General features: G+C 65.3%; 52 protein-coding genes (2 of these 52 running past the window's edge). 26 read left to right on the top strand and 26 right to left on the bottom strand.

Annotated elements, in window-relative coordinates:
• From ACZI8R_RS15065 to ACZI8R_RS15055, 3 genes are all read right to left on the bottom strand, one after another.
• Positions 1-2349, bottom strand: the 5' portion of a protein-coding gene (locus ACZI8R_RS15065; protein ID WP_463380442.1) for an ABC transporter ATP-binding protein. It extends 1503 nt beyond the left edge of the window; the window shows 2349 of its 3852 coding nt (coding positions 1-2349); its start codon is at positions 2347-2349; its stop codon lies off the left edge, out of view.
• A gap of 89 nt (positions 2350-2438) precedes the next feature.
• On the bottom strand, positions 2439-3209 hold the full coding sequence (locus ACZI8R_RS15060) for an ABC transporter permease (protein WP_463380441.1): 771 nt from the start codon (positions 3207-3209) through the stop codon (positions 2439-2441).
• Positions 3206-4258: an ABC transporter ATP-binding protein gene (locus tag ACZI8R_RS15055; RefSeq protein ID WP_463380440.1), complete on the bottom strand. Its 1053-nt coding sequence runs from the start codon at positions 4256-4258 to the stop codon at positions 3206-3208. Before ACZI8R_RS15055 ends, ACZI8R_RS15060 begins: the two co-directional genes overlap by 4 nt.
• Positions 4259-4418: 160 nt before the next feature.
• On the opposite strand from ACZI8R_RS15055, the gene ACZI8R_RS15050 reads away from it, so the two are divergent.
• Positions 4419-5804, top strand: a complete 1386-nt coding sequence (locus ACZI8R_RS15050) for a glutamate decarboxylase (protein WP_463380439.1) — start codon at positions 4419-4421, stop codon at positions 5802-5804.
• On the opposite strand, the gene ACZI8R_RS15045 is transcribed toward ACZI8R_RS15050, so the two are convergent.
• Positions 5798-6535 (bottom strand): hypothetical protein, encoded by a 738-nt coding sequence (locus ACZI8R_RS15045; RefSeq protein WP_463380438.1) that lies wholly within the window; start codon positions 6533-6535, stop codon positions 5798-5800. The two genes, ACZI8R_RS15050 and ACZI8R_RS15045, sit on opposite strands and share 7 nt — an antisense overlap.
• A 79-nt stretch (positions 6536-6614) precedes the next feature.
• Here ACZI8R_RS15045 and ACZI8R_RS15040 point away from each other — a divergent pair, with 79 nt between their 5' ends.
• Together ACZI8R_RS15040 and ACZI8R_RS15035 are read left to right on the top strand one after the other, a co-directional pair.
• Entirely contained in the window at positions 6615-7445 is an 831-nt protein-coding gene (locus ACZI8R_RS15040) for a helix-turn-helix domain-containing protein (RefSeq protein ID WP_463380458.1), read from the top strand.
• Positions 7446-7450: 5 nt separating this feature from the next.
• Entirely contained in the window at positions 7451-7846 is a 396-nt protein-coding gene (locus tag ACZI8R_RS15035; protein WP_463380437.1) for a VOC family protein, read from the top strand.
• A gap of 11 nt (positions 7847-7857) precedes the next feature.
• Here ACZI8R_RS15035 and ACZI8R_RS15030 read toward each other — a convergent pair whose 3' ends face one another.
• Both ACZI8R_RS15030 and ACZI8R_RS15025 read right to left on the bottom strand, forming a co-directional pair.
• A complete protein-coding gene (locus ACZI8R_RS15030) occupies positions 7858-8814 on the bottom strand; it encodes a glutathione S-transferase family protein (protein WP_463380457.1) in 957 nt (318 codons plus the stop codon).
• A gap of 159 nt (positions 8815-8973) precedes the next feature.
• Positions 8974-9681 carry a GNAT family N-acetyltransferase gene (locus ACZI8R_RS15025; RefSeq protein WP_463380436.1) on the bottom strand — a complete coding sequence of 236 codons (708 nt, stop codon included), beginning with the start codon at positions 9679-9681 and terminating at the stop codon, positions 8974-8976.
• 78 nt (positions 9682-9759) lie between these two features.
• On the opposite strand from ACZI8R_RS15025, the gene ACZI8R_RS15020 reads away from it, so the two are divergent.
• Together ACZI8R_RS15020 and ACZI8R_RS15015 are read left to right on the top strand one after the other, a co-directional pair.
• Complete coding sequence (locus tag ACZI8R_RS15020; protein WP_463380435.1) at positions 9760-10398, top strand: PadR family transcriptional regulator; 639 nt, start codon at positions 9760-9762, stop codon at positions 10396-10398.
• Positions 10395-11903 carry an MFS transporter gene (locus tag ACZI8R_RS15015; protein WP_463380434.1) on the top strand — a complete coding sequence of 503 codons (1509 nt, stop codon included), beginning with the start codon at positions 10395-10397 and terminating at the stop codon, positions 11901-11903. Before ACZI8R_RS15020 ends, ACZI8R_RS15015 begins: the two co-directional genes overlap by 4 nt.
• Here the strand turns inward: ACZI8R_RS15015 and ACZI8R_RS15010 are convergent.
• Positions 11863-13281, bottom strand: coding sequence for an FAD-binding oxidoreductase (locus tag ACZI8R_RS15010; RefSeq protein WP_463380433.1), 1419 nt, complete (start codon positions 13279-13281; stop codon positions 11863-11865). The genes ACZI8R_RS15015 and ACZI8R_RS15010 overlap by 41 nt on opposite strands.
• Here ACZI8R_RS15010 and ACZI8R_RS15005 point away from each other — a divergent pair.
• The 3 genes from ACZI8R_RS15005 (at position 13280) to ACZI8R_RS14995 (ending at position 16340) form a co-directional block, all read left to right on the top strand.
• The gene (locus ACZI8R_RS15005; protein ID WP_463380432.1) at positions 13280-14086 is read left to right on the top strand and encodes an enoyl-CoA hydratase/isomerase family protein; all 807 of its coding nucleotides are present in this window, start codon (positions 13280-13282) and stop codon (positions 14084-14086) included. The genes ACZI8R_RS15010 and ACZI8R_RS15005 overlap by 2 nt on opposite strands.
• Positions 14087-14181: 95 nt before the next feature.
• Positions 14182-15375: a class I adenylate-forming enzyme family protein gene (locus ACZI8R_RS15000; RefSeq protein ID WP_463380431.1), complete on the top strand. Its 1194-nt coding sequence runs from the start codon at positions 14182-14184 to the stop codon at positions 15373-15375.
• Positions 15372-16340, top strand: a complete 969-nt coding sequence (locus tag ACZI8R_RS14995) for an adenosine deaminase (RefSeq protein ID WP_463380430.1) — start codon at positions 15372-15374, stop codon at positions 16338-16340. Before ACZI8R_RS15000 ends, ACZI8R_RS14995 begins: the two co-directional genes overlap by 4 nt.
• On the opposite strand, the gene ACZI8R_RS14990 is transcribed toward ACZI8R_RS14995, so the two are convergent.
• Together ACZI8R_RS14990 and ACZI8R_RS14985 are read right to left on the bottom strand one after the other, a co-directional pair.
• The gene (locus ACZI8R_RS14990) at positions 16323-17639 is read right to left on the bottom strand and encodes an amidase family protein (protein WP_463380429.1); all 1317 of its coding nucleotides are present in this window, start codon (positions 17637-17639) and stop codon (positions 16323-16325) included. The two genes, ACZI8R_RS14995 and ACZI8R_RS14990, sit on opposite strands and share 18 nt — an antisense overlap.
• A gap of 9 nt (positions 17640-17648) precedes the next feature.
• The gene (locus ACZI8R_RS14985) at positions 17649-18962 is read right to left on the bottom strand and encodes a D-arabinono-1,4-lactone oxidase (RefSeq protein WP_463380428.1); all 1314 of its coding nucleotides are present in this window, start codon (positions 18960-18962) and stop codon (positions 17649-17651) included.
• Positions 18963-19039: 77 nt separating this feature from the next.
• On the opposite strand from ACZI8R_RS14985, the gene ACZI8R_RS14980 reads away from it, so the two are divergent.
• A complete protein-coding gene (locus ACZI8R_RS14980; RefSeq protein WP_463380427.1) occupies positions 19040-19681 on the top strand; it encodes a TetR/AcrR family transcriptional regulator in 642 nt (213 codons plus the stop codon).
• A gap of 67 nt (positions 19682-19748) precedes the next feature.
• Positions 19749-20927, top strand: coding sequence for an amino acid deaminase/aldolase (locus ACZI8R_RS14975; RefSeq protein ID WP_463380426.1), 1179 nt, complete (start codon positions 19749-19751; stop codon positions 20925-20927).
• Here the strand turns inward: ACZI8R_RS14975 and ACZI8R_RS14970 are convergent.
• The 5 genes from ACZI8R_RS14970 to ACZI8R_RS14950 form a co-directional block, all read right to left on the bottom strand.
• On the bottom strand, positions 20914-24378 hold the full coding sequence (locus tag ACZI8R_RS14970; RefSeq protein ID WP_463380425.1) for a TM0106 family RecB-like putative nuclease: 3465 nt from the start codon (positions 24376-24378) through the stop codon (positions 20914-20916). The genes ACZI8R_RS14975 and ACZI8R_RS14970 overlap by 14 nt on opposite strands.
• A 57-nt stretch (positions 24379-24435) precedes the next feature.
• Positions 24436-26223, bottom strand: coding sequence for an AMP-dependent synthetase/ligase (locus ACZI8R_RS14965; protein ID WP_463380424.1), 1788 nt, complete (start codon positions 26221-26223; stop codon positions 24436-24438).
• A 160-nt stretch (positions 26224-26383) separates the two neighbouring features.
• Entirely contained in the window at positions 26384-26896 is a 513-nt protein-coding gene (locus tag ACZI8R_RS14960; protein ID WP_463380423.1) for a hypothetical protein, read from the bottom strand.
• Positions 26897-26969: 73 nt separating this feature from the next.
• Positions 26970-27590, bottom strand: coding sequence for a phosphoribosyltransferase (locus ACZI8R_RS14955; protein WP_463380422.1), 621 nt, complete (start codon positions 27588-27590; stop codon positions 26970-26972).
• A 41-nt stretch (positions 27591-27631) separates the two neighbouring features.
• On the bottom strand, positions 27632-28432 hold the full coding sequence (locus ACZI8R_RS14950) for a carbon-nitrogen hydrolase family protein (protein ID WP_463380421.1): 801 nt from the start codon (positions 28430-28432) through the stop codon (positions 27632-27634).
• Positions 28433-28539: 107 nt separating this feature from the next.
• Between ACZI8R_RS14950 and ACZI8R_RS14945 the strand changes: the two genes are divergently transcribed.
• A complete protein-coding gene (locus tag ACZI8R_RS14945) occupies positions 28540-30300 on the top strand; it encodes a DEAD/DEAH box helicase (RefSeq protein ID WP_463380420.1) in 1761 nt (586 codons plus the stop codon).
• 36 nt (positions 30301-30336) lie between these two features.
• On the opposite strand, the gene ACZI8R_RS14940 is transcribed toward ACZI8R_RS14945, so the two are convergent.
• Positions 30337-30999, bottom strand: a complete 663-nt coding sequence (locus tag ACZI8R_RS14940) for a hypothetical protein (RefSeq protein ID WP_463380419.1) — start codon at positions 30997-30999, stop codon at positions 30337-30339.
• 259 nt (positions 31000-31258) lie between these two features.
• Between ACZI8R_RS14940 and ACZI8R_RS14935 the strand changes: the two genes are divergently transcribed.
• Positions 31259-31645, top strand: a complete 387-nt coding sequence (locus tag ACZI8R_RS14935) for a hypothetical protein (RefSeq protein WP_463380418.1) — start codon at positions 31259-31261, stop codon at positions 31643-31645.
• Here ACZI8R_RS14935 and ACZI8R_RS14930 read toward each other — a convergent pair.
• The 5 genes from ACZI8R_RS14930 to ACZI8R_RS14910 all read right to left on the bottom strand — a co-directional run bounded on the left by ACZI8R_RS14930 (position 31634) and on the right by ACZI8R_RS14910 (position 37289).
• Positions 31634-33538, bottom strand: a complete 1905-nt coding sequence (locus ACZI8R_RS14930; RefSeq protein WP_463380417.1) for an ABC transporter ATP-binding protein — start codon at positions 33536-33538, stop codon at positions 31634-31636. The two genes, ACZI8R_RS14935 and ACZI8R_RS14930, sit on opposite strands and share 12 nt — an antisense overlap.
• 84 nt (positions 33539-33622) lie before the next feature.
• Positions 33623-34225: an AMIN-like domain-containing (lipo)protein gene (locus ACZI8R_RS14925; RefSeq protein WP_463380416.1), complete on the bottom strand. Its 603-nt coding sequence runs from the start codon at positions 34223-34225 to the stop codon at positions 33623-33625.
• A 46-nt stretch (positions 34226-34271) separates the two neighbouring features.
• Positions 34272-35561 carry an alpha/beta hydrolase gene (locus ACZI8R_RS14920; protein WP_463380415.1) on the bottom strand — a complete coding sequence of 430 codons (1290 nt, stop codon included), beginning with the start codon at positions 35559-35561 and terminating at the stop codon, positions 34272-34274.
• Between the two features lie 87 nt (positions 35562-35648).
• The gene (locus ACZI8R_RS14915) at positions 35649-36563 is read right to left on the bottom strand and encodes an alpha/beta hydrolase family protein (RefSeq protein ID WP_463380414.1); all 915 of its coding nucleotides are present in this window, start codon (positions 36561-36563) and stop codon (positions 35649-35651) included.
• A 234-nt stretch (positions 36564-36797) separates the two neighbouring features.
• The gene (locus ACZI8R_RS14910; protein ID WP_463380413.1) at positions 36798-37289 is read right to left on the bottom strand and encodes a hypothetical protein; all 492 of its coding nucleotides are present in this window, start codon (positions 37287-37289) and stop codon (positions 36798-36800) included.
• On the opposite strand from ACZI8R_RS14910, the gene ACZI8R_RS14905 reads away from it, so the two are divergent.
• Entirely contained in the window at positions 37288-37719 is a 432-nt protein-coding gene (locus ACZI8R_RS14905; RefSeq protein ID WP_463380412.1) for a hypothetical protein, read from the top strand. The two genes, ACZI8R_RS14910 and ACZI8R_RS14905, sit on opposite strands and share 2 nt — an antisense overlap.
• Before the next feature lie 9 nt (positions 37720-37728).
• Here ACZI8R_RS14905 and ACZI8R_RS14900 read toward each other — a convergent pair whose 3' ends face one another.
• Together ACZI8R_RS14900 and ACZI8R_RS14895 are read right to left on the bottom strand one after the other, a co-directional pair.
• Positions 37729-38118 (bottom strand): YchJ family protein, encoded by a 390-nt coding sequence (locus tag ACZI8R_RS14900; protein ID WP_463380411.1) that lies wholly within the window; start codon positions 38116-38118, stop codon positions 37729-37731.
• 4 nt (positions 38119-38122) lie between these two features.
• On the bottom strand, positions 38123-38926 hold the full coding sequence (locus ACZI8R_RS14895; RefSeq protein WP_463380410.1) for a hypothetical protein: 804 nt from the start codon (positions 38924-38926) through the stop codon (positions 38123-38125).
• Between the two features lie 184 nt (positions 38927-39110).
• Between ACZI8R_RS14895 and ACZI8R_RS14890 the strand changes: the two genes are divergently transcribed.
• The 5 genes from ACZI8R_RS14890 (at position 39111) to ACZI8R_RS14870 (ending at position 45234) form a co-directional block, all read left to right on the top strand.
• The gene (locus tag ACZI8R_RS14890; protein ID WP_463380409.1) at positions 39111-39884 is read left to right on the top strand and encodes an ABC transporter ATP-binding protein; all 774 of its coding nucleotides are present in this window, start codon (positions 39111-39113) and stop codon (positions 39882-39884) included.
• A 42-nt stretch (positions 39885-39926) separates the two neighbouring features.
• Positions 39927-42434 carry an ABC transporter permease gene (locus ACZI8R_RS14885; RefSeq protein WP_463380408.1) on the top strand — a complete coding sequence of 836 codons (2508 nt, stop codon included), beginning with the start codon at positions 39927-39929 and terminating at the stop codon, positions 42432-42434.
• Between the two features lie 90 nt (positions 42435-42524).
• The gene (locus tag ACZI8R_RS14880) at positions 42525-43700 is read left to right on the top strand and encodes an acyl-CoA dehydrogenase family protein (protein ID WP_463380407.1); all 1176 of its coding nucleotides are present in this window, start codon (positions 42525-42527) and stop codon (positions 43698-43700) included.
• Between the two features lie 8 nt (positions 43701-43708).
• Entirely contained in the window at positions 43709-44833 is a 1125-nt protein-coding gene (locus tag ACZI8R_RS14875) for an acyl-CoA dehydrogenase family protein (RefSeq protein WP_463380406.1), read from the top strand.
• A gap of 173 nt (positions 44834-45006) precedes the next feature.
• Positions 45007-45234 carry a hypothetical protein gene (locus ACZI8R_RS14870; RefSeq protein ID WP_463380405.1) on the top strand — a complete coding sequence of 76 codons (228 nt, stop codon included), beginning with the start codon at positions 45007-45009 and terminating at the stop codon, positions 45232-45234.
• A gap of 34 nt (positions 45235-45268) precedes the next feature.
• Here ACZI8R_RS14870 and ACZI8R_RS14865 read toward each other — a convergent pair whose 3' ends face one another.
• Together ACZI8R_RS14865 and ACZI8R_RS14860 are read right to left on the bottom strand one after the other, a co-directional pair.
• Positions 45269-46603 (bottom strand): DUF5691 domain-containing protein, encoded by a 1335-nt coding sequence (locus ACZI8R_RS14865; protein WP_463380404.1) that lies wholly within the window; start codon positions 46601-46603, stop codon positions 45269-45271.
• 65 nt (positions 46604-46668) lie between these two features.
• Complete coding sequence (locus ACZI8R_RS14860) at positions 46669-47172, bottom strand: GNAT family N-acetyltransferase (protein WP_463380403.1); 504 nt, start codon at positions 47170-47172, stop codon at positions 46669-46671.
• A 574-nt stretch (positions 47173-47746) separates the two neighbouring features.
• On the opposite strand from ACZI8R_RS14860, the gene ACZI8R_RS14855 reads away from it, so the two are divergent.
• Positions 47747-48223: a MarR family winged helix-turn-helix transcriptional regulator gene (locus tag ACZI8R_RS14855; protein WP_463380402.1), complete on the top strand. Its 477-nt coding sequence runs from the start codon at positions 47747-47749 to the stop codon at positions 48221-48223.
• A 14-nt stretch (positions 48224-48237) separates the two neighbouring features.
• Positions 48238-50055 (top strand): AMP-dependent synthetase/ligase, encoded by a 1818-nt coding sequence (locus ACZI8R_RS14850; RefSeq protein ID WP_463380456.1) that lies wholly within the window; start codon positions 48238-48240, stop codon positions 50053-50055.
• 11 nt (positions 50056-50066) lie between these two features.
• Here the strand turns inward: ACZI8R_RS14850 and ACZI8R_RS14845 are convergent, their stop codons facing one another.
• Positions 50067-50837, bottom strand: coding sequence for a deoxyribonuclease IV (locus ACZI8R_RS14845; protein ID WP_463380401.1), 771 nt, complete (start codon positions 50835-50837; stop codon positions 50067-50069).
• A 130-nt stretch (positions 50838-50967) separates the two neighbouring features.
• Here ACZI8R_RS14845 and ACZI8R_RS14840 point away from each other — a divergent pair, with 130 nt between their 5' ends.
• On the top strand, positions 50968-52173 hold the full coding sequence (locus ACZI8R_RS14840; protein WP_463380400.1) for a hypothetical protein: 1206 nt from the start codon (positions 50968-50970) through the stop codon (positions 52171-52173).
• 14 nt (positions 52174-52187) lie between these two features.
• On the opposite strand, the gene ACZI8R_RS14835 is transcribed toward ACZI8R_RS14840, so the two are convergent.
• Positions 52188-53000: an SDR family NAD(P)-dependent oxidoreductase gene (locus ACZI8R_RS14835; RefSeq protein ID WP_463380399.1), complete on the bottom strand. Its 813-nt coding sequence runs from the start codon at positions 52998-53000 to the stop codon at positions 52188-52190.
• A 68-nt stretch (positions 53001-53068) separates the two neighbouring features.
• Here ACZI8R_RS14835 and ACZI8R_RS14830 point away from each other — a divergent pair, with 68 nt between their 5' ends.
• From ACZI8R_RS14830 to ACZI8R_RS14810, 5 genes are all read left to right on the top strand, one after another.
• Positions 53069-54250: a thiolase family protein gene (locus ACZI8R_RS14830; RefSeq protein WP_463380398.1), complete on the top strand. Its 1182-nt coding sequence runs from the start codon at positions 53069-53071 to the stop codon at positions 54248-54250.
• A 1-nt stretch (position 54251) separates the two neighbouring features.
• Positions 54252-55421, top strand: a complete 1170-nt coding sequence (locus tag ACZI8R_RS14825; RefSeq protein WP_463380397.1) for an acyl-CoA dehydrogenase family protein — start codon at positions 54252-54254, stop codon at positions 55419-55421.
• Positions 55422-55547: 126 nt separating this feature from the next.
• On the top strand, positions 55548-56003 hold the full coding sequence (locus ACZI8R_RS14820) for a MarR family winged helix-turn-helix transcriptional regulator (protein WP_463380396.1): 456 nt from the start codon (positions 55548-55550) through the stop codon (positions 56001-56003).
• The gene (locus tag ACZI8R_RS14815; protein ID WP_463380395.1) at positions 56000-57262 is read left to right on the top strand and encodes an MFS transporter; all 1263 of its coding nucleotides are present in this window, start codon (positions 56000-56002) and stop codon (positions 57260-57262) included. The genes ACZI8R_RS14820 and ACZI8R_RS14815 overlap by 4 nt, the downstream gene beginning before the upstream one ends.
• Positions 57241-57671, top strand: the 5' portion of a protein-coding gene (locus ACZI8R_RS14810) for a dihydroxyacetone kinase family protein (RefSeq protein ID WP_463380394.1). It continues 1291 nt past the right edge of the window; only the first 431 of its 1722 coding nucleotides appear in the window; the start codon lies at positions 57241-57243; its stop codon lies beyond the right edge, outside the window. Before ACZI8R_RS14815 ends, ACZI8R_RS14810 begins: the two co-directional genes overlap by 22 nt.

Raw genomic sequence — 57671 nt, 5'->3', positions numbered from 1 at the left:
ATAGCTGCGAACCCGAAGACCGAACAGGACCCGCTCGCCGGTTCGCGCGGTGAGCACCGTCATGACGGCGACGACGAGCCAGTCCGCGACGACGAGGGCGACACCGCCGATCGCGGCCACCCACAGCGTCGAGGAGTTCTCGGGGACGACGCCGTGGTCGATGGCGTATCGGACGATCGAGGGGAACGCGATGGCGGCGAGGGCGTCGAGTGCGAGACACACGATCACCGTCGCGAGCAGCAGACGGACCGGTCGCAGGATTCGTGCGAGTCCGAAACGAGGTTCGGGGGTGCGCAGTGCTGCGGAGTCTCCTGCTGGCGTTTCGGTCGCGGGAGGCAGTTCGCGGACCGCTGCCGCGAGTTCGGGAGTTGCCGCGACCGAGCCCAGCGCACCGCTCATCGGGCCGCCCTTCCCGGTTCCGGAACCGGAGCCGCCGGCCGTGCGTTCGAGGACCTCGTCGCCCGTCGCCCCGGACACGTCGAACGTCTCGGGCCACAAATCGGCTTCGGGCACACTGCTCGGTTCGGCCTCGGGCACACTCGGCTCCACCGCGGGCACGGCCTCGTCGCCGGACGCGAACAGTTCCCGAAAGAGCGGGCAGCGATCATCGAGTTCGTCGACGGTGCCCACGTCGACGATGCGTCCACCGTCGAGCACGGCGACGCGGTCGGCGAGCGACAGAGTGGACCTTCGGTGGGCGAGTATCAGCGTGGTCCGGCGACGGTCCGCGCGTAAGGCATCGAAGATCGCGGCCTCGGTCGTGGCGTCGACAGCAGACGTGGCGTCGTCGAGTACGAGCACTCGCGGGTCGGTGAGAAGGGCGCGAGCCAGCGCGATTCTCTGCCGCTGTCCGCCCGAGAGCGTGAGGCCGCGCTCACCGACCACGGTGTCGTATCCGTCGGCGAGTGCGGAGACGAATTCGTCGGCCTGCGCCATGCGTGCTGCCGCCCGGATTTCTTCGGCGGTGGCGTCGGGCCGACCGAGGGCGATGTTCGCGGCGACCGAGTCGGAGAAAAGAAACGGCTCGTCGAACACGAGCGAGACGGCGCCGCGCAGTTCACCGGCGCGGATCTCGGCGACGTCGACGGTCTCGCCGCGACCGACGATCGAGACGGAGCCTGCGTCGGGTGCGTAGAAGCGGGGGAGCAGCAGTGAGAGTGCCGTCTTGCCCGATCCGGACGGGCCGACGACGGCGACGGTTTCACACGGCGCGATCTGCAGGTCCAACCCACGCAGAACATCACGATCATGGTCGAACCCGAAGGTAACCGATTGCAGCTCGACGCCGAGTGGCCCTTCGGGAACCGAGACGGGGTGCGGCGGATCGTCGACGTCGGGCTCGGTATCGATGACGTCGTAGACGCGCTCGACCGCTGCACGCGACAACTGAGCGAGCACCACGATCGAGGAGAGCTGACGGGTGAGTGCCGCCATCGCCGTGACGTAGGTGGCGAAGGCGAGGAAGGTGCCGACCGTGATCGACCCGTGCATGGTCAGGAGGCCGCCGAGCACGATGATGCCGACGAGCCCGAGCTGCGGAAATGCTGCGATGGTCGGTGCGAAGCGTGAGTTGATCCGGGCGGACCGGAGACGGTGCGCATACAGCGTGCGGCTGTGCTGCTCGAGCTGGTCGACCGCCCGTTCCTCCTGACCGAAGCCTTTGACGACTCGGACTCCGGTGACCGTTTCCTCGACGTGCTGGGCGAGATCGGCGGCGCTCTGCTGGGCCGCCCACGTGGCCGCGAACAGTTTGGGTCGCATGGTCGACACCACGTAGGCGACGGCAGGAGCGACGACGAGTGCCACGAGGGTGAGCAGTGGAGACAGCCACACCATGATCGTGAGGGCCAGAACGAACTGGAGCAGCGACCCGATCGACATCGGCACCATGGCAAGCAGACCCTGCACCAGCTGCAGGTCGGTGATGGATCGTGACACCACCTGTCCGGTGCGGATGCGGTCCTGTTTGCGGCCGTCGAGACGCTGCAGTGACCCCAGCAGACGAAGCCGAAGATCGTGTTGCACGTCGAGAGACAGCCGACCGGACAACATTCGTCGTCCGTACTGGCACCCGAATCTGACAGCGGCCAGAAGAGCGATGAGCCCCGCGACGACCGCGACGGTGTGTCCAGGGTCGCCGGCACCGGCAGCGTCCACCGCGACTTTGGTGAGCAGGGGGAAGGTGATGTCGATGACCGCGGCTATCACCGTGACGCTCAAGGCGCCCACGACCAGCCGTCGATGCGTCCAGCATTCGCGGGTCAGACGGCGAATCCAACCCGGGCCCGCGCCCGGGGCCGGATCAAGGGCCGGGGCGCCCGTTTCCGGCGTCGCAGTCTGCTGAGTCATCGAGTTCCACGTTAGACTCGCACCCCGACAGCGGAGATGTCAGTGCACCCGCACAGGGGACCTGTCAGTGCACCCACACAGGGGACCTGTCAGTGCACGTCGCGTTGCCTGGTCAGTGCCCACCCCGCCGCACAGATCACCAGCGCCCACACGACCATCGCGACGACACCGGTGGTGAACGACGGCAGCGATTCCACAGGGTCGGGGTTTCCCGCATTCACGATCGATCCGGTCGTTGCGGAGACCGGCAGGATCCGGGCGAGACCGTCCGCCCCGATTGCGCCGAGCAGGAGACGCAGGACGAATTCGACGATCGTGTACCACGCGAGGAGACCGAAGGCTGCGCTCGTGGCGGACCGCGTCAGCATCGCCAGCCCGCTTCCGATCAACGACCAGGCGAGTGCGGCCACCAGTGCCGCACCCAATCTGGCGAAGAGTGCGGCATTCACGTGGAAGTCGTCGCCCCCGAATGCCAGGAGAACCGGGAGTACCGCGACTTCGACGACGAGACAGAGGGCTACGCCGAAAGCTGCGTCGACCGCGATCTTCGCCCCGATCACCACATCGCGTCGCTGTGTGGTGACGAAGCTGGTGGCCAGGGTTCGGTGACGGAACTCGGACCCGAAGTTCAGCGCGCCGAACAGTCCCGAGAACAGGATTGCGAGTGCGAGTGGCGCAGCCAATGCAGTGAGGGTGGCGTAGGGATCGTTTCCGGTCGTGTCCTCGGTGTGGAACATTCGCATGAGGGGCAGGGCGACCGCTGCGGCGAACATGCCGATGACGACCGGGACCAGTGCCACGGCCCACCATTCGCGAAGGCCGACCACCTTGCGGTACTCGGAGCGTAAGGAATCGATCACCGGACGTCTCCCTGCCATTGCCGGGGCGGATGGCCGGGTGGCGGCTGGATGTGTGCGTTGGGTGCCTGCCCTTGCCACCGCGCAGGGGGAACGCCGTAACCAGCGGGGGCGGCCGTGCTCGCGCCCGGCACGAACTGGCCGGACGAGATCTGCCGGTACAACTGTTCGAGGTCGCCTCGGTCTTCGAACACTGCGTACAGGCCGACACCTGTGGCTGCGGCGATGCGCTCCACGGTCGTGACGGTCGCCCCCACGACGGCGATCCGTCCGTCTGCGAGCGATCGGGTGTCGACGACACTGCCGGCCGCGAGTGCGGTCGCGAGCGCCGCAGGATCGGAGCAGGCGACCAGGAGACGGTCCTGCTGTGCGCGACGCAGATGGTCGATGTGGCCCTGGAATGCGAGTTGGCCGTTGCCGAGGATCACGACGTGATCCACGAGGTGTTCCACGTCGTGCAGATTCGTGGCGGCGAGCAGGACTGTGCCGCCGCCGGCCGCGAATTCTTCGAGAAAGTTTCGTAGCCAGGTGACTTCCGCGGGATCCATGCCTTCGGTCGGTTCGTCGAGGACGAGGATGTGTGGAGTGCCGAGGAGAGCGGTGGCGAGCGCGAGTCGTCGGCGCATGCCCGGATCGAGTCGGTCGGCGGGGTGCGCGGCGACGTCGGACAGTCCTACCGTCGCAAGCACCTGGTCGGCTCGGACGTCCGGAACCCCGGCAGCAGCCGTGTGTACGAGCAGGTGAGCCCGCGCGGTTCGTTGCGGGTGCAGGGCCGCGGGGCCGAGATCCGCGCCGATGGTTCGAGCGGGTCGTCCGAGATGCGCGAACGGTAGGCCGTCCACGGCGGTGTCACCGGAAGTGGGTTTGACGAGGCCGAGAACCATGCGAAGAACGGATGACTTCCCGGAGCCCGGGTGGCCGAGCAGTCCTGTGATCGACCCTCGCCGCACGGTGAAGCTCAGGTCCGTGACCGCCTGCACGTCCTTGTAGTTCTTCGACACGTCGTTCACCGCGATGGGCGGCGCGAGAATGCCGGGACCCGCTGCAGTCAATGCGTGCCCTCCCTGGCCGATATCGAACGTGCTCGCCGAACGGGACGGCGCGCGTGGAAACGCTGCCGACACTACTTCACCCGACCCGGGGACACAGCGGTGCACGGCGGGGCATGCTGGGAGTACTCGCCATGCTGGGTGTACTCGATTGGGGCAACTCATGAGCCGGAAACATCACAAGACTTCGAACGCGTATCTGACGCCGGCGTACACGGGCCGTATGTCCGTGGAGCCGTTTCCGGCGCTGCGCCTACCCGAGGACGAAACCGATCCGGAGGCCGCGTATCGGTTCATCCACGACGAGCTGATGCTCGACGGTAGTTCGCGTCTGAACCTTGCCACGTTCGTGACCACGTGGATGGATCCGCAGGCGGACAAGCTGATGGCGGAGACGTTCGACAAGAACATGATCGACAAGGACGAGTATCCGGCGACTGCGGCGATCGAGTCGCGGTGTGTCGCGATGGTGGCAGATCTCTTCCACGCACCGGGCCTGTCGGACACGGACGCGTCGAGTGCGACGGGCGTGTCGACGATCGGCTCGAGTGAGGCCGTGATGTTGGCCGGGTTGGCGATGAAGTGGCGCTGGCGCTCGGCGCGCGAGGCAGCGGGCGCCGACACGAGCCGTCCGAATCTGGTGCTGGGCAGCAATGTTCAAGTGGTGTGGGAGAAGTTCTGTCGCTACTTCGACGTGGAGGCGAAGTACCTGCCGATGGAGCCGGGTCGCTATGTGATCACCCCCGAGCAGGTACGTGAAGCGGTGGACGGGAACACGATCGGTGTGGTCGCCATCGCCGGAACCACCTACACGGGCGAGATCGAAGCGGTCGAGGAGATTGCCGAAACACTCGATCGTCTGTCCGAATCGGGTGGCCCGGACGTGCCGATGCACGTCGATGCCGCAAGCGGGGGCTTCGTGCTTCCGTTTCTGCACCCGAACCTGAAATGGGACTTCAGAGTTCCGCGGGTTGTCTCGATCAACGTCAGTGGCCACAAGTACGGGCTCACCTATCCGGGCATCGGGTTCGTGGTGTGGCGCGCCGCGGAGTACCTGCCGGAGGACTTGGTGTTTCGGGTCAACTACCTCGGTGGCGACATGCCGACATTCACCCTGAACTTCTCGCGTCCGGGAAATCAGGTCGTGGGCCAGTACTACAACTTCCTGCGGCTCGGTCGAACCGGCTACCGAGCAATCATGGAGGCGTTGCGTGACACCGCAGTTCGGGTGAGCGAACGGTTGTCGAAACTCGAGGCCGTTCGAGTGATCACCGACGGCAGTGTCATCCCGGTGGTCACGTTCGAGCTCGACGGGGACCCTGGGTTCACCGTGTTCGACGTATCGCACGAACTACGCGCACGCGGATGGCAGGTGCCCGCGTACACGATGCCCGCGGACGCGGAGAGTGTTGCCGTTCTTCGGATCGTCGTTCGGGAGGGATTCAGCGCGGACCTGGGTCGCGAGCTGAGCGAGGCGATCGAAACGGTGTGCGGAGAACTACGGCAGAAGGGCGGCGGCTTCGCCAGCGCCGAACATTTCGCTCACTGAGGCGCGATCCGGCCAAGCTCTGCGCGAGCTGTGTCGTCGTCCTCCATATCGATCACCATCGGGAAGCGGGCAGGAGGGGCACCGAACGCCTGCTTGGCGTTCTTGATGACGCCCTTGCCGATCGCCCGGTTGCCGGCCCCGCCGATCGCGGCGCCGATACCGGCCGGCACGAGTTTGCCGAGGACAAGTGCACTGCGCTTCGCCGCGTACTTCGTGATCCACTTGCGAACAAGAGAGCTGTTGACGCCGCGCATGGTTGTCCCCGGAAGGCGCGACGTGATCGCCGTGCTCCAGTTCTTGGCGGTCAGTCCGGTTGCCTTCTGAACGATCTCCATCCCGGATTCCCCGAGGGCAACCGAGAGGACGAGCGCACGGCGCTGCTGATGGTCGGCGGGGGAGATGCCGTGCACGCTTGCCACTGCGAGGGTCAGCAAAGCGGACGCCTCGAGAAAGAACGCCGATTCGGCGCCGACCGCGGCAAGTGACGCGATCGTGCCGACGCCCGGGATCGTGGCCGTGGCGCCGACGGCACCGCCGCTGCCGGTCACCGCTGTCAGGAACATCTTCTCCATGCGTTCGATGATCTGCGCGGGTGACTCGTCGGGGTGCGCCCGCCGGACGCGATCTACGTACTTCGCGACTGCGGGGGCCTGAAGACGGCTGCCGTTGTCCAGAACCGAAACGAGGATCTTCTCGATTCGGCCGTCGGGTGCCTGCGCGTTGTCGGCCATCGATGCTCCCATCGGGTTGTGCGTGCGACGTCGACTCTATGCGAACTTCCGATTCCACCTTGTCGTACTCACGCCTAGTGTGGTGTGTGTGCCGAGTTTCGACGGCGTCCACCGCACGCCACCACCTGCGTTGAGTCGATTCGTACACTGTTACGACGGTTATTGCATGTCCGGATTCGACGCGGGGGTTCATGCCGGTCTGCCTTCGCCGTACCTCACGCTGGTGTTGACGATGGATCGGCCATTGACGGTGCTCGGCTCGGGGACGAGTGCGAGCTACTCCGCGTTGGCCAGCGGCATCTCCATGGAACCGGTCGCCCTTCCGCACGACGGCCGGCAACGCGGCATTCAGATCTCGCTGACTCCGTTGGGAGCGCGCACTCTCCTGGGGCTGCCGACTGCCGAACTCGGCGATCATATCGTCGAACTGCGCGATGTCATCGGCAGCGATGCGAGCGAACTGCAGGAGAAGATCGCCGAGGTACCGACTTGGTCGGAACGGTTCGCGGTGTGCGACGAGGTGTTCCGGCGGCGTATCGCCGAAGCGGAGCCGAACCCGGATGTTCTGCACGGCTGGCACCGGCTCGTGGCCGACGGCACGGCCAGAGTGGCCGACGTGGCCGGGGAGATCGGTTGGAGCAGGCGGCATCTGGTGACCAGATTCCGGAGCGAATTCGGTCTGACGCCCAAAGATGCAGTGCGACTCGGCAGGTTCCATCGGTCGCACCAGTATCTGCGCCGGGACCGAATTCCCCCGCTGTCCGATGTTGCCGATCTGTGCGGATACTACGACCAGGCGCACATGGCCAGAGACTGGCGCGACCTTGCGGGAATGCCGCCGTCCGAGTGGCGACGTTCGGAGAACTTCTCATTCGTCCAAGACAGGCCGGCGCACGACGACGCACAGTGATTCGTATGAATACGACGGATACGCAAACCATTGTCTGGCCCACCCTGATGTACGCGGATGCGCGCGGTGCAATCCGCTTCCTCGTCGACACACTCGGTTTCGTGGAGAAGGCGGTGTACGGCGACGGAGACCGAGTCGACCACGCAGAACTCCGCTGGCCCGGTGGCGGCGGAATCATGCTCGGCTCGAGTCGTCCGGAACCGGCGACCTGCGCCGTTCCTCCCGGTGTCGGCTCCATATATCTGGTGATCGACAACCCGGACGAGATGTACGACCGGGTGGTGTCGGCGGGAGCCACCATCTCCGGAGAGTTGCGAGACGAGGACTACGGCTCGCGCGGTTTCACATGTCGCGATCCCGAAGGCGTCTACTGGAGCTTCGGGACGTACGGGGGAGCCTGAGCGACTCGGCGTCAACCCACCCAGTGCGACGCCGGTACGACCTCGTCCGGTTTCGGGGGGTTCGGGGGTGTGCCGTCACCGAACGGCCGCCCACCGAGCTTCTCGCGGCCGTGCGGCTCGAGCCAGTTCTTCAGGTCGGGGCCCTTCGGCACGATCCCGGTGGGGTTCACGTCGGTGTGGACGAGGTAGTAGTGGTCCTTGATGTGGGTGAAGTCGATCGTGTCGCCGAAGCCGGGAGTCTGGAACAGGTCGCGGGCATACGCCCACAACACCGGCATCTCCGTGAGCTTGCTGCGGTTGCACTTGAAGTGTCCGTGATAGACGGCATCGAACCGGGCCAAAGTGGTGAAAAGTCGAACGTCGGCCTCGGTGATGGTGTCTCCCACCAGGAATCGTCTGTCGGCCAGGCGGTCCGTGAGCCAGTCGAGGCGGTCGAACAATCGGTCGTATGCGGCCTCGTACGAATCCTGTGAACCTGCGAAACCACACCGATACACGCCGTTGTTGACGTCGCGGAACACCAGATCTGCCACCTCGTCGATCTCGCCCCGCAATTCCTCCGGGTACAGGTCGGGAGCGCCCTCTCGGTGGTACTGCTTCCATTCGGTCGAGAGGTCGAGCGTCATCTGGGGAAAGTCGTTGGTCACGACCTGGCCCGTCGGTACGTCGACGATCGCCGGCACGGTGATACCGCGGGGGTAGTCGGGGACGCGCGCAAAATAGGCGTCCTGGATACGCGGGATCTTCAGGACCGGGTCGATACCGCCGGGGTCGAGATCGAAGGTCCAGCTGCGCTGGTCGTGGGTCGGGCCGCACACTCCCATGGAGAGAACGTCGTCGAGCCCGAGGAGTCGTCGGACGATGATGGCTCGGTTGGCCCATGGGCAGGCCCGCGCCACGACGAGACGATAGCGACCGGGCTCCACCGGGTAGCCGTCACGGCCGTCCGCCGTGATCCGCGTTTCGATGTATCGAGTATCCCGAGTGTATTCCGAACCCGGCTGAACATAGGAGCCACTCGGAGCGTCCGCTCCGTCGGGATTCTGTTCCGGCGCAGTGCTTTCGGAATCCGTACCGTCGCTGCTCACGCTTCGTCTCCTCTGTGGTGTGGCTACTCTGCCCGAATCCTACCCCTCCTGTTGTTGAACGTTCAGTGACACGTGGAGGCCACCTTCGACGTACCCGAGCTTGTGTGCGAGAGCGTGTCCCGCGAAATTGTCTCGGTGCACACGGAATTGGGGGATCAAACCGCCGTCCAGTGCCGCGTCCGTCGCGATACGACCGACGGTCGAGGCGAGTCCGCGTCTGCGGTGTTCGGGCGTCGTGAGTACGGCGACGTCGGCGACCAACCCCTCGCGCTCGAGGTAGCCGGCAGTCGAGGTCGGATGCTCGTCGTCGGTGAGGATGGTGAACGACGAGTCGTGTTGGTCGAGATGCAGTTCTGCAGCGTCGTCCGGAGGGCATCCGTTCGCGACTGCGCGAGCATGCTGCAGCTCGTGGGAGACCAGCGGTTCGTCGCCCTCGGCAGGTTCCGCCCCCGCCGCGACGTAGTCGGTGGCGAAGAACAGCACCTCGGGCCCCACGCATCGCGCGGACCGGTCGTCGGTCAGAGAAAGCAGTGCGCTGGGGTCGGTGAACTCGTCGAGTGCGCGGCCCGCTGCACGGTCGGCCAGTCCGGCAGGGCCGACGAGGCAGTGGACGGCCCCGAGTCGAAGCAGCGCGATCGAGTCCGAGGTCGAAGTCTCGAGGACCCCGGAGGTGGACAGGGCGTCGTCGGGGAGTCCGAGCGCGCGGGCCCATGCAAGGCGTGCGATGGCGAGTTGATGCGGGTCCATTGCCTCACCGTATTCATCGAGCGTATATTCCATGTGGACTATTTGGTGCGGAGTAATGCGGAAAGTGGGGTGTAGAACGTGAGCGCAGACCTCACACCACTCGCTGTGACCGTGCTCGGTCTACTCGGTGAGCGGCCGATGCATCCGTACGAGATGTACCAACTGGCGTCGTTCCGGCGTGGCGAGCGTCTCGTGAAGTTGCGGCCCGGGTCGCTGTATCACACGGTCGACCGACTCGAACGAGACGAAATGGTTCGGGCGGTGGGCACCGATCGCGAGGGCAGACGTCCCGAGCGCACGACGTACGAGATCACCGGCACAGGCCGCGCCGCCATCGAGGACACCGTTCGTCGCATGCTCGAAGTGCCGGTCAACGAGTACCCGCGATTCCCGGTTGCGCTGGCAGAAGCCCACAACCTCGATGTCGACGTCGTCGTCGAATTGCTCCGCAGCAGAATCGCCGCGTTGTCAGGCGAGATCGATGCCATTTCCGATCGGTGGCAGCTGGCAGACGAGATGAACGTGCCGCGCATCTTTCGAATCGGCGAAGAATATCTGCAGGTCCTCGCCCGCGCGGAGCGCGAGTGGTTGACGAGCCTTGCAGGAGAGCTCGAGACCGGGGAAATTCCCTGGCTCTCACCAGAACTCGTCGAGCGCATCGAGCGCTCGATACGACTCACCGGGAAGCCGGCGGAAAAGACAGGGGACAAGACATGACGACCGAGCGCGTGAGGGTGCCGACCACAGAGCGGAGCCCGTGGCCCGCTCTGTGGGCCCTGGTCATCGGCTTCTTCATGATTCTCGTCGACAGCACGATCGTTGCCGTGGCGAACCCCGCGATCATGAACGACCTGCAGAGCGACATCAACAGCGTTGTCTGGGTGACCAGTGCGTATCTGCTGGCCTACGCGGTGCCGCTGCTGGTCACCGGGCGTCTCGGTGACCGATTCGGCCCGAAGAACGTCTACTTGATCGGATTGGTCCTCTTCACCGGTGCATCGCTGTGGTGCGGACTGTCCGGGACCATCACGATGCTGATCGTCGCCCGCGTCTTCCAAGGCTTCGGTGCTGCCCTCATGACCCCGCAGACGATGGCGGTGATCACCCGAACGTTCCCGCCGGATCGTCGTGGCACCGCCATGGGGCTGTGGGGCGCGGTGGCCGGCGTCGCGACACTGGTCGGGCCGCTTGCCGGCGGTGTTCTCGTGGACAACCTCGGCTGGGAATGGATCTTCATCGTCAACGTCCCGGTCGGTGTGATCGCGTTCGTGATGGCCTGGCGGTTGGTGCCGACCCTGCCCACCCACACGCACAGCTTCGACATCCCCGGCGTGTTCCTGAGTGCTGTGGGCATGTTCTTCCTCGTCTTCGGCATCCAGGAGGGGAGTTCGTACGACTGGTCCGCGCTCGTGTTGCTGTCCATCGGCGCGGGTCTGGTGATCCTCGGGGTGTTCGTTTGGTACCAGTCCTGGAGCAGGAGGGAACCGTTGGTGCCGCTCGGCCTGTTCGCCGATCGCAACTTCTCGCTTGCGAACGTGGCCATCACGGCAATGGGCTTCGCGATCACCGCGATGGTTCTGCCGCTGATGTTCTACACACAGGCCGTTCGGGGAATGACCCCGACGTCGTCCGCGCTGTTGCTCGTGCCGATGGCGGTCCTGACCGGTGTGTTCGCGCCGTTCGTGGGCCGACTGGTCGACCGCACTCATCCGCGGTACATCGCCGGCACGGGGTTCCTGATGTTCGCGGTTGCACTCGGCTGGCTGGCGTCGGTCATGACTCCCGAAGCCGAGGTGTGGCAACTGTTGTTGCCGATCGGACTGATCGGTCTCGCCAACGCGTGCATCTGGTCGCCGCTGGCAGCAACGGCCACCCACAACCTGCCGCCGCAGAAGGCGGGCGCCGGCGCGGGTGTCTACAACACCACTCGTCAGGTGGGCGCAGTTCTCGGTAGTGCGGCGATCGGTGCCCTCATCACCTCACGACTGGCAGCAGGCGGGCTTGGCGGCGGTGGTGGTGAGGAGTCGGCCACGCAACAGCTTCCGGAGATCATCCGTCAACCGTTCAGTACCGCGATGTCCGAGTCGATGTGGCTGCCGGCGGTCGTGCTTCTGGTCGGCTTCGTCGCCGCGGTGTTCTTCGCCCGACCGGAGCGCCAGGCCCAGGCCGACGGCGAGCCGGCTACGACCGAAACGAATCCGGAAAGAGCACTGCAGGATTGAGGTAGTCGGTCGGATCGAAGGCGCGTTTGAGTGTCCACATCGCGTCGATGTCCTCCGGCGTGAGTGTGAGGTCCAGATAGTTGCGCTTGAGCGTGCCGACACCGTGTTCGGAACTCACGTTTCCGTGGTGACGGCGAACGACGTCGAGGATGGCCGGGTAGAGGTCGGTCTCGTCGGGGCAGCGCAACACGTTGAAGTGGATGTTTCCTTCCGCGACGTGGCCGAACAGGACCGGGATCGCCTCGGGCGCGAGTCGGTTCACGGTCGCCACCGCCTCATGGGTGAAATCGGCCAAGGTGTCGAGGGGCAGGGCCGCATCGAACTTGACGGGTGGACCGAACAGCCCGACGAGCTCGGCGAAGACTTCACGTGCGGCCCACACCCGCTCGCGGCCGATCGCGTCCATTCCCACCGCGGGCTCGTCGCGGATGGCACACTGCGACAGCGCAGTTGCCGGTTCGTCGGTGCGGTCCTCGTTTCCGGAGAACTCGACCAGGAGATACCAGAGCCGGCCGGTGGGGACCGCAGCGCCGAGATGCTCGGCGGCAAGGTGCAGGCCACGGCCGTCGACGAGTTCGAGAGCATCCACCTCGCGGTGCCGACGCAGGATACGGCCGGCATCGATCACGTCTTCGAGTCGATCGAAGCCGGCCAGAGCACACACTCGGTGCGAGGGGATCGGTCGTAAGCGCAGCTCGACGGCCGTGACGACTCCGAGAGTTCCCTCGCTGCCTGCCCAGAGGGACAGCAGGTCGTAACCCGTGTTGTCGGCCCGGACTCGAGGTGTGCGCCGCACGATGGAACTGTCGGGGAGGACGACCTCGAGTCCGGTCACCTGGGCCGACATGTTGCCGTAGCGGACAGTGTGGAGCCCGCCCGCGTTCGTTGCGACCATGCCGCCCACGGTGGCGGAGTCCCTCGAAGCGATGTCGACGCCGAACAGCAAGCTCGAGCCCGCAGCTACCTCCCGTAGGCGAGCGAGGGTGACTCCGGCACCGACAGTGACGCGCAGCCCCTCGGAATCCACTTCGCCGACGTGGGTGAGTCTTTCGGTGGACAACATGACGTCGTCGTTCTCGGGGACGGTGCCGGCGACGAGTCCGGTCCGGCCGCCCTGCACGGTGACCTTCACGCCCCGTTCCCGGCAGACGGTGAGAACTGCGGCCACCTGGGCGGTGTCCGCGGGCCGGACGAGGGCGACGGCTCGGCCACAGTGTCGACCCGTGTGATCGGTGGCGCGAGAGCGCAGTACGTCCGGATCCGTGGTCACGTACCGCCCGCCCACCACCTGGGCGAGGGCCTCGTCCAGCGCAGCAGTCGTGCGATCGTCGGTCACATCCCGATCGTATGCCCGAAACCTGTGGCACCCTGGCGTCATGACCGAGCCGTCGAAGACAGAGCAGCCCACCCGACTGGAACGAGTGACGACCGAGGCGGGTGCCGAGATCGCGATCCTGACGTTCGCGCACGGACCCCTCAATCTGTTCGATCAGGACATGTTCGACTCCGTGCAGGCTCGTGTCGGCGAGCTGACAGCCAGCCCGCCACGCGCGGTCCTACTGCGCGCCGAGGGCAAGGTGGTGTCGGCCGGCGTCGACGTCAACGTGTTCTCCGGACTCGACGCCGCGCAAGGCGCCGACCTCTGGCAGAAGCTGTTCGCGACGGTGTGCCATCCGCTCGAGGCGCTGCCGTGTCCGGTCGTCTACGCGGCGCACGGACTCACCCTCACCGCGGCCTTCGAGATCGCGCTCGCGTGCGACATCGTGTTGGCCGCGCCGAAGGCCAAGTTCGGCCTCGTCGAGACCGTCGTGGGTCTGACGCCGTCCATGGGCGGTCCGCAGCGTCTCGCCGAACGCGCCGGCTCGGGGCGGGCCCGGGAGTTGGTGATGACGGGCGATCTGTACGACGCGGAGACGATGCACGCGTGGGGCGTGGTCAATGCCGTTCACGAGGACGTGGACGAAGCCGCGCGTGCGTTGACCGCGCGCCTGGCAGACGGCCCCACGAGGGCGCATGCGGCGACCAAGCAGATCGTCGAGGCCTGGCGATCCGGCGGCGTCGCGCATGCGGATTCCGTGACGCCGACCGTCTCGGGTGAGCTCTTCGAGACGGAGGATCTGGTCGGTGCGGTGCGGAGCTTCCTCGACGTGGGTCCGGGTAAGGCCACGTACCAGGGGAGCTGACCCAGGACCTGATCCGGCGCGCACGGCTCGATCTGAGACGGAATGTGATCCACGCCATATAGTCGTCTGTACTGATCGCGAGAGCGGAGGTGCAGATGTCGTCATCGTTGGTGGAGTATCCGAGTAGTCGGCGATTTCTACGCGACGACAGGATGGTGCGCGGACGTGACGGGCTGCTGCGATACGGCGGCCTCGAACCATCACTGTCGGAACTCCTGGACATCGCCGTCCACCGGTTCTCGGATCGAACGGCGGTGGAGGAACTGGGCGGGCAGTCGATCACCTACGCGGAGTTGTGGCAATCCGCCGCGCATCTCGCCGGCGGTCTCAAAGGGCACGGCGTCGAGATCGGGGATCGTGTCGCCGTCTGTCAGCCGGTGGGTGCGCGCTGGGTGGAGACATTTCTCGGGGTGGTGCTCGCAGGCGCGGTGCCGGTCATGGTCGACCCAGGATGGGGAGCGGACCGGGTCGAGTTGGTCGAGGCCGACAGCGGCTCGGTGCTGACCCTCGCTGCAGAGTTGCCGGAGGGCGTCGCGTTCATCGACGACGGTGCGGCCCCCGACGAGATGGCACTGCTCGCATACACCGTCGACACCGGTGAGGCCACGGGAGTGGAACTCAGCAACGAGAATCTGCTGTCGAGCATCGAGTCCGTCGTGCACTTACGCGCTTTCGGGGATGCGGGGATTCGCAATCTGGTGGTCGATCCCGACCTGCAGACCGTGGCATCTGCGGTGGAGGTGCTGTCGACTCTCGCGGTCGGTGGAACGGTCGTTCTGACCACGAGCACCGAAGTCGAGGCGTGGTGGACGAGCGGCGCCGACGTGCTGACGGCGACACCGAGCACCTTGCTGACCGCACTGGAGACCCACGACGTGACCGATTTCGGACGCCGCGCCGTGCGACTGATCGACTACAGCGGAAGCGGATTCGGTGCGCAGGATGCCGCCACCCTCCGTGAAGCCTTCCCGGGCGCGAGACATTTCGCGACCTGGGGGCTCCCCGAAACCTGCGGTGTCGGCTTCGTACTGCCCGACGAGTGCGGCGTCGCTCACGTCGGCACCGTGGGAATTGCGTACGGCGGAATGGAGGTGGCACTGTATGGGCCGGACGCCGAGCACGGGCTCGGTGAACTACTCTGCCGCGGTCCGGCCGTGACGCGCGGCTATTGGAACCGGCCTAAGGAAACTGCAGACAGTTTCACCGGTGGTTGGTTTCATACGGGCGATTCCGCGTCGGTGGACGGCGAGGGGTTCGTGCGGATCACTTCGGGAAAGGCAGTTGCATGAGTCGTCGCGTCGCCGAGTTGCACATGCACATCGAAGGGTCGCTCGAACCCGAGTTGATCTTCGAACTCGCGGAGCGGAACCGAGTCTCACTGCCGTACAAGGACATCGACGATCTACGGTCGCGTTACGAGTTCACCGACCTACAGTCGTTTCTCGACCTGTACTTCACCAACATGCAGGTACTGCGAACGGAACAGGACTTCGCCGACCTCACCCGCGCGTACTTCGAACGAGCGGCACGAGCGGGTGTCGCGCACGCGGAGGTGTTCTGCAATCCACAAGCTCATATGGCGCGCGGAGTGGCACTCGAGACCGTCGTGAACGGAATGATGGATGCGGTGGCATCCAGCGAGCGAGACTTCGGTCTCAGCACCAATGTCATCGCCGCGGTGCTACGAGACCGGCCGGTCCACGAGGCCGCGGACATGCTCGGGGGTCTTCTCGCCATGAGCGCCCCGATCGTCGGGATCGGGCTCGACTCCGCAGAGGTCGGCAACCCGCCCTCCCTGTTCGAGGACGTGTTCGCGCGTGCCCGCGCGGAGGGTTTGCACGTCGTTGCCCATGCTGGTGAGGAAGGGCCACCCGAATACGTCTGGCAGGCACTCGACCTCCTCGGGGCAGAACGAATCGACCACGGAGTTCGTGCGCTCGAGGATCCGGAGTTGGTTCGGCGCCTCGTGGACGAGGAGATTCCTCTGACGGTGTGCCCACTGTCGAACGTTCGGCTCCGAGTTTTCGACACCATCGAGGAGCACCCGCTGCGCCGGATGATGGACGAAGGGCTGATCGTCACCGTGAACTCGGACGACCCCGCCTACTTCGGCGGATACGTGGACGACAATTTCGACGCGCTGCGTGGGGGTATCGAGTTGACCGATGCCGAGCGAGACCTACTTGCCCGCAATTCGATTCGTGCTTCTTTCGCAAGTGACGCACGAAAGGCCGAGCTACTCGCCGCGTTCTGATTCGATCTCTCGGACCGCCGCCAGTAGGACTCGGTCGAGTCCGAAGGGTGCGATCAGCGAGAGGCCGACAGGCAGGCCGCCGGACGCGGACAACGGCACGGTCGCGGTCGGTAAGCCGGCGATGCTCGAGATCGCAGTCAGCATGCCCGTATTGCGCAGGACCGTGTCTCGAAGGAGAGCGAGGTCGGCACTTCGCTCCGGTGCGGCAGAGGACGTCGTGGGGATGACGAGGATGCGACCGCCCATGAACCGCTCGATCGCCGCGGCAGCTTCGCCGATTCTGCTCAGCTGACGCGCGTACGCGGACTCGGTGACCCGGCCGGCCTCCGCGAAGTTGTCGCGCGCCTCGGCTCCCAGCGTCGCCGATGCGGTCGCGACGAACTCGCCGTGAGCCGACCGCGCCTCGTAGCCCTGGACTGCGCTGACGGCGTCGAACCAGTCCGGCAACGAACCGATATCGGGATCTGCCCTGGTGATGTCCTCGAAGGATGGATCCTCGAGCGCGGTGCGGAGCGCGGCCGACACCTCGGCATCCGCGATCGCACCGAGGCCGTCGGAGGTGACGAACGATCCGTCGAATTCGCTCGGACCGCTCGGTAGCAGGACGTCGGACACCCGCTCCAGTGTCTCGAAATCGCGGCACGCCCAGGCTGGAAGATCGAACGTGGAGGACAGTGCCAGCAATCCTGAAGTCGAGATCGCACCCCGGGACGGAACGAACCCGTACAAACCTTGGTAGGACGCGGGTATTCGTATCGAACCGGTGGTGTCGACACCCAGCGCGATGTCCGCGACGCCGCTGGACACTGCACTGGTCGCGCCCGAGCTCGAGCCGCCGGGAATCCGCCCCGTCGCAGTGGGATTGGGTGGTGCGGTAGCGCTTCCTCCTGTGCCGGTGTGGCCGTACCCGAGATCGTCTGTGTGCGCGAGACCGGTCAGGTCCGCGCCTGCATTCAGGAGTGCAGAGACAGCGTCGGCGGTCACCGACTCGACGGGAGCGGCCGACAGCCATTGCCGGTTGCCGGCGCCGATCTGTTGCTGCGCCACCGCGTACAGGTCCGTGACTGCGATGCGGAGACCGTCGAGTGGTCCGCCGAAGGTGGCACGCAGCAGGGGATCGCCCGCGACTCGCCAGATTTCGCCGTCGGACAATTCGGCGGGGGATGGGCCACCGCCGGGGAGCGGCGGGACCTTCGGGTCAGATGGTGAGCCGCATCCGGCCACGCCGACACCGGCGAGCATGGACAGAGCCCCGGCACCGGTCAGGTGCAGGAATCCTCGTCGATCGAGTATCCGCACCCCGCCACGTTAGCGGCCGAGGACCTGCTGCAAGTAGGGGTTGTCGAACATTCGGTCCGGATCGTACTTGTCTCGGACCGTCACGAAGTCGTCGAAGTGGCGATACGTGGATCGGAGATCGCCCGCGTTGCGGCCGTGCATCTTGCCCCAGTGCGGGCGCCCGTCCACCGCGCGCGCGATCTGCTCGACCGCATCGAAGTACGGCTGATGCTCGCGCCGGTGATACTGGTGCACCGCGATGTATGCCGTGTCGCGGCCGTTGGCGGTGGACAGCCAGACGTCGTCTGCGGCAGCGAAGCGGACCTCAACGGGAAACGCGACGGTGAATCCGGAATCGGTGACCCACTTGTCGATCTCGGTGAGAGTGGCCTCCACTGTATCGGCGGGGATCGCGTATTCCATCTCGCGGAATCTGACCCGCCGGGGAGAGGCGAACACGCGATAGCTGCGGTCGGTGAACTCGCGCCGGGTCAGCGCACGAGAAGTGATGCGGTTGATCTGCGGAATCACGGAAGGCACGAGGGTGGAGATTCGATTGACGCCTTCGAAGACCACGTTGCTGAGGAGTTCGTCCTCGATGTACGACCGCGCTGGATGGGTCGGCGTGTTCGGAGTGTTCCGTGGCCTTCGCGTGTTGCGCTTCGTCATCGTGCGGCGGGTGTGCGGGAACCAGTAGAACTCGAAGTGATCGACGAGTTCGCGGTCGTCCGCGAGTCGCATGAGTGTCTCGTCGAGTGATTCCGGTGCTTCGACGGCGGTCATCGAGAAATGCGGAATGCAGTGCAGCGTGATCTTCGACAGGATGCCGATGGCACCGAGGCCGAGGCGGGCCGCCTCGAACAGTTCGCTGTTCTCCGTAGCCGAACAGTCCGCAACCGAACCATCGGAGAGCACGATCTGCAGTCCGACGACCTGGGTGGCGAGCCCTCCGAAGCCGGCGCCGGTCCCGTGCGTTCCGGTGGAGATCGCGCCGGCGATCGACTGCACGTCGATGTCGCCGAGGTTGGTCATTGCCAGCCCGCGGTGCCACAAGAGTTCGTTCAGGTCGTGGAGGCGGGTGCCTGCGAGAACGGTGACGTGCGCACCGTCGGCGATCAGATTCACCGATTCGATGCCTGTGAGACCGTCCAGGCCGACCAGCACGCCGTCCGTGACTGCAACTCCGGTGAACGAATGCCCAGCTCCGACGGCCTTCACGTGCAGGCCGCGACGGGCCGCGTCCTGCACGATCTTCTGCAGTTCGGACACCGATTGGGGGGTCTCGAATCGATGCGGATGGGCAGATTGAGTGCCTGCCCAGTTGCGCCACGTGTCCAGTGCCATGGGTCCAATCATGAACTTGGACGAGCGTCCAGGCAAATGTGCACGGTCGGGGGACTCTGTCGAACTACGATCGACACATGCTGAACAGGCTTCCTGCAGACGAACGTCGGGCCCAGTTGGTGGAGTCTGCCCTCGCGATCGCCGAACAACGTGGAGTTGCTTCGGTCACGGTGCGGGCGGTAGCGGAGGAAGCGGGTGTGTCCCTCGGGGTCGTGCACTATTGCTTCGAGAGCAAGGAAGCGTTGCTCGCGGCAATGGGACAGGCGCTGGTCCTGCAGCTGAGCGAGTCGATGAGAATGGCCTTCGGGCAGGTGCGTCATGCCCCCGAATTGGTCGGTGTCAGCGGACTTCGTGAACTGCTGCACATCGGGCTGAGTGCGATGTGGCCGATTCTCGAGGAGACCCCTGACCGTCAGTTGCTCACCTACGAGATCACCGCTCTGTCCCTGCGGCACAAGGCGGGTGGAGCGGAACATGCCGGTGACATCGCCAACGAGCAGTACCAGATCATGGACGAAGAGGCTGTTCACTTCTTCGAGGAGTGCGCACGTATGACCGGGGTGCGTTGGACCGAACCACTGGCAGCGGTGGCGCGATTCGCGCTGGCGATACTGGACGGGCTCGTGCTTCGGTGGCTGGTGGACCGCGACGGTGAAGCGATGATCGCGGCCCTCGACGATCTGGTTCGAGTGATCGCGGACAAGGCTACGGCCGACTGATTCGACAACCTGGACAATCGTCCAATTCGATGATTGACTGGCGTGGATCAGCGACGATTGGAATCACGTGAGCCCGACACTCGACCGACTGACGGCAGCAACGCAGACGTTCGATCCGCCATTGGCGGCCCTGGACTTGACCACGCTCCGCGCCAACGCCGCTGATCTGGTGCGGCGCGCGGGCGGCACACCGGTCCGGGTGGCGAGCAAATCGGTTCGATGCAGAGCCGTTCTCGAGATCGCACTGGGAGAAGGTCTCACCGAGGCCGACGGCTTTCGCGGGATCATGGCGTATTCGCTGCGCGAAGCAATCTGGTTGGCGCGAGCCGGCGCCGAGGACGTCTTGATGGGCTATCCCACGACGGACCGCGCGGCCATCGCGGAACTGGCCGGCGATCGGTCTCTTCGCGAGCGCATCACTCTGATGATCGACTCGCCCACCCACCTCGACGTTGTCCGCGCGGCCGCCGGTGCCGAAGTCACCGGTGTGCGCGTGTGCATCGATGTCGACTCCTCGCTGCGAGTAGGGCCCATCCATATCGGCGTACGACGTTCCCCGCTTCGTGATCCGGACGCCGTCTCCGCGCTGGCGCAGAAGGCTCGCGCGCTGAACTTCATGGTTGCCGGGGTGATGTTCTACGAAGCGCAGATCGCAGGCCTCCCCGACACCTCACGCCCGGTCGAGTGGATGAAGCGGGCATCTGTCGACGAACTGTCCACGCGCCGTGGTGCCGTCGTGGCGGCAGTGCGGTCGGTCGTCGGAGACCTGGAAATCGTCAACAGTGGTGGAACCGGCTCTCTCGAGGTGAGCTCCGCGCATCCCGACGTCACCGAGGTGACTGCCGGATCCGGCCTCTATACGCCGACACTGTTCGACAGATACCGCGCCTTCACTCCGCGCCCCGCGTTGTTCTTCGCGCTGTCTGCAGTTCGTAAGCCGACACCGAAGATCGTCACCCTGTTCGGTGGTGGCTACATCGCGTCCGGCCCCGCCGGCAAGACGCGCGTGCCTTCACCGACCTGGCCCCGCGGACTGAAGTTGCTGCGAAACGAAGGTGCCGGCGAGGTTCAGACGCCTGTCACCGGCGGACCTGCCGGCGATCTGGAGATCGGTGATCGGGTCTGGTTCCGGCACGCGAAAGCCGGTGAGCTGTGCGAACGTTTCAACATTCTGCACCTGGTCGACTCCGACGGATCGCACTCGACTGTTCCCACCTACCGGGGCGAAGGACTCAACTTCGGTTGAGCCGACCTCGATCGACCGGAGCCGTCAGCCGCATGAACGCGCCGAGTTCCATCAAACCCTCGGGTGTGCTCGGGACGTACTGGGTGAGGGCAGTGGATCGAATCACGAACGCCGCCCACTTCGCCCGGGACACAGCAACGTTGAGTCGGTTCCGCGACAACAGAAACGACATTCCGCGTGGCACGTCCTCGATCGCGGATGCTGTCATGGACACGATGACGACAGGAGCTTCGCGGCCCTGGAACTTGTCGACAGTTCCCACCTCCACGCCGACGAGTCCGGCAGCGGTGAGGCGACGCTCGATGAGCGCAACCTGGGCGTTGTACGGGGCCACCACGAGGATGTCTTCGACGCCGATCGGGTGATCGACGATCTTCTCGTGTGGATCCGACCAGCGCAGCCCGAGAAGTTTGGTGACCGTCGTGGTGATCTCGTCCGCTTCTTCGGGAGACTGGGTCGAGTTTCCGCGATGTTCCACGAACACGGTGTGCACACCAGGAGCAGTTCCGGTGAGCGACCGCGCTCCGGACACGGAATCCTGAGCCTGTAGCCGACCGTCGTATGAAAGGACGGATACGGGCGCGCACAGGTCCGGGTGCATACGCCAGGTGCGTTCGAGGAAGTATCCGCGTTCGGGCGGCAGCGCACCGTGCCCGGCAGCCAACCATCCCAGTGCGGATTCGTCGACAGGCTCGGGGTGTGTGCCCTGACTGACCTGCGGCAGTTGCTGCGGGTCACCGAGCAGGAGGAGATTGCGTGCGGATCCGCTCACCGCAATGGTGTTGGCCAGTGCGAACTGACCGGCCTCGTCGATGACGAGGAGGTCGAGGGAGCCGGGCGGTACCCGGTCGGTGTTGGCGAAATCCCATGCAGTGCCGCCGATGACGCAGCCGGTGTCTGCGGACCTGTCGAGGAAGGCCGGATAGTCCTTGGAATCGATCTCGGTCCACGGTGTGACGCGGCCTCGGCCGTCCTTCTTCGCCACCAGATCCTTGGACACTCCGGCCTTGACGACGGCGCCCAGCATGTTCTCGATCACCGAGTGTGATTGTGCGACGACACCGATTCTCCAACAGTGCTTCTCGACGAGTGCCTTGACCACCCGCGCGCCGGTGAACGTCTTGCCGGTGCCGGGTGGGCCTTGAACGGCGACATAGGAGTTGTCGAGATCGAGGATCGCCGCGGTGATGGCCGAGGCGTAGTCGATGCCCTCGGGCCGCGGTAGGGTCGCGCCGCTCGAGGTTCGCGGATCGATGCGGCGCAGAATGTCGACCGCGGCAGTGCGGGGGAGAGCCGGCAACGAGTCGGCGGCCTGCTTGGCGGCGTCGAGAATCGAGGACTCGATGCGGTCGGTGGTGATCGGCGGGCCCGGTGCAATTGCGATCGGGAAGTCCAGGTATTCGTCGCCGTCCAACAACTCTTCGATCTGCACGACGTCCCGGCGCATCTCGTCTTTTCCGACGGCGATGACCGTTGCTCGGCACGAGCCCCGGAGGTGAGAGTGCTCGCCCGCCACTGCGTCCGGCGCAGGAGTGTCGTACAGGCTGAACACCGTGGTGCCCTTACTTACGGTGCTGCCCGTTCCGAAGCGCCCGATCAAGGTCGAATGCCTGCGCTGCTTCTTCTGGCGCGGCGTGCTCTTGTGCCATTCCTTGTCCACCCTCGCAGAGCCGACCAGGAGCACGTCGCGAACGTCGGACAGGTCTGCGGACGCATCGAGCCGGTCGAAGTGCGCCCACCAGAACGGCTTTCGTTCACGTTTGTGATAGCCGACCGCTGCGGCAAGTAGAGCGGCGGCCCGCCGGTCGTCGGCAGTGCCTTCGGTCCCGAAGGCGAACTCGCGAAGAGAGTCTTCGGTCGGCGAGGGCGGTTCGACGACGGCGAGCGATTCCTGGCCACCGGACCTCGGCGTCACGGAGTGTTCGACAGCGCGCTCGAGTAGCCAGTTGCGGAGCAGGAGGGTCGACTCGCAGTCGTACTCGTTGTAGTCGGCGATGCCCTGGAGCAGGGCGGCTGCTTCCTCGGATCTACCACTGTCGCGCAGTTCGCAATAGTCGGCGTAGGCCACGACGGACGCCGCCGCGTTGGTGACGTCACCGTCTCGGCCGTGGTCGCCCATGTAGAGGGGCTCGAGCTTCTTGATGCTGTACGAACGCTCGCCGATACGGAGTGAGCTGCGAACCACCGGATACAGGTCGACGAGTACGTTGTCGCGCAAAAGATTGTCGACGATGTCTTCGCCTACGCCGTGCCGTCCGGCCAGGCGTAGGAGCGCGGACTTCTCGTAGGCCGCGTAGTGGTAGACGTGCATGTCCGGGTACTGGCGACGGCGTTCGGTGACGTAATCGAGGAAGTCGAGGAGTGCGGTGCGTTCCGCGCGGCGGTCGTGTGCCCAGAAAGGCTTGAACGTGAACCGATCAGCAGTGCCTTCGACCACGCCGAACAGGTACTCGAGGCCCCAGTCCGCGTCGCCGTCCTCCGTCCACAACGGATCGCCTTCGAAGTCGAAGAAGATGTCGCCGTCGCTCGGCGCAGGAATTGCGGACAGCGCCTCGGGGGAGTGGACGCGATACTCCGCTCGGCCGGACTGTTCCTGCTGCAACTGGACAGTGGCCTGATCTCGCAGGCTCGTCAGTGTGCGGTCGTGAACTCCCTCGACCTTGCCCGTGTGCGTGGCCAGCTGGTCGATGGTGGTGATCCCGCCGGCGACTAGGCGCGATCGCGCGATGTTGCGCATCCCTGCCACCAGTAGGAGGTCGCGGTGCTTCTCCAACTCGGGAGCGCAGGTGTCGCAGCGACCGCAGGCGCCGTAGCGCGGATCGCCCCACTCCGCGGGTCCGTCTTCGCTGTGGTGAGTGTCCAGAATGTGTTCCAGTGCCGCCCGCCGCGCGCCGAACACCGGCGTGATGTCGCCGAGTGAGTGGCTGGTGGCAGTGCCGTCGCCGAGCAGGAGATGGACCTCGGGCGATGTGGCGATGCCGTTTCCGGCGAGCGCATTGGCGTAGGCGGCCAACTGTAGGAGCGCGGGCACGCGTGCATGCCTGGACAGCTTGGTGTCGTACACCGCTACCGTGTCGCCCTCGCGTACGAGGAAGTCGCAGAACCCCAGGAACCGTCCATCGAAGAACGTGCCCTGGTAGACCACGTCCGCACCGGCGCGCAGTGCATCCACGGTGGCAGCGTCCGCCGCGAGCAGTCCGCGGCGGCTGTGCTCCGGACGATCCATCTCGACGACACCGCCGCCGAAGCGGTCACGGAGTGCGTCCAGGTGCTTGCGCTCATGGGCGCTGCCGAGCCCGGAGGTTCGGGTGAGCATCGGATCGTCCTCGACACGAGATGCCTTGATGCGACCGAGTGACGCATCGAGACGACGCAGCAGTCCGAACTCGCACGCCGCCGCCGCGGTGAGATCGCCGGCGCTGTAGACGATCGTGTCGTCGAGTAGGAACATGGGGCGATTCTGCCACCGCCCACCGACGCATCTTCGTCGGTGGGCGGTGGCAGAGCGTCAGGAGTAGATGGCCTCGATTTCGGCGCCGTGCTCCTTGTGGATGATGTTGCGCTTGAGCTTCATCGTCGGGGTCAGCTCGCCGGTCTCCTGGGTGAAGTCGACAGTCAGAATCCGATACTTCTTGATCTGCTCGGCGCTGGACACCTTCTTGTTGCCCTCGCTGACCGCGGTGTCGATTTCCGCGACGAGGTCGGGGTTCTTGACGAGGTCGGCGATCGCAGTGTCGGCCGGAACGTTGTTCCGCTCCTTCCAGCCGGGAAGCGTCTCCTCGTCGAGGGTGATGAGCGCGCCGATGAAAGGCTTCGCGTCTCCGACCACCAGGCACTGACTGACGAGAGGATGCGCGCGGATCGCGTCTTCGATGACGGCCGGTGCGACGTTCTTGCCGCCGGCGGTCACGATGATCTCCTTCTTGCGACCGGTGATGGAGATGAAGCCTTCTTCGTCGATCGCCCCGAGGTCACCGGTGTGGAACCAACCGTCCCGGATGGAATCGGCGGTGGCCTGTTCGTTGTGCCAGTAGCCGTCGAACACCACGGGGCCCTTGACGAGCAGTTCACCGTCCTCGGCGATCTTGGCCGAGTGGCCGTCGATGGGCTTGCCCACCGAGCCGATCTTCTGACTGGTGGTCGTGTTCACGGAGACTGCCGCGCTGGTCTCGGTGAGACCGTAGCCCTCGTACACGGGGATTCCGACGCCACGGAAGAAGTGTCCGAGACGGCTGCCGAGGGCGGCGCCGCCGGAGACGGCGCGATCGCATTCGCCACCGAGCGCGGTGCGGAGCTTCGAGTAGACGAGCTTGTCGAAGACGGCGTGCTTGAGCTTGAGGCCCAACCCGGCCCCGCCGGTGTCCTGCGCCTCGCTCCAGGCGATCGCGGTGGCCGAAGCCTTCTCGAAGATGCTGCCCTTGCCGCCGTCGTACGCCTTTTGCTTAGCCGAGTTGTAGACCTTCTCGAACACACGCGGAACCGACAGGATGAAGTTGGGCTTGAACTCGGCGAACTGGTCGAGCAACGTGGTCAGATCCGAGGTGTGGCCGACGGTCACCTTGGCGTCGAACGCACCGAAGGAGATGGCGCGGGCGAACACGTGGGCGAGTGGGAGGAACATGAGGGTCCGTCGTCCCGCGTACATCGCGTCGCTCAGAGCCAATTTCACGGCAGCGGACTCTGCGTAGAAATTCGCGTGGGTCAGCTGCACGCCCTTGGGGCGTCCGGTGGTGCCGGAGGTGTAGATGAGCGTGGCCGCCGAGGTCGCTCGCACCCGGTGGCGCCGTTCGTGCAACTGCTCGTCCGTGATGGCCGAGCCCCGAGCGGTGAGGTCCTCGATGGCACCGGACTCGATCTGCAGAACCTCGCGCAACGCCGCCGCGTTCTCCGTGACCGTCTTCAAGTCGTCGGCATGTGACTGCTTCTCGACGACGAGTAGCGACGTGGCCGAGTCCTCGAGAATCCACTGCGCCTGGTCGGGGGAGGACGTCTCGTAGATCGCCACGGTGCAGCCGCCCACAGTCCAGATGGCGTAGTCGAGAACGACCCATTCGTAGCGGGTGGCCGAAAGAATGGCGACTCGGTCACCGAGTTCGACGCCGGTGGCGATAAGACCCTTCGCAACCGCGGATACCTGCCCGGCGAACTCCGAAGCCGTGACGTTCACCCATGTCGAACCCTGTAAACGCTGAAACGGAACGAAGTTCGGGTCCTCGCTCGCGTGCCGAAACACGGTGTCCGCCATAGAGGCGTCCTCCGGAATCGAGAACGACTGCGGTACCGAGAATTCACGCACTGTAACCCCATCCTCTGAAATACAACGGATGTGCATTCGATCACATCCGGAGCGTTTCCGCACCACCATCGTTGTCCGATTTGGGTGATTTTCGGGGCGACCTGCGGAAATGGGATCCGGGGCAGGGAAAGGGCAGCGTCCGGAGCCGGAGAGTTCGAGGTCAGCCGGCGGTGGTCTGCACCGTCTGGCGTGACAGCCCGATCCCCGCGAGCGTCAGAAAGCTCGTCCAGGTGTCGTCGTCCTCGTCGCCGCAGACCTCGGTCCAGGCATCGTGCAACTGCTCGAGCTTGGCCTGGTCGCGGGCTGCATCGAACAGATCCGAAATGCTGTCGATACGCCGGTCGTAGAGCAGCGCCGCAGCTTGCTGGATGTGGCGGGCCTCGATGGGCGCACCCGTTGCCGAATAACGCCGCTTGTAGCTGGCGACCTTGCCGGCCCACTGGTCGGAACTGCCGGCTTCCTCGAAGGTCCGGAGTAGCGCACGTGCGCCGTCGGTGACCGGCTCGCCGTAGGGCATGAGCTCCGCCTGACGCGCGCGCCGATAGGCGAGGTACCTGTCCACCACACCGACGTCGTCCCGGCCGTGGTGCGACTGAACGGATTCGATGATGCACAGCGCCAGGCTGCGCCGGTGGTCGGCGAGTGCTTCCGGTCGTTCCAGTGAGGTGGTCACGGGATCCTCCAAGTGCAGTACTTCGTGCTCTGGGGGATGTATCGCCCGTGCGCCGCGAAACGTTGCAGTTCGGCTACAGAAAGGCTCGCACCTCGTCGTCCGACAGCTGATGGAAGTCGACGTAAGCAGCGCCCACTCCGCCGAGATCGCCCGGTATCCACGGACATACGACCTCGTCCGCGACGACCTGTACTCGGCGTATCGCCTCGGGGCAGGCGACAGGGACCGCCACCACGACCCTGGATGCGCCGAGTGTGCGAACCGTGTGGCAGGCGACTGCGACGGTGGCACCCGTCGCCATGCCGTCGTCGACGAGAAGGGCCGTGCGCTGGTGGAGATCGATACGAGGACGACCCTGCCTCAGGACGCGAGCTCGGCGCTCGAGTTCACGGCTCTCCTGCGCGACGACGGTCCGCATCGTCAGCGGGGTGACGTGCGCTCCGTGCACGACGTCCTCGTTGGTGACCGTGGTTCCGCTTTCTCCGATCGCACCCATCGCCAGCTCCGGCTGCCATGGCAGTCCGAGTTTTCGGACCACCACGATGTCGAGTGGGGCGTCGAGCGCGACTGCCACCTCGTAGGCGACGGGGACGCCTCCTCGGGGGAGTGCCAGCACCACCGTCTCCGGGCGGCGCAGATGGGTGAGCGAGTCACACAGCGCGCGTCCGGCTGCGGTGCGGTCGGCGTATTCCATCGACGGTCTCCGAAGTGATCGAAACGTCTTCGATGTCGACGTTACCCGCGACCGGTGACCCCGAACCGGCGGAGTTCGAGGGCCGGATTCGTCTCCCGAACCGAGTTCACGCGATCGGCCGAGAGTTCGGCGGTCGCGACCCCGACGGATTCACCCAACGACGCGGACACCACGCCCATCGGATCGACGATCATGCTGTTGCCCGCGCCCCCACGCCCGCACTGGTCGGCCGCGAGGACGTACACGGTGTTCTCGATCGCCCGCGCACGCACGAGGGTCGTCCAGTGGTCCTCTTTCAGCGGGCCGGGGATCCATTGGGCGGGCAGTGCCAGCACAGTCGCGCCCGCATCGACGATGCGTCTCGTCGTCTCGGGGAACCGAACGTCGTAACACGTCTGCATTCCGAAAGTGAGGCCGTCGACGGTGAAGGTCTCGGGCTCCTCTATCGGACCCGGCCGGATCACGTCGGATTCGCGGAACCCGAAGGCGTCGTAGAGGTGCAGTTTGCGGTACACGGCCACCAGATCGTCCGCGGGCGACACCGCGACGAGAGTGTTGGAGATGCGATTGTCCGTCGACAGTTGCTCTGCGACGCCGGCGACGAGGTGGATGTTCAGGTCCGCGGCGATCTCGGTGAGTCCGGTCACGAATTCACCGTCGAGTGGCTCGGCCGCGGCGACGATCCGTTCGTCGACACGCGGGGCGGTGAACATCGAGTACTCGGGCGCCACCACGACACGAGCGCCGCGGTCAGCGGCTTGCCGAGCCAAGGTGCGTACGGCCCGCAAGTTCTCGCGCTTGTCCTGGCCCGGACCGAACTGAGCTATCCCGACTTCGACCATGACACCTACGCTAGGCGACTCGAGGGGGCCTGGCATCCGCCCCGGTTTGCGGCGGATTTGCGCGGGCTGTCGGACGAGCTGGGCGACGTGCACTAAACTGCTGGTCAATGAGTGAGAACGAGCAAGACACCGAGCACCCCACTTTTGCCGACCTCGACATCGACGATCGGGTTCTGAAGGCACTGTCCGACGTGGGGTACGAGTCGCCCTCACCGATCCAGGCAGCCACGATCCCGCCGCTCCTCGCCGGCAACGATGTCGTGGGTCTCGCCCAGACCGGTACCGGCAAGACGGCGGCCTTCGCAGTCCCGATCCTTTCGCGGATCGATCTGTCGCAGAAGTCGCCGCAGGCCCTGGTCCTGGCTCCAACCCGGGAACTCGCATTGCAGGTGGCGGAGGCATTCGGCAAGTACTCGGCGCACATCCCCGGACTTCACGTGCTGCCCATCTACGGCGGTCAGAGCTACGGGGTGCAGCTCTCCGGCCTGCGTCGCGGCGCGCACGTCGTGGTGGGCACGCCGGGGCGTGTGATCGACCACCTGGAGAAGGGCACGCTCGACCTCTCGCAGCTCGCATACCTCGTACTCGACGAGGCCGACGAGATGCTGAAGATGGGCTTTCAGGAGGACGTCGAACGCATCCTGTCCGACACTCCCGAATACAAGCAGGTGGCGCTGTTCTCCGCCACGATGCCCGGCGCGATCCGGAAGATTTCGAAGCAGTACCTGCACGATCCCGTCGAGATCACGGTCAAGTCGAAGACGTCGACGGCCTCCAACATTTCGCAGCGCTACGTTCAGGTGGCACACCAGCGGAAGCTGGACGCGCTCACCCGAATTCTCGAGGTCGAGTCCTTCGAGGCGATGATCATCTTCGTCCGCACCAAGCAGGCCACCGAAGATCTGGCAGAACGACTGCGGGCACGCGGCTTCTCGGCCGCCGCAATCAACGGTGACATCGTTCAGACGCAGCGTGAACGCACGATCGGTCAGCTCAAGAGTGGTGCGCTCGATATCCTCGTGGCGACCGATGTCGCGGCCCGTGGACTCGATGTGGACCGGATCTCTCACGTCGTCAACTACGACATCCCGCACGACACGGAGTCGTACGTTCACCGCATCGGCCGAACCGGACGAGCTGGGCGTGCCGGCGAAGCATTGCTCTTCGTCGCACCGCGTGAGCGTCACCTGCTCAAGGCCATCGAGCGGGCAACCCGTCAGCCGCTCGCCGAGATGCAGTTGCCCACCGTCGAGGATGTCAACGCCCAGCGCGTCTCGAAGTTCGGCGATTCGATCACCGAGAGCCTGACTTCGGACAATCTGGCGATGTTCCGCGGAATGATCGAAGACTACGAACGCGAACACGACGTGCCGCTCGCAGACATCGCGGCCGCTCTTGCCGTGCAGTCCCTCGACGGCGAAGCGTTCCTCATGGATCCGGAGCCGCCGCCCCCGCCGCGCCGGGAACGCGAGCCCCGGGATCGGCCGGCGCGACGTTTCGACGACGGCCCTCCGAAGCACTCGCGGGGTCCGGACGGACAGGAGTTGGCGACCTACAGAATCGCCGTCGGCAAGCGGCATCGCGTGGTGCCCGGTGCCATCGTGGGAGCGATCGCGAACGAAGGTGGTCTCCGGCGCAGCGATTTCGGGCACATCAGTATTCGTCCCGACCACAGCCTCGTCGAGTTGCCGGCCGACCTGTCTCGCGAGACGCTCGAGGCGCTCCGCCGCACCCGGATCTCCGGTGTGCTGATTCAGTTGCAGCCCGACCAGGGGCCGCCGTCAGGCAGGCAGGGACGTGACGACCGCTCCGGTGGTCGCTTCGGTCGTGACCGTGACCGTGATGGAAAGCGCAAGCCGCACAGATAATTCTGTGCGGCTCGGCCGGGGTACGTCGGTTCGAACTCAGGCGGGGGGAGTGGCCGCGCCTGTCTCCACGGGTGCGGGCGCGCTCTCGGCCGCGGCCTCGGCGGGCAGCGGGCCGTCCTTCGGAACGAAGAACGAGCCCACAGTGGGCAGAACGTGGCACACGGCCGTCGGGTAGTTGACGGAGCCGAAGAGTGCGGCAACTACCGTTCCCGCTCCGGTGTGCACGGTCTTGGCCAGGGACGGGTAACCACCTTCCGTGGTCCCGTCCAGCACGTTGATTCCGCTGGCTCCGGTGGTCGTGTTGACCCACGCGACGCTCAGACCCGACGCGGTCACGACGCCCGGGTATGCGGACAGTGCCTGGAAACTGACCTCGTTCGCACCGACGGTTGCCGAAGGGCCAGTGGTTGCGGACGCCATGGTCATGGTGACCGGTGCGGTGGTTCCGCAGCCGATCGTGGGTGCGGTGTAGAAGAACGGTGTGTACTCGTTCGCGACGTCGGACAGCGCGCTCGATGCGGCGAGTGCCTCGATCGCGACGCGGGCAGGTGCGCTGTCGGCCTTTTCTCCGAGCTCGTCGAATCCGGAAAGTCCCGAGGTGGGTGGGGCGGCCGCGGCTGGGGCCGAAGCGCCCAGCGTTATCGCGATTCCGACGGTTGCTGCGCCGAGCGCACGCCGAGTCCACCCTTGAAAATCCACCTGTTTACTCCTCGCTGCCCGTCACGGGCAGATCGACCTGCGAGTAGATCCCCGATGATCACCCGCGCGGAGAACTTACCCCAGAGTCAGTCGAAACGTGAGGGGCGGCGTCCGGACTCCGTGAGCATGTCGACGGTCACGTCCTGTTTCGTACTGTCGGCAACCGCTGAGCGATCACCGCTGTGAAGCGGGTTTCAGGGCATACTGGACGAACTGGACCTTTCTGCCGGTAGAGGGTCCGACACGATCAGGGGGTGCCGTGCGGACACTGACGGCCGATGACCTCGGTCTTCTTCTCTCGTTGTTCGCGGTGCTGCTGCTCGCATTCGCCGCGAACTTCCACTTCTCCCGTAAAGCGGTCCACAGGCATCGGAACGCCGCGATCGCGTTCGTCGTCCTGACGTTCGTCGGCGAACTGTCGACGGTGGTCGCGTTGATGTTGACCTGGGTGGCGTTGTGGAGTCCGGCGGCCTGGGATCGGATCGACGATCTGCTCGTCTTCGTTCCCGGCACGCTCTCGATCCTGTGCGCGGTCCTGCTCACCGTCGAATCGGTGTGGTCACGGATAGTGCATATTCTCCGTGCCGAACGGGACGACGCATTGGTGGACACGCACCCTTCTACTACACATCCCTCACGTGAGTGACGGCGCGAACCGTGGGTCCGTATCGCGGCCCCGGCCGGTGTCGAACTGGGTGCGGTAAAGCTCCTCGTACCGCCCGCGCCGCTCGATGAGCTGATCGTGGTTTCCACGCTCGACGATCCGCCCGTCTTCGACGACGAGAATGAGATCGGCGGCCCGCACCGTCGACAAGCGGTGCGCGATCACGATCGAGGTTCGACCGACGAGTGCTTCGCCGAGCGCCTCCTGTACAGCGGCCTCGGAGGTGGAATCGAGGTGTGCGGTGGCTTCGTCGAGGATGACGACCCGAGGATGCGCGAGCAGCAGACGAGCAATGGTGAGGCGCTGCCGCTCGCCGCCGGAGAGTCGGTAACCGCGTTCGCCGACGACGGTGTCCAGTCCGTCCGGTAGTGAATCGATCAGGTCGGTGAGGCGTGCTCGCTCCAGGACCTCCGCGAGCTCACTCGCGGGCGCGTCCGGCCTGGCCAGCAACAGATTCGCACGTACGGTGTCGTGGAAGAGGTGACCGTCCTGGGTCACCATGCCGACGGTCGTACGCAGCGAATCGCTCGTGACGTCGCGGACGTCGGCACCCGCGATCTCTATCGAACCGCTGTCGACGTCGTAGAGACGCGGGACGAGTCCTGCAACGGTGGACTTTCCGGCACCCGACGAACCGACGAGGGCGATCATCTGGCCGGGCTCGGCCCGGAAAGAAATGTCGTGGAGCACTTCGACCCCACCCCTGGTGTCGAGTGTGGCCACCTCTTCGAGCGAGGCAAGCGATACGCGATCCGCCGAAGGATAGGCGAACGAGACGTTGCGGAACTCGACGGACGCGGGGCCGGTGGGCATCTCGATGGCATCCGGCTTCTCTGCGATGAGCGGTTCGAGATCGAGCACCTCGAACACCCGCTCGAAGCTGACTAGCGCGCTCATGACGTCCATGCGGGCGCTCGCAAGGGAGGTCAGTGGCGAATAGAGGCGGGTGAGCAACATTGCCATGGCCACCACGGCGCCCGCGTCCAATTGCTGACGCAGAGCGTAGAAGCCGCCGAGTCCGTACACGAGCGCCAGCGCCAGTGCCGAGACCAGGGTGAGTGCGGTGACGAAGATCGACTGCAGCATGGCGGTTCGGACCCCGATGTTGCGAACCCGCCGGGCTCGTACCGCGAACTCGGTCGATTCCTCCCTCGGACGGCCGAAGAGCTTGACCAGGGTGGCTCCCGGAGCGGAGAACCGTTCTGTCATCTGGGTGCTCATGACCGAGTTGTGGTTGGCCGCTTCACGGCTGAGCTGTGCCAGGCGGGCGCCCATGTGCCGTGCCGGCAGCACAAAGATGGGGAGCAGTAACAGAGTGAGAAGCGTGATCTGCCAGGAAATTCCGAGCATCACGACGAGCGTGATGGCCAGCGTGACCACGTTGCTGACGACGCCGGAAAGGGTGTCACTGAATGCGCGCTGAGCACCGATGACGTCGTTGTTGAGCCGACTCACCAGCGCCCCGGTGCGGGTGCGGGTGAAGAAGGCGACCGGCATGCGTTGGACGTGATCGAACACCGCGGTCCGCAGATCGAGGATGAGGTCTTCTCCGATGGTCGACGACAGCCAACGGGTGAGAAGGGCCAGCGCCGCCTCCAGGAGCGCGATGATGGCGATCAGGACGGCCAGTCGTACCACGACGGCGATCTCGTCTCCGTTCACGATGGCATCGACGACCCGGCCGGCGAGGACCGGTGTGGCCACTGCGAGAGCGGCAGTCGCCACGCTGGCAACGAGAAACCACACGAGCGGGCGGCGGTGCGGAAGTGCGAATCGCCCGATCCGCCCCAGTGTCGCTCTGGAGAAGGGCCGCCGATCCTCTTGCGCGTGCATCGCGTTGTACATCGCGTTCCACGCGGTGACTTCCATGCTCATGCGGTCTTCTCCTGTCGCCGGCCTCCCACGCTAGGGGAGGGCTACGACACAAACCGTAGAACCTGAAGTGGACTCGAGGTCAAGCTACTTTGCGACGTCGACGACCAGACGCGTCGGATCGGACAGTGTGCTCACTGCGAACGGTCGACCCTTCTCGGCGACACCGATGAACGACTGGGTGACGCCCTCGAACACCAGGGATCCGTTGACGTCCGAGATCACTCCACCGGGAATTCCGGGAACCGGATCGGGTCCGGAGTACGGCTCGACCTTGCTCTCGAACGGATACGCGGACCCTTGGATCCGGACCTGCAGAATTGCTTGGCCACCCACCTCGATCGGACGGCCGCTGCCGTCCTGGACGGCCGAGTCCACGTATTCGACCTGCCATCCGGGTGAGCCCTCGCCCCCGAGTTCGTAGACGACTCTGTCGAAGCCCTCGTGTTCGCCGACGCGAATGTCGGTGACCGTGAGGGCCGATTCGTCGTCGCCCGGAGATTCCTTCGGCGCGGTGTCCGTGGGAACCGAACCTTCGTCCTCGGCGGCAGCGGACGTGGTGCCTGCTACGACGCTCGATGTCGCGTTCGGTGCGGATTCGCTCTCGGCGCAGCCGGCCAGGCCGACCGTGAGGGCACATACCGCGATTGCGGCGAACGGGGCGAGGCGCTTCGAAGTCGTCCGGGTCATCGTCCGATCGTAAGCCCGCGACCGCGCCGGATCGTGGTGCGCCGGCTCAGCGAGTCAGACCCGTCCGCTGAGCCAGCCAGTCGAGTTGGCTCTTCAATCCGGCCGACCACACTGCGAAGCTGTGTCCGCCGTCGACTTCCAGGTAGTGGACGTCCATTCCCGCGTCCTTCGCGGCCTGGTACACGGTCTGCAGACCGGGGCGGTACTCGTTGTCCTGACGCCCGACGACGAAGGCTCCTGCGACTCCGGGATACTTTCGCGTCTGCAACAGGTGCATCGGGTCGACCGTAGCGAAGGCCTCGGCATTGCCGCCGAAGGCGGTGTCGATCGTCTTCTGGCGGTCGCCGAGGGTCGGTTCGATCTGGCCGGACAGGTCGATGAAGCTCGGGTACACCTCCGGGTGGTTGGTCACCATCTGGAGTGCGCAGGTGCCGCCGTACGAGAGGCCGCCGATCGTCAGCGTTTTCGGGTCGCGGCTCACATCGAGGTTCGTGCGGATCCAGGTGGGCACGTCCTGGGCCAGATATGTCGCGACGTTGCCGAGCGGCGAGTCGACGCACAGGGGATTGGCGATTTCCGACCCGGTGCCGTCGGCGACCACGACGACGGGTGCGAGGCCGTCGTGGTTCGCAGCGAATCCGTCCATGGTCCGGGTGAGTTCACCGCCGACGAGCCAGTCCTGTGGCGCGCCGGGCTGGCCGGCGAGGAGGACCAGCACGGGCAGCTGTGGCCGCGGCGAGGTGAAGTAGGCAGGTGGCAGATATATTTCGGCATCGCGAGCGGAGAACCCGGAAACGGTGCCGGGGATCGCCGTGGTGGCAACCTTGCCCTCGGTGGGCATATCGGGAGTCGGCGACCACTGATCGACCGGAACCGAAGGCGGCCTGGTGGACTCCGGTACTTCGTCGAACGGCACAGCGTTGACGGACGGCCCGAAGAGGCTCGCGGCGGTGGGGTAGGCGTCGAACTCGAGGTTCACGTGCGCTGCGGCGCTCGCAACTACCAGGAGCGACGCTGCCAGGGTGACGATCCGACGGAGAACCCCGTGGTCGACGACCATGCGGGCGACCCCGAGTACGACGGCGAGGAGACCGACACCGATCCACAGGTAGACGCTGCGAGAGAGCGGGTCCGGGAACGGATGCCAGATCTTCTCCACGACCACGTACACCGCGACGGTCACCACGGCGGTCGCAGCCAGACACCCCGGAACCCACAGTCGCCACCACGAGCGGCTGCGGCGAGCGAACAGCCATACGAGGGACACGGCTGCGGCAACGGTCAGTGCGATCGGCAACCACCCGTCGATCAACGAGGTGTCCTCGAGTGCTCCCATGTCGGTGATACTCCTGTGCCTACCGGTGGCCCACCGGGCCGTTTCTCCGCACTCCAGGTATACGGGAGGGTCTCTCTGCCGAGCGGGTCAGTCTCCGTTTCCGACGTGCGCGAGGATCGCGGCTCGCGATGTGGCCCAGGCGGCGCTGTCCGGATTGCCGAAATCGCCGTGTCCGGTGTTCGGGAGTACGTGCAACCGTGCCGGGTCGCCGGCGGCAACGGCCGCAGCGGTGTAGTTGCGGCTCTGGTCGATGGACACCGTCTGATCGTTGTCACCGTGCAGCGCGGTGACGGGCAGGTCGATGGGTAGGTGGTCGATCGGTGACGCCACCTCGTACCGATCAGGGTGGTCGTCGGGCAGGCCGTCGAGGAGATTGCGCACGAAAACGTCGTGGCCGCGTGTGGCGGCCAGCCCGAGGTCGAACACTCCGGCCATGATGGTGGCACTGCGCGGCTCGATCCGTGGGTCGTCGCCGGGGGCTCCGGGCGGGAAGGTGTGCCGTCCGGCCACCCACGCCGCGAGGTGGCCACCTGCGGAATGCCCGGCCAGATGCACACGGTCGAGGTCGAGCCGGTTCCCCGACTTCTCCTGTACGACGGTGGCCAGAGCCTCTGTTGCGTCGTCCACGTCGGCGAGCGTCACCGGCCAGCCACCGGCGCCGTCGACTCGGCGGTACTCGATGTTCCAGACCGCGACACCTTCCTCGACGAGCGAGGCGGACAGCGGTCTGAAATAGGACAGGTCGTGGTCTTCGAGCCACCCGCCGCCGTGGATCATCACGACGACCGGGATGTCGTCGTCCGAACCTTCCGGGAGATACAGCTCGCCGTAGTTGTCGGGGGTGTCGCCGTAGGCGATGTGAATGGGAGACGTTTCGACCGGGGCGGGCGCGTCCGTGGGTTTCGTGTCGGCGGAGCAGGCCGCCGCCGGGGCCGCGATCGTCAATGCGGCAAGGCCGGCGAGCCACCGGTGTCGGCGTCGCCCGACATTCGATCTTGGCAAGGGTGCGCTTCCTGGTCCGAACACGTCTGCAGGCTAACCCGACCTCGGGGCGGGCGCTGAGGTTCGCCGGGGACTGCTTGGGCGTTCTCGGACATTTCCGAGGTGTTCGGCACTAGGTTGGTACCGGCCAGAAACTCGGACGAACCGGTGGGAGTGGCGGATGAAGCGCTCGGCAACGATCGTGGCAGCGATTGCGTTGGTGTCCCTGTCGGCGTGTGGCAACGACGGGGGGACTCAGGCCCCGGCGACAGGCCGTACGACCTCCGCGCCGGCTGCGAACACCGATTCGCCGTTTCCCGGTCGCCAGGATTCGTTCGATCCAGAAGATCCGAACAGCTTGTGTTTCGGCGCCTCCCCGGACATCCCGAGTCCGTACGAGGGCTGTCCCGGGTACAGCCCGGAGCAGGAGAGTATCGCGAAGACGCTACCGCCGAGTCCGCCTGCGGCGAGCGAGGTTCCGACCGATGCGGTCCCCACCAATGCCCCGCCCGGTCCGGACTCTCGGGGTGAGCTCGCTCCACCGGAATGACACGAAAGGCAACCCGTGAAGAAATACACGATGATCCTGGCTGCGGCCGCCGTGCTCCTCTTGCCGGCCTGTAGTGACGACGCTTCCGATACGGACACGACTACGACTACGACTACGACGACAACGAGCGAGACGACGACCACCGAAGAGTCCTCGACGACCGCGCCGGCCGAGGAATCGATGGTTCCAGGGGGCATGATGCCCAATCCGAACGGGGACGGCTCCCAGGTTCCGTGTGAGGGCACGATCTGCACCAATCCCAACCACGGCGCCGGCCCGAACCCGGACGAGAACGGCGGTGCGGTGATGCCCAATCCGAACGGCGACGGTTCGGTGGTCCCGTGTGAGGGCACGATCTGCACCAATCCCAACCACGGCGCCGGCCCGAACCCGGACGAGAACGGCGGTGCGGTGATGCCCAATCCGAACGGCGACGGTTCGGTGGTCCCGTGTGAGGGCACGATCTGCACCAATCCCAACCACGGCGCCGGCCCGAACCCGGAGGAAAACGGCGGTGCGGTGATGCCCAATCCGAACGGCGACGGTTCCGAGGTGCCGTGTGAGGGCACGATCTGCACCAACCCGAACCACGGTGCGGGCACCGATCCGGAGGAGAACGGACAGTAGTTCGTTCTGTCAGTCGTCGTCGGCGATAGTGCCGTCCACGTAGAACCACTCGCCATTTTCCTTCACGAAGCGGCTGTCCTCGTGGAGGGAGTCTCGTCGTCCGTCCTGTCGGTAGTGAGCTCGAAACTCTACGGTTCCGTCCTCGTCGAAGAGGGAACCGCGTTCGGTTCGGAGGATTTCGAGATGGATCCAGCGCTGATCCGGATCGAGTTCGAGGGTGGCAGGACGGGTGCTTCGATGCCACGAACGAAGTAGGTAGTCGACGTCGTGCACCGCGAACGCGCTGAACCGAGATCGCATGAGTTGTTCGGCGGTGGGTGCGGACGCCTCGCCGCGGTGGTACCGACCGCAGCATTCTTCGTACGGTTCGCCGAGTCGGCAGGGACAGGTCGTCGTCATGTCCTCATTGTCGCGGTACCGGAGCCCTCGCCGTCGAGGGAGCCTCGGCTTTCGAGCGCTTGCGCAAGGCGGCTCCGCCGACGATTCCGAGGATGATCAGGACAATCGCAAGCCAGTCCGGATCGTTGTCGGTCACCAGCATCGCGATGCCGACAGCGACGACGAACGGTGGTACGAACTCGATCAGCTTCGTCCACGGCGGGACGGGCTTGGAGGGGTCGCCCGCAGCGGCCGCCCTGCGCGCGCCGACGACGTCCGGGTACCACTCCGTGAACGCGATCGCGAACAGGAGGGCGCCGATCGGAATGATCCATGCGGTCCAGAACTCGTCGGGGCGGTCGAGCACGATGTCCGCGTAGAGGCCCGCCAGTGCGCTGACTCCGAATGCCAGGGCCCACACCAGAGTGATGTCCCGGTTGGTCTTGTAGAACGCCGGCGTCTCCCACAATTCCTTCGGGACCTGTTCGCGCGCGTACTGGAGGGTGAACGGATTGCGGATCAGGATGGATCCGAACGCGAACACCACGAGTGCGATGTTGGTCATTTCACCGGACCACTTCTCCAGCCAATCGATCAATGCGTCGGATGCGAACAAGCCGATCGCCGCTAGAGTGCCGAAATAGGCGATGTCGAACAGCTCCAGGAGCTTGAACGACGTTCCGCGACGGTGGCCGAGGAAGGTGAAAAGCAGCGATAGTCCGAGCGCTGCGCATACCGCTACCTCGAACCGATCGGGGCCGACGAGCATGGCCATGACGATCCAGGGTGCCAGCCCTGCGAACGGTGATTCGAGAAATTTGTCGATCATGGCTACGCCTCGTTCCCCACTCGACTATTTCGAATTATCCGCGCTCGAGTAGTGCGGTGTCCGAGGAACGACCACTCCTTTCGGGCTGAATTTCAGGGTGATACCGGATGGCGGGCGGCCACGGCTTTCGACAAGATGGTGCGGGAGCCCCGTCGCTCGCAGCCGAGGAACACGAGAGGTGCCCATGAGCACGCATGCCGCAGCCGCCCGCGCGGTCGACCTGACCAAGACCTACGGGGAAGGCGACACCACCGTCCATGCTCTGGCCGGGGTGTCCGCGGACTTCGCGAAGGGGGAGTTCACTGCCATCATGGGCCCGTCCGGTTCCGGGAAATCGACGCTGATGCACTGCCTGGCAGGACTGGATGCCGCGAGTTCGGGGTCGGTGCTCATCGGGGACACCGACCTGACCGACCTGACGGACAAGCAGATGACGGCACTGCGCAGGGATCGAATCGGGTTCGTGTTCCAGGCGTTCAATCTGGTGCCGACGCTGACGGCGCTGGAGAACATCACGCTGCCGCTCGACATCGCCGGCCGGGCGCCGGACGAGAAGTGGCTCGACAGCGTTCTCACTCGCTTGGGTTTGAACGATCGACTCGATCATCGGCCCAGTGAATTGTCCGGTGGACAGCAGCAGCGCGTGGCCTGTGCACGTGCATTGGCGGGTCAGCCCGAGATCATCTTCGGTGACGAGCCGACCGGCAACCTCGACTCGAAATCCTCGGGAGAAGTGCTGTCGATCCTCCGCGCGGCCGTGGACGAGTTCGGGCAGACCGTCGTGATCGTGACGCACGATCCGAGGGCAGCCGCCTACGCCGACCGTGTGGTGTTTCTCGCGGACGGGCAGATCGTGGACGAGTTGCGTGATCCGACAGCAGATTCGGTGCTGGACACGATGAAGCGCCTCGACGAGCCTGCCGCTCGCAGTGGCGCCGGCGCGGACGCGGCGGTCTGACGAATGGCGCAGAGATCGTCTCGGTCCCGTTCGACATCCCCCATGCGCAAGGTGTCGCTGCGAAATCTGGCTGCTCACAAGGTCAGGCTCGCGCTGACGGTGCTCTCGGTGGTGCTCGGGACGGCGTTCGTGGCCGGGTCCTTCGTTTTCACCGACACTCTCGCGCGAACTTTCGATTCGATTTTCGCCGACACTGCCCAAGGCGTCGACGTGCGGGTATCCACCGAGGGTGAGACGTCGCGCGGGATACCGACCGAAGAGATCGACAAGATTGCGAACGTCGACGGTGTAAGCCGAGTATCGGCCTTCGCGAGTGGGCCTGTCGTCCTGCTGAATTCGGAGGGCAGTGCCGTCCAGACCGGAGGCGCGCCCAGTATGGGCGTCTCGTACCTGCCGCCGGACAAGGCGCTGTCGGAGCCGGATCCGATCGTGGACGGCGCACCGCCACAGGAACCGGGGCAGGTTGCGATCAACACGAGCGCGGCCGAGAGGTCGGGGCTGACAGTGGGGGAGAAGACCCGGATTCTCGTGCCGTCTCGCGGCTTGGTCGACGTCACCGTGACCGGGATCTACGACACGGGCAGCGAGACCGGTGGATTCATCGGCGTGGAGTTCGCGGAGTCGCAGGCCCTCGACCTGTTCACCGACGGCCGGCACGTCGAATACGTGGATGTGGCAGGAGACGGTCGGTCACCGACCGAACTGCAGGAGGCCCTCGCTGCGGCGATGCCGGACTACACGGTCCAGACGGGTGACGAGGTGCGCGAGGAGACCAAGGCCGGGATCGCCTCTGCCCTGAGCTTCGTCAACTACTTCCTGCTTGCCTTCGGTGCCATTGCGTTGCTGGTCGGCACCTTCATCATCTACAACACCTTCTCGATGATCGTCGCGCAACGTCTGAAAGAGTTGGCGTTGTTGCGGGCCGTCGGCGCGAGCAAACAGCAGATCGCTCGATCCGTGGTGTTCGAGGCGCTCATCGTCGGATTCATCGGTAGTGCGCTCGGCATCGTGGCAGGAATCGGACTCGCCTACGGTCTTCGCGGCCTCCTCAATGCATTCGACCTCGGTCTGCCCGAAGGCTCGCTGCAGGTAGGCGTGCGCACGATTCTCGTCGCCCTGGCAGTGGGCGTGATCGTCACCACGGCGAGTGCGTACGCGCCGGCCCGCCGGGCATCGAAAGTGCCGCCCGTTGCGGCGATGCGCGAAGAGTTCGCCTCGACCGGCGAATCTCTTCGTACGCGAACGTTTGCGGGCATCGGATTGGGCGTTCTCGGCGTCGTCGGTCTGATCGTGGGTGCGCAGGGAACCGGCAACGGTGCCGCCGCACTGGTCGGCGGTGCGGCATTGGCTTTGATCCTTGCCGTGCTGCTCGGTGCGCCCGCACTGTCCCGTCCCGTCGTGGGTGCACTGGGGTCGGTGTTCGCGAAGCCGTTCGGTTCGATCGGCCGGCTCGCCAGGACCAACGCGGTGCGCAATCCACGAAGGACGGCGGCCACGGCCTTCGCCTTGACGCTGGGTTTGATGCTGGTCTCGGTGATCGGAGTGTTCGGCTCGTCCGCGAAGGCGAGTGTGAACGAATTGGTCGATGTCGGGGTCACAGCCGACTACATCCTTTCGGGACCCGACATGTCGGGGGTTCCCTCGGGTGCTGCGGCCGGCGTTCGAAAGTTGGACGACGTGCGCAGCGCGGTATCGCTGCACGGCGTGACCGTGAAGATCGACGACGAAGACCAGCGCGGGGTGTCCTACGACGGACCGTTGGACGGCGTGCTCGACTACACGATGGTCGAGGGTTCGCCCGAGGTGACCGGGACGGGCATGAGTGCGTCGCAGAGCGAGGCCGAGAAGCGGGGCTGGAAACTCGGATCCGAGGTCGATCTGGTGGACGGTGACGACAACACCGTGACGACCACGATCACCGGAATCTACGAAGACAGCCAACTCCTCGGCCCGTGGATGGTGTCGGACGAGGTCTATCGCCAGACGATGCCGGCCGCGTCGTTGCCGGACGTTCTGGTGTTCGTCGATGCGAAGGACGGGGCGGACGTCGCGCAGTTGCGGGGAGAGCTCGAGTCCGCGGTCGAGCAGTTCGTCGTGGTTCAGGTGATGGATGCGGACGAGTTCAAAGGCGTTCAGGCGCAACAGATCGACATGCTGCTTGCCATTCTGTACGGGCTGCTGGCATTGGCGGTGGTGATCGCCGTACTCGGCATCGTCAACACACTGGCGCTGTCGGTGGTGGAGCGGCGCCGCGAGATCGGAATGCTTCGGGCCGTCGGTATGCAGCGTGCGCAGATGAGGCGCACGATCTATCTCGAGTCGATGCTCATCGCCGTCTTCGGTGCCGTGGTGGGTGTGATTCTCGGTGTCGCGTTCGGCTGGGGATTCGTCAGCACGTTGGCCGACCAGGGAATCGACCGAGTGGCGGTTCCGTGGGGACAGATCGCGGCGATGCTGATCGGTTCCGGCGTGGTGGGAGTGCTCGCCGCCCTGTGGCCGGCCGCGCGCGCAGCACGTACTCGTCCGCTCGAAGCGATCTCCGACTTGTAGGGGAAGGATTGTCGGCGGTCCGCCCTCGCACACGTGCGGGGCGGGCTACCGTGCCAGTGGACGGCGGCAGCGGAGCGGAGAGGTCACTCGATGAATCTGAACCTGACGGACGAGGAACTGGCGTTCCGGGACGAGATGCGGACGTTCTTCACCACGCAGATCCCTGAAGAGATCCGGACTCGCTACGCCAACGGTGACGAGCTGGGACGTGATGCGATGGTCGAATCGCATCGAATTCTCAACGCCAACGGGCTCGCCGTGCCGCACTGGCCTGTCGAGTGGGGAGGTCGCGACTGGACCCCGATCCAACGCCACATCTGGCTCGACGAGATGCAGTTGGCATCGGTGCCGGAACCGTTGGCGTTCAACGCGAACATGGTCGGCCCGGTGATCGCTGCGTTCGGCTCGCAGGAGCAGAAGGAGAAATTTCTCCCGCCGACGGCGAACCTCGACATCTGGTGGTGCCAAGGCTTCTCCGAGCCCGAAGCGGGGTCCGACCTCGCTTCGCTCAAGACCCGCGCGGTCCGCGACGGGGACGATTACGTGATCAACGGTCAGAAGACGTGGACCACATTGGGCCAGCACGCCGACTGGATCTTCTGCCTCGTGCGCACGGACCCCGATGCCCCCAAACGTCAGGCCGGCATCTCGTTCGTACTCGTCGACATGTCGACGCCGGGCGTCACGGTGCGACCGATCAAGCTGATCGACGGTGGCTACGAAGTCAACGAGGTCTTCTTCGAGGACGCGCGCATCCCGGTGGAGAACCTTGTGGGTGAAGAGAACCAGGGGTGGAGCTACGCGAAATTCCTGCTCGGCAACGAGCGCGCCGGTGTGACCCGACTCGGATTCTCGAAGGTGCGGCTCGGGGCGGCACGTGCCAGGGCCGCCGAGATCGAGGTCGGCGACGGCACGCTGCTGGGCGATCCACTATTCGCGGCACGACTTGCGGAGCTCGAGAACGAGATCGTGGCGCTGGAACTGACTCAGCTGCGGGTCGTGGCGAGTTCTGCGGACGGGAAGCCCAATCCGGCATCGTCACTTCTCAAGTTGCGCGGCTCGGAGTTGCAGCAGGCGACCCTCGAACTGCTCACCGATATCGCAGGCTACGACTCGCTGCCGTTCGATGCGGGTCCCGACATCGCGTCCCCGGTCTGGGCGCAGCGCGCGGCCCCGACGTATCTGAACTACCGCAAGGTGTCCATCTACAGCGGATCGAGCGAAGTGCAACGCAGCATCATCGCCTCCTCGATTCTCGGATTGTGAGGTAACCCATGGACTTCGCACTCGACGACGAACAGAAGCTGTTGCGCGACACCACTCGTGACGTGTTGGCCCGAAACTACGACTCCGAGAAACGCAATGCCGTGATCGAGACCGATCGAGGCTGGAGCCCGCAGGTGTGGAAGCAGCTGGCCGAACTGGGGATTCTGGGGCTGCCGTTCGAGGAATCCGATGGCGGAATGGGTGCGGGACCCACCGAGATCGGGTCTGTCATGACCGAGATCGGTCGCAGGCTTGCGCCCGAACCCGTGCTCGATGCCGTGCTCGTCCCCGGCGGGCTCGTGGCCGACGGCGGCAGCGCCGATCAGCGCGCGGACATTCTCCCCGCGCTGTCCTCGGGTGAACTTCTACTCGCGTTCGCGCACAACGAACCCGGGGTGCGTTGGCCGTCCACGAAGACCGCCACGACCGCAGAAGAAGGTAGTGCGGGGTGGACGGTGACGGGGCTCAAGAACCCGGTACCGCACGGCGGCGATGCGCAGACCTTCGTCGTCAGTGCGGCCCGCCCGGACGGGAACATCGGCTTGTTCCTGGTGGCGAAGGAAGCGGCGGGTGTCACGGTCCGCTCGTATGCAACACATGACGGACTACGTGGTGCTCAGGTTGCGTTCGACGGTGCTACCGCCGAACCCCTCGGTGCCGGTGGGGATGCACGTCATCTGATCGACGTGTGCGAGATCCGGGCGCAGGCCGCCCTGTGCGCCGAAGCGGTGGGGGTGATGGAAGAAGCCTTGCGACTCACCACGGAGTACCTGAAGACCCGCAAGCAGTTCGGCGTTCCCCTCTCGAAGTTCCAGGCGCTCACCCATCGGGCAGCGGACCTGTACGTGCTCCTCGAACTGGCGCGCAGCATGAGCCTGTACGCGACGATGTCCCTGGCTGCGGGGAAGGTCGATCCACTCGTGGCGTCACGGGCAAAACTGCAGATCAGCCGGTCGGCGCGACAGATCGGGCAGGAGGCGATCCAGATGCACGGAGGCATCGGGATGACCGCCGAGTACCCGGTTGGTCACTACGTCGGTCGGCTCACCGCAATCGAGCACACGCTCGGTGGCGGCGACGACCATCTTCGGGTGTTGGCAGCATCGGTATCGGAGCCTGCCCGACTGCTCTGAACTGCTGTGGTCGACTGCTCTGAACTGCCGTACAAGGTCTCGAATTGATATCGGACCGGTCATATCGGACGTGTCGTCCTCGGATCTGGTGTGTGACGTGGTTAACGTTTCAGCCGCAACAGCAACCCGGAACGAGTGGGGGAGAGTTCGCACACGTACGAAGGAGCACCGTTATGGGGTCCGCCGCATTCAAGACCGTCATGTGGAGCCTGTTCGCCATCGGACTGATCGGCGCCGCTGTCGGCATCGCCGAACTGCACGTCGAATGGATCGTCGCATCACTCATCGTCGCCTCTGTGTCAGGCCTCGTCCTGCTCCGCATTCGCGCCGACGCGCACCCGGAGATCCACAGGGACGTGGAATTGAGCCGGACCGACCCGCGAATCAGTACCGCGGGCTGACGTCCGGCTCTCGGATCGCGCCCGAAACCATCTACTACCGCAACTCGGCGAGCATGCGTCGCCGACGATTCACGGTGGCAGCAGCGTCGAGAAAGGCGCCGCGCCACTGAGGGTCCGCGGCTCGCGCCGCGGCCTCCTCGAACAGTCCGGCCGACCCGAGTGGGACATGGGTCGCCGCCGATCGCATCACGGTGTGGTGGCTCTGTCTCGAGTCGGCACCCAATGCTCTGCCCGAACGCGCCTGCCGCGCGGCCACCTCTTCCAGGGCCGTGACGACTCGGTGAGCTACCGACCTCGGCCACGGATGTGGGAGTCCGTCGAGCAGCGCACTGCCGGTGACTCCCAGAAGGTACGAATCCGCCTTCCCCGAGCCGATATAGGCCGTCAGGGTCGGGCCGGGAACGAGGGATGCGACTCGCCGATCGATGCGCTTGCCGTCTCGGATCAGAAAAGCCTCGGCCCAACGGCCGTTCTGCTGAGTAGTGGTCGCCGCTCGCCACGACTCGGCCATCGCCGCCTGCCACCGTGATTCGATAGGAATTTCGAGAGCGGCTGTTGCCGACCCGAGCATCTCCTCCCACACCGCCAACGGCGTGGCAGTGACAACGGTACGGAGCCACCAGCTGCGGATTCCTTTGTTCTTGAAATGTACGTCCTCGATGCCGTCGCGACGGGCCGACGAGTCCAGCGAGCCGGGAAGCCGCACGACGAGCCGGGTGCGAAGTGGCTTGTCCTCGACCCGAAACCAGGTCCTTGCCCTTGTCGCCATACGGTCCGTATAGGCAGAGTCCGGCAGTTGTCGCAGCATCTGGACTGCCCTCTCGCGTACGTCCTTGCGGTCGTCGTCGAGAGCGCGTTCGAGAAGGCCCTCGTCCGCCGGTACGGGTGCCGCTTCGAGAATGGACAGGAAGGCTGCGCGATGGCCGCCGGTCTCTGTGGCCCACGTCCGTTCGACTTCCCGCACGGCCGATGCCGGGTCGATGGTGCGGGCGTGCGAAAGCCAGTGGAATCGCTCGAGGTAGGAGCCGTCCCGCCAGGGGCTCGGGTCGAATCGCGGCTGGCGGCGCAGCGTCGACAGGGCAGGATCTGCCGATGCGAGACGTTGTCCGTGCCGGCCGGTGAGTCGGATGAGGTTCTCGCGATAGGCAGGGTGCGCTGCGGCGATCTCGAGTAGGTCGGCGACTGCGTCTTCGGGTGCCCTGAGGTCGGCTGCCGCGGCGGCGGCGAACCATTCCGGCAACGTCCATGACTTGGCCGCCATGAGCGTCCGCAGATCCTGCACGGCGGCGCGTGAGAGGGTGCGATCACCTCGCGAAGAACCGTCCGGTTCGATGTGGCCGCGCGGGGTGAGGATGCGCGGCGATTTCACGGGATTCACCGTATGTCATCGCCGCAGCATTGTGCCGTCGTCGTGGCCCGTGTCGACGCAGGGTCTCAGAGCGCGAGAAACGGGGGAGCGTAGTGGAAGGTGCCGGTGATGTCCGAACGCCAGGTTCCCAGGGGTCGGACCTGGAAATGTGAGGTCCAGTTCGGTTCCTCGGGCGCGATTCCGACGGTGTCCGCGGGAACGAACCCGAAGCGCGGGTAGTAGTCGAGATGCCCGAGGAGTGCGACTAGCGGGTGGCCGAGTGCGTCTGCTCCGCCGAGCGCAGCGTGCATCAGCGCTGATCCCACTCCGGAACCCTGGTGAGACGGCAGTACGCCGATCGGTCCGAGCGCCGATGCGGACACGTCGTCGACACGCCCGCCGGTGATGCACACGTGGCCGACCACGGAGCCCTGCACTTCTGCGACGAGCGACAACTGCGGAATCCATGCCTGGTCGCCGCGGAGAGCCTCGACGAGGCCCACTTCGACGGGTTCTTCGCCGTCGAACGCCTGGCGATGAATCTCTGCGATGGTGGGAATGTCTCCGGAGACCTCTCTGCGAACGATCATGCGTTCACCCTGCGCGATCGATTCACCGTGTACAACCGATTTTCCCCATCAGCGGGTTGCCGCTGCGAGATAGCTGCAGCGGGTCGAACGAAACCTGGTGGCGATGATGCGCTCCTGCGCAGCGTGCCCGGAGTCTGCGTAGCGCAATTCGGATCGATTTCCATGAATTGTCGAGGGCTCTGCACGTCCGAATGGTTGCTCTGCATTCCCTGAATCTGCCGGAATGTCCGATTCTCGTGGCTGCGAGACGGACCGCTCACATCCAGCTCGAATGTTGTACAGGTCACCGAAAGTGTCGTTGTCGGCGGCTTGTCGGGTCGATGGGCCGGCCGCTCGTCGATTCGGTTCTGACGAGCAGGTTTGATCATCGACTCGGAAAAAGTGCAGGTCGTGAACGTGTGTCTGCGGTTTCTCGTTTCTTTCCGAGGGGAGGTCCTCGCGAATGTGGGCTGTTTGCGCATGGACGTCCGACTGTGTCGAATTGGTGCTCTTGTTCGAACGAAGTGCTGTCGAAATGTCGAATCGAGAGTTGGTGTTCGTGGTTCAAAAGCAAATGACCGGTTACAGTTGCGATGTGCAACAGGTACTGGCCGAAAGTGAATCGACGCGCCGTTCGGGCGTCGGTGCCGTGCACGACGAATTGGTGCGCCTGCTGCGTCAGTTGGTAGTAGAGGATCGGCCCACCGAAGGTGCGCCGACATTTGCACAACATTCGCTACTCACTTTCGTTGCACGGAACCCGGGCTGTCGGGCGACCGAGATCTCCGACGCGTTCGGTGTCCACCGCTCGACGGTCTCGCGCCAATTGCGTGTGTGTACCGAGGAGGGCTGGGTACACGCCCAGTCGGGCCCGCTGCGTGCCGGTCATCCGCTGACCCTCACCGCAGCCGGATCCCGTGTGCTCGATTCGGCAACCGACCAGCGTGTGGGGCAGGTGGCCGAGAGGCTCGGATCGTGGTCCGAGATCGAGATCGATTCGTTTGCACACCAACTTCGCCGATTTCGTCAGAGTGCCGATCGGCCGACCGACGACGCAGGTTCGACACAGTGACGGAGAGGACAGTCGTGCGCGAGTACACGAGCCCGGAGACATTTACCGTTGCGGACCACGAGAACGCCGTTCTCACGGTGTTCGCCCAGGCCGAGAGCAATCCGGATCGAGTCGTCTATTCACGACCCGAGAAGAACGGCTGGGTCGACGTGAATGCCAAGGACTTCGCCGCCCTCGTCATGGGCGTCGCGAAGGGATTCATCGCGAACGGTGTGGAGCCGGGCGACCGCATCGCATTGCTGTCGTCGACCCGTTTCGAATGGTCGCTTCTGGACTACGCGATCTGGGCGGCGGGAGCGGCATCGGTTCCGATCTACGACTCGTCGTCCAAGGACCAGATTCGCTGGATCATCGAGGACTCGGGCGCCGTCGCAGCCGTGGTGGAGACGCCCGAGAATGCCGAGAACTTCGTCGGTGACGCAGCGCCGTACACGTTGAAGCGAACGCTCACCATCGACCAGGACGCCGTCGGCACCCTCATAAAGGAGGGGCTGTCCGTCGACGATTCCGAGGTGTTCAAGCGGATCGTCGCGCTCACCGCATCCGATCTCGCATCGCTGGTCTACACGTCCGGAACCACGGGACGTCCCAAGGGTTGTGTACTGACCCATCGAAACTTTCTCTCCGAGGTGCGGGCACTCGTCGCAGCGCCGATCGGTGACGTTGCTCGACCCGGCAACCGGGTGCTGACGTTCCTTCCGCTCGCGCACGTACTCGCGCGCGCCGTATCGCTCGCCATGTTCGAAGCCGGCGCGACACAGGCACATTGGTCCGACTTCGGAACTGTCGACGAGCAGTTTCAGCGGTTCTCGCCCAACACCATTCTCGGTGTGCCGCGCGTCTTCGAGAAGGTCCGTGACGGCGCGGCCAAGCAAGCCGCCCATGGCGGTTCGCTGAAGAAGAAGATCTTCGACTTCGCCGAATCGACGGCTGTCGCCTACAGCGAGGCTCAGGATCAGGGCGGGCCGTCGGTGATACTGAAGGCCAAGCATGCTCTCGCCGACAAACTGGTGTATTCGAAGCTCAGGGCCGCCCTCGGCGGAGATTGCTGGTGGGCGATCTCCGGTGGTGGTGCGCTCGTGCCGAGCCTCGGCCACTTCTTCCGCGGTATGGGTGTTCCGGTGTACGAGGGTTATGGACTCACGGAATCGACTGCTGCGCATACGGTGAACGTCCCAGGCGAGCAGAAGATCGGCACCGTCGGCAAACCGCTGGGCGGAAACAGCGTCCGGGTCGCCGAAGACGGCGAACTCGAACTGCGTGGGCCGGTCGTCTTCGACGGCTACTGGCGAAACGAGAAGGCGACTGCGGAATCTCTGAACGAGGGGTGGTTCCGCACCGGCGATCTCGGTGACATCGACGACGAGGGATACGTCTCGATCACCGGGCGCAAGAAGGATCTTCTCGTGACCGCCGGAGGGAAGAACATTTCACCCGGACCGCTCGAGGACCGCATTCGCTCGCATTCCATCGTGTCGCAAGCGGTGGTGGTGGGCGACGGGCGTCCGTTCGTCGGAGTGCTTCTCACTCTCGACGACGCGGAGTTCGACAAGTGGAAGTCGGCGCACGGCAAGAGTTCCGACGCAACGCCCGCGGACCTACGGGAAGACGAGCAATTGCGGGCCGAACTTCAGCAGGCAGTCGACGACGGGAACTCGCAGGTGTCACACACCGAGTCGATCAAGAAGTTCGTTCTGCTCGACCGCGATCTCACCGAGGCGGACGGCGAACTGACGGCGACGCTGAAGGTGAAGCGCAACGTGGTCACCGAGCACTTCGCCGACGAGATCGAAAGCCTGTATTCGAAGGCCGAGTCCTCGGTCGGCCGGTAGCGACCTACCGGTCAAGCAGTGATCTCACGCAGATAGGCGAGGTCGTCGGCCATCCCCTCGGCTGGGGTTTCGAGGATCACCGGCGTTTCGGCTGTCCGTACGACCTCCGCCAGTACGTCGGCGTCGATGGTGCCTTCGGCGATGTTCGCGTGCCGGTCGCGTGCGGAGTCGAACTCGTCCCGAGAATTGTTCAGGTGCACCAGGTCGATTCGGCCGGTGATCGCCTTGATGCGTTCGACCACACCCACGAGGTCCTCGCCTGCGGCCCACGCATGGCAGGTGTCGAGGCAGAAACCGGCACCGAGGTCACCCACTGCGTCCCACAAGCGGCCGATGTCGTCGAAGTAGCGGGCCATCGCGGCATCGCCACCCGCCGTGTTCTCGATGAGGATGGGCACCGGGAACCCGCCCTTGTCGGCCTGGCGAGTGAAGAGCTTGCGCCAGTTGGAGATTCCTTCGGCCGGATCTTCACCCTGGCGTACGTGCCCGCCGTGGACCACCAGTCCGATGGCACCGAGGTCCGCAGCAGCCTGGGCTTGCTCGGACACCGCCTTCCTGGAGGGCATGCGGAGTCGGTTGTTCAGGCTCGCCACATTGATGACGTACGAGGAATGCACGACCACGTCGATCGGGCTCGCGAGGATCTGGTCGGTACGGGGATGCGGATCGGGTTTGTTCCACTTCTGCGGATCGGTGACGAACAACTGGACGATGTCGGCGCCCAGTTCCTCGCCCTGCCCGATCGGGTCGTCGTCCTGGCGTACGTGTGCCCCTATGCGCATGTGATTCAGGGTAGGTGGTGCAGTCACGGCGGGAAGGACTTCGTGACCTTCGGGACACAGTGGGTGCAGACAGCGGCGCACGTCCGAATTTTCTGGAACAGTGGAAGAGGAGAAAATCTCAGGAGGCCCGATGTCGGACACACCGCGACGACCGTCCGATTTCGAGACGGTCGAGGAGCGTCGCGCGCGCGTATCCGCGCAGGTGCGGTCCTGGTGTGAGAGTTCCCGCATCGACGGCCGCCACGAACAGCTCTCGGACGACGCGGCCGTTCTACTGGCGAGCGGCTACCTCGACGCACCCACCCGCGACATCATCGGCGCACGTCGGCAGGCAGGTCGACAGATCCCCTCGGTAGGCGGCTTCGGGGCGCTTCGCGCGATTTCGGACGAGTACGGCGAGGTGGCACGCAAGATCGATGCCATGAAGCCGGGGCCCGCCCAGCTGGTGTTCAAGTACCGGGCGGCCGAGCTGGCGAAGAAGCTGCGAAGTATGCGCGGCGTCGTGGTGCATTCGAACAGTCACTTTGCGTCGGGCGTCCGGCAGATCCGTCGTGATCGTCGTCAGGGCGTGCACCTCGACCCGCAGCAGCGTGAAGCGTTGTTCGCGGCGTTGCAGCGAACCCCCGCTCCCGGCGGTGGAAGCTGGCTCTCCGATGCCGGGAACCTGGTGCGGAACACGGCTGCGGATCGGTTGGCGGACCTCTCGGGGCCGGGTGCGGTTGCCGGTCTGGGTCGACGAGTGGCGGGAGCGATCGGCCGCGCGACCGACCCCGAGCACGACGAGTTCGCAGACCCGTACGACACACTGCTTTTTCTTGCGGGCATGCTCTTCGACCGCATCGACGGCTCGGCGACCTGGCATTCCGAACATTTCGCGATTCAGCGACACCAACTCGACCTGGCCCAGGAACTCACCCAGATCGCTCTGGATGCCATCGCGTTGCGAGGTATTACTGCGGAACTGGCGGATGCGGCTCGCGGCGCGCACGGCGGCGCGGCACGAGAGCAGGTTCGTTCGAGGCAACAGGCGCTGCGCCCTGTGTGGGACCAACTCGTCGACCGGGTCGCAGCGTTGGCCCGGATCGGTGATCTGGTGAGTCAGGCAGAGGTGCAACTGCGTTCCATGACTGCAGTGCGGCGCACCATGAGTCTCGACAGTCGTATCGACGACCTGATCGCGCGGTCGGGCAACCGAGAACTCTCGGCAGAGAACACACATTTCGTCGGTGACCAGTTCAGTGGTGTCGACGAGTTGCTCGGCACTTATCAGAGTGCGTTGTACGGCGACATCGCAGCGTTGACGGCGTGGTCGGACGCAGGCGGACGCGACAGGTGAGAGTTCACCGGTAGTCAGCCGCGCGCTCCCGGTAGTGACCGAGCAAGTGCAGGGACGAGCAGACGGTTCGGGGTGAACTTTCCCAGCATCGCCGCAGCCCAGTTCGCGAAGCCCGGGATGACGACGGCTTTGCCGTCGTCGAGCCCGTCGATCCCGGCCTCCGCCACGAATGCCGGGCTCTTCCACAGAAAACGGGGGAGTGCCGCCTCGGCATCCTCCTTCGAAAATCCGCCTCGTTCTCCGAACCCGGTGTCCACCGGGCCGGGGCACAACACCGTCGCGCTCACGTTCGTGCCGATGAGTTCGCCGCGCAGACTTTCCGTGAACGACAGCACGAATGCCTTGGACGCTCCGTAGCCGGCCTGGCCAGGTACCGGCTGAAATGCTCCTACGGACGCGACGTTGAGGACCGCCCCACTCTTCCTGGCCACCATGCCGGAGAGAAATCTGCTGCAGAGGTCGGCTACCGCTACGACGTCGACCTCGATCATGTTCATCTCCTCGTCGGGGTCCGAGTCCGAGATCGACCCCAGGGTCGACAAACCCGCGCTGTTGATCAGCACATCGGGGACGCGTCCGGTCGAGGTCACGCGATCGAGCAGACCCGCGCGGGCATCGCGATCGGAAAGGTCGGTCGCCAGCGGTTCGGCCGCCCCTCCCGCAGCCGCTACTTCCGCGGCAAGTTCGGTCAGAACGTCGAGGCGCCGGGCAACGAGTGTGACGTGATGCCCGCGGGCTGCGAGATTCAGCGCGATTTCGCGGCCGATTCCGGAGGATGCGCCGGTCACGACTGCCGTGCTGTGCGATGACGGGGTGGGCAGAGTCATGGCATCAATCTACGGAAGTACGAGAAGCGGGCCGTCGCGGAATTACTTCGATGTCCTACTATTTTCCTATGACTACTCCTGAAAAGATCGTCGTCGTCGACGGTGCCCGTACCCCCATCGGCAGCTTCGGCGGCGCCCTCAAGGACGTGCCGGCGCACGAACTCGGTGCGACAGCCACCAAGGCGGCTCTTCAACGCGCCAACGTGGCCGCGGAGGACATCGACGAGGTCGTGATGGGCTGTATCGGCCAGGTCGGTCCGGACGCCTACAACGCCCGCCGGGTCGCCCTCGCGGCCGGACTGCCCGAGAGCACTCCCGCGTTCACCGTGAACCGTCTGTGCGGCAGCGGGTTGCAGGCAGTCTGGAGCGCAGCCCAGCAGATGCGCTGGGGCGGCGCCGACATCACGGTTGCCGGCGGCGACGAGTCGATGTCCCGGATGCCGTTCTACGACTTCTCGGCCCGCGGCGGCTTCAAGCTCGGTGACCGCAAACTGGTCGACGGCACGGTTGCGATGCTCACCGACCCGTTCAGCAACGCCCACATGGGACGCACCGCCGAGGCCGTCGCGCGCAAGTACGACGTGACCCGTGAGCAGCAGGACGAGTTTGCAGTCGAGTCGCAGCGCCGCGCCGCGTCAGCAGCCGCACAGGCCGCGTTCGCCGAGGAAATCACGGCAGTCGAGACGGGTGGACGCAGGTCGGTGACGGTGGACAAGGACGAGCACCTCAAGCCGGACACCACGACCGAGACGCTCGCCAAGCTGCGCCCCGCCTTCGAAGAGGGCGGCTCGGTCACCGCGGGCAATGCCTCCGGCATCAACGACGGCGCCGCCTCTCTCGTTCTCGCCCGCGAATCCGTGGCGCAGGACAAGGGGCTGAGCGGACTCGTGAGCCTGGAAGCCGTCGCGACGGCTGCGATGGATCCGGGTCTGATGGGATACGCACCGGTCCTGGCCCTGCGGAACCTGTTCGAACAGACCGGGACCACGCCGGGCGACATCGACGTCGTCGAACTCAACGAGGCGTTCGCTTCGCAGGCCATCGCCGTGATTCGTGACGCGCAGCTCGATCCGGAGAAGACCAACCCGTACGGCGGCGCCATCGCACTCGGACACCCCGTCGGCGCAACCGGCGCGATCCTGAGCCTGCGCGTCGCGAAGGATCTGGTTCGTCGCGATCTCGAACTCGGCATCGTCACCATGTGCATCGGCGGCGGACAGGCGCTCGCAGCCCTGTTCCGGAGGATCTGACATGGCGGGATCCGGTACGGCCAAGTCGAAGCACGTCCCGTCGTGGCACGACGACGAGGTTCGGGCGCTGTCCGAGCTCGCCAGCGGATTCTTCGAACGTGAACTGATCGCCAAACGTGAGCAGTGGGACGAGCAGCATTGCGTCGACCGGTCCGTGTGGCGGGCAGCAGGCGAGCTGGGAATTCTGTGCTGCTCCATCCCCGAGGAATACGGGGGAGGTGGCGGCACTTTCGCGCACGACCTCGCCGTGTTCGAGGCGCAGTCGTATGCGGGTGACTACGCGCTGGGCAACTCGGTGCACAGCGGCATCGTGGCTCACTACGTTCTCGAGTACGGATCCGAGGAGCAGAAGAAGGCGTGGCTGCCGCTGATGGCGACGGGAGAGGTCGTCGGAGCCATCGGCATGACGGAGCCCGGCGCCGGTTCGGATCTCAAAGCGATCAAGACGTCCGCCATCCGCGACGGCGACGAGTACGTGGTGAACGGTTCGAAGACCTTCATCACCAACGGATCGTCCGCCGACATGATCGTGTTGGTCGTCAAGACCGATCCGAAGGCGGGCGCCAAGGGCGTCTCGTTGCTGATCGTCGATCTGCGGGACTGTGCCGGGTTCGAGGTCGGGCGGGTTCTCGACAAGGTGGGCCAGCAGGGCGCCGATACGTCGGAACTGTCGTTCACCGACGTGCGCGTGCCGGTCTCCAACTTGTTGGGTGAGTCCGAGGGGCTCGGGTTCGGGCAGCTGATCGCCCAGCTCGTGCAGGAACGGCTCATCATCGGCGTGCAGGCCGTCGCCGCGATGGAACGTGCCGTCGCCGAGACCGTGGCGTACACCAAGGAACGGCAGGCATTCGGCCACAGCCTGTTCGAGTTCCAGAACACCGCGTTCGAGTTGGCGGAATGCCAGACGATCGCCCGTACGTCGCGGATCTACAGCGACCACTGCATCGAAACTCACCTCGAGGGTGAACTCGATCCGGCCGACGCCGCGATGGTGAAGTACTGGCTCACCGAGAAGCAGTGCGAAGTGATCGACCGTTGCGTGCAGTTGTACGGCGGTTACGGCTATATGCGCGAATACCTGATTGCGCGGATGTACGAGGACGCTCGCGTCCAGAAGATCTACGCGGGTGCCAACGAAGTCATGAAGGGCATCATCGCGAAGTCCCTCTGACCCACTCCCACCCCCGACGAATGTCACACACGTTCAGCTCACGCGAACGGGTGTGACATTCGTCGGTAGTGGGGGAGGTTGACCGCGGGTATATGCTTGCCGATAGGCAACTAAATCGGGAGGCATATGCAGCACGTGTTCGCCGACGACGACGTCAGTCGCATGAGAGTCGCGCTCGGGCGCATTGCCCGCCACGTCGACCGACACTCCGCGGAGGAGGGGCTGACCCGAACACAGTTCTCGATTCTGTCGACGGTTGCGCGCCGCGGCCCGCTGGGTGTGCGCGAATTGGCGGAGATCGAGGGCGTCAACCCGACGATGCTCTCGCGGATGCTCGGCAAACTCGAGACAGCAGGTCTGATCGTTCGTACCGCCGATCCCGACGACAAGCGCGCAGTGAACGCGGCGGTGACCGACTCGGGCGGGAAACTGTTCCTGAGGCTGCGAGCGCAGCGCACTGCACTGTTCGCCGATCGATTGAGCCGACTCCCCGAAGGTCACGCCGAGACCCTGCTGGATGCGCTGGGTGCACTCGAAGCCCTGTCGGAGGAGATGGCGCAGCGGCCCGGTGACCCACAATGACGATGGCTGCAACTCTTCGCGGGCAGACCTTCGCGGCGCTGGTCGTACCCAACTTTCGTCGCTACATCAGTGGCCAGGCCGTATCGCTCATCGGCACCTGGATGCAGACGATCGCGCAGTCGTGGCTCGTGCTGCAGTTGACGGGTTCGGGAACGGCTGTGGGTACTGTCGTCGCGTTGCAGACGGTGCCGATCCTGCTGCTCGGCCCGTACGGCGGCGTGATCGCGGACCGAGTCGACAAGCGGCGCTTGATGATCGGACTCCAGATGATGATGGGTCTTCTTGCTCTCGTCCTCGGGACACTCACGATCACCGGGGCGGTCGAACTCTGGCACGTCTACGTGCTCGCCGTTCTGCTCGGTCTCAACAATTGCTTCGAACAACCCGCTCGCCAGTCCTTCCTGCTCGAGATGGTGGGTGCGGACAACTTGCGTAATGCGGTGAGTCTGCAGTCGGTGCTGGCCAGTGCGGCCCGCACCGTCGGTCCGGCTGTCGCCGGAATCGTCATCGCGGCAGGCGGTCTGGGGTTCTGCTTCATGCTGAATGCAGCCAGTTTCGTAGCCGTCGTGGTGTCGCTTGTTCGTCTGGACGTGTCCGCGCTGCGGCCTTCCCCGCCCACCGGACGCGCGAAGGGACAGCTGCGCGAAGGACTCGCGTATGTCCGGCGTAGCCCCAGCCTCGCGGTGCCGCTCATGATGATGGCGCTCGTCGGCTGCCTGACGTTCGAGTTTCAGGTGGTCCTACCGGTGGTCGCCGAGAAGGTGTTCGACGGCGGCGCGGCGGCGTACGGCTTTCTCACCGCTGCAATGGGTGTGGGTGCCGTTCTCGGTGGTCTCGCCGTGGCGACCTGGGGGAGGACGGGGGTTCGGCCGATGGTCTTCACGGCACTCGTATTCGGGATCCTCATGGCCGTTGCCGCAGTCGCTCCCTCCCTCGGCGTATTGATCGGCGTCATGATCTTCGTAGGTGCACTCAGTACCGCGTTCACGGCGACGACGAACAGTTCGTTGCAGCTCGAGGCGGCGCCCAACATGCGTGGTCGCGTGATGGCGTTGTTCTCGGTCGCGTTCATGGGATCCACGGCCATCGGTGGGCCGGTTGCGGGATGGGTCAGTGAGGAATGGGGCGGGCGCGCAGGTCTGGCGCTCGGCGCCGCCGCCTGTCTGGTCGCGGCCGTGATGGGACTCTTCATTCTGGGCCGAGACCGTCGGGCCGCCTCTTCCCATAGCCTGGATGAATGGCGCATCCACAGTTCCTGAACTCGGCCAAGGCCTTCGTCGTCGACGCGCTCCGTGGAGCGGTCGCCGGCACCGACGATCTCGAGTGGCACTCGGAGCCGGGTTACCTGACCAGGCGCAATCCGCTCCCCGGCGGCCAGGTCGCGCTGTTGTCCGGTGGCGGGTCGGGGCACGAACCGCTGCACGCAGGCTTCATCGGTCAGGGGATGCTGACCGGTGCGTGCCCTGGGCTGATCTTCACTTCCCCCAACGCTTTGCAGGTGCGCGCCGCGACGCGGGCCGTGAACGCGGGGGCCGGCGTCGTGCACATCGTGAAGAACTACACCGGCGACATCCTCAACTTCACGATCGCCGAGAGGATGGTGGCCGAGGACGGCATCATCGTCGAACAGGTGCTCGTCGACGACGATGTTGCATCCGAGAGTGCGGA

Source organism: Rhodococcus huquni, assembly GCF_055231055.1.
Note: the sequence above shows the minus strand (reverse complement) of the source record. Positions and strands in the feature narration are given on the sequence as shown.

Coding starts and splice junctions, on each gene's coding strand:
- ACZI8R_RS14890 (WP_463380409.1), top strand. CDS start 39,111: ATGAGCACGCATGCCGCAGCCGCCCGCGCGGTCGACCTGACCAAGACC.
- ACZI8R_RS14870 (WP_463380405.1), top strand. CDS start 45,007: ATGGGGTCCGCCGCATTCAAGACCGTCATGTGGAGCCTGTTCGCCATC.
- ACZI8R_RS14945 (WP_463380420.1), top strand. CDS start 28,540: ATGAGTGAGAACGAGCAAGACACCGAGCACCCCACTTTTGCCGACCTC.
- ACZI8R_RS14930 (WP_463380417.1), bottom strand. CDS start 33,538: ATGAGCATGGAAGTCACCGCGTGGAACGCGATGTACAACGCGATGCAC.
- ACZI8R_RS14900 (WP_463380411.1), bottom strand. CDS start 38,118: ATGACGACGACCTGTCCCTGCCGACTCGGCGAACCGTACGAAGAATGC.
- ACZI8R_RS14980 (WP_463380427.1), top strand. CDS start 19,040: ATGCTGAACAGGCTTCCTGCAGACGAACGTCGGGCCCAGTTGGTGGAG.
- ACZI8R_RS14875 (WP_463380406.1), top strand. CDS start 43,709: ATGGACTTCGCACTCGACGACGAACAGAAGCTGTTGCGCGACACCACT.
- ACZI8R_RS15005 (WP_463380432.1), top strand. CDS start 13,280: ATGACCGAGCCGTCGAAGACAGAGCAGCCCACCCGACTGGAACGAGTG.
- ACZI8R_RS15045 (WP_463380438.1), bottom strand. CDS start 6,535: ATGGCCGACAACGCGCAGGCACCCGACGGCCGAATCGAGAAGATCCTC.
- ACZI8R_RS15025 (WP_463380436.1), bottom strand. CDS start 9,681: ATGGACCCGCATCAACTCGCCATCGCACGCCTTGCATGGGCCCGCGCG.
- ACZI8R_RS14845 (WP_463380401.1), bottom strand. CDS start 50,837: ATGCGCATAGGGGCACACGTACGCCAGGACGACGACCCGATCGGGCAG.
- ACZI8R_RS14825 (WP_463380397.1), top strand. CDS start 54,252: ATGGCGGGATCCGGTACGGCCAAGTCGAAGCACGTCCCGTCGTGGCAC.
- ACZI8R_RS14955 (WP_463380422.1), bottom strand. CDS start 27,590: ATGGAATACGCCGACCGCACCGCAGCCGGACGCGCGCTGTGTGACTCG.
- ACZI8R_RS14860 (WP_463380403.1), bottom strand. CDS start 47,172: ATGATCGTTCGCAGAGAGGTCTCCGGAGACATTCCCACCATCGCAGAG.
- ACZI8R_RS14880 (WP_463380407.1), top strand. CDS start 42,525: ATGAATCTGAACCTGACGGACGAGGAACTGGCGTTCCGGGACGAGATG.
- ACZI8R_RS14905 (WP_463380412.1), top strand. CDS start 37,288: ATGATGCCCAATCCGAACGGGGACGGCTCCCAGGTTCCGTGTGAGGGC.
- ACZI8R_RS14910 (WP_463380413.1), bottom strand. CDS start 37,289: ATGCCCCCTGGAACCATCGATTCCTCGGCCGGCGCGGTCGTCGAGGAC.
- ACZI8R_RS14895 (WP_463380410.1), bottom strand. CDS start 38,926: ATGATCGACAAATTTCTCGAATCACCGTTCGCAGGGCTGGCACCCTGG.
- ACZI8R_RS15010 (WP_463380433.1), bottom strand. CDS start 13,281: ATGACGCCAGGGTGCCACAGGTTTCGGGCATACGATCGGGATGTGACC.
- ACZI8R_RS14920 (WP_463380415.1), bottom strand. CDS start 35,561: ATGGGAGCACTCGAGGACACCTCGTTGATCGACGGGTGGTTGCCGATC.
- ACZI8R_RS14815 (WP_463380395.1), top strand. CDS start 56,000: ATGACGATGGCTGCAACTCTTCGCGGGCAGACCTTCGCGGCGCTGGTC.
- ACZI8R_RS15050 (WP_463380439.1), top strand. CDS start 4,419: ATGAGCCGGAAACATCACAAGACTTCGAACGCGTATCTGACGCCGGCG.
- ACZI8R_RS14840 (WP_463380400.1), top strand. CDS start 50,968: ATGTCGGACACACCGCGACGACCGTCCGATTTCGAGACGGTCGAGGAG.
- ACZI8R_RS14950 (WP_463380421.1), bottom strand. CDS start 28,432: ATGGTCGAAGTCGGGATAGCTCAGTTCGGTCCGGGCCAGGACAAGCGC.
- ACZI8R_RS14830 (WP_463380398.1), top strand. CDS start 53,069: ATGACTACTCCTGAAAAGATCGTCGTCGTCGACGGTGCCCGTACCCCC.
- ACZI8R_RS14985 (WP_463380428.1), bottom strand. CDS start 18,962: ATGGCACTGGACACGTGGCGCAACTGGGCAGGCACTCAATCTGCCCAT.
- ACZI8R_RS14970 (WP_463380425.1), bottom strand. CDS start 24,378: ATGTTCCTACTCGACGACACGATCGTCTACAGCGCCGGCGATCTCACC.
- ACZI8R_RS14820 (WP_463380396.1), top strand. CDS start 55,548: ATGCAGCACGTGTTCGCCGACGACGACGTCAGTCGCATGAGAGTCGCG.
- ACZI8R_RS14835 (WP_463380399.1), bottom strand. CDS start 53,000: ATGACTCTGCCCACCCCGTCATCGCACAGCACGGCAGTCGTGACCGGC.
- ACZI8R_RS15000 (WP_463380431.1), top strand. CDS start 14,182: ATGTCGTCATCGTTGGTGGAGTATCCGAGTAGTCGGCGATTTCTACGC.
- ACZI8R_RS15035 (WP_463380437.1), top strand. CDS start 7,451: ATGAATACGACGGATACGCAAACCATTGTCTGGCCCACCCTGATGTAC.
- ACZI8R_RS14995 (WP_463380430.1), top strand. CDS start 15,372: ATGAGTCGTCGCGTCGCCGAGTTGCACATGCACATCGAAGGGTCGCTC.
- ACZI8R_RS15015 (WP_463380434.1), top strand. CDS start 10,395: ATGACGACCGAGCGCGTGAGGGTGCCGACCACAGAGCGGAGCCCGTGG.
- ACZI8R_RS14885 (WP_463380408.1), top strand. CDS start 39,927: ATGCGCAAGGTGTCGCTGCGAAATCTGGCTGCTCACAAGGTCAGGCTC.
- ACZI8R_RS14925 (WP_463380416.1), bottom strand. CDS start 34,225: ATGACCCGGACGACTTCGAAGCGCCTCGCCCCGTTCGCCGCAATCGCG.